This window comes from Blastopirellula sp. SH421 (genome assembly GCF_057808535.1).
Genome location: NZ_CM173712.1, coordinates 4548660 through 4606330, shown reverse-complemented (window position 1 = coordinate 4606330; position 57671 = coordinate 4548660). Strand labels below are relative to the sequence as shown.

The 57671-nt window shown below is 55.6% G+C and carries 37 protein-coding genes and 1 tRNA gene (2 of these 38 cut by a window edge); 15 read left to right on the top strand and 23 right to left on the bottom strand.

The genetic code is table 11. The features are described from left to right. The 5 genes from SH421x_RS18660 to tpiA form a co-directional block, all read right to left on the bottom strand. Positions 1-206, bottom strand: partial view of a DNA-directed RNA polymerase subunit omega gene (locus SH421x_RS18660; protein WP_488851323.1) — the 5' portion only. The gene continues 58 nt to the left of window position 1, outside the view; 206 of the gene's 264 nt are visible here — the first part of the coding sequence; it begins with the start codon at positions 204-206; the stop codon falls past the left edge of the window. Then, on the bottom strand, positions 203-799 hold the full coding sequence (gene gmk, locus SH421x_RS18655) for a guanylate kinase (RefSeq protein WP_488851321.1): 597 nt from the start codon (positions 797-799) through the stop codon (positions 203-205). Before gmk ends, SH421x_RS18660 begins: the two co-directional genes overlap by 4 nt. Before the next feature lie 41 nt (positions 800-840). Then, a complete protein-coding gene (locus tag SH421x_RS18650; RefSeq protein WP_488851319.1) occupies positions 841-1725 on the bottom strand; it encodes a YicC/YloC family endoribonuclease in 885 nt (294 codons plus the stop codon). Positions 1726-1798: 73 nt separating this feature from the next. Next, positions 1799-2341, bottom strand: coding sequence for a preprotein translocase subunit SecG (secG, locus tag SH421x_RS18645; protein WP_488851317.1), 543 nt, complete (start codon positions 2339-2341; stop codon positions 1799-1801). A gap of 42 nt (positions 2342-2383) precedes the next feature. Then, entirely contained in the window at positions 2384-3139 is a 756-nt protein-coding gene (tpiA, locus tag SH421x_RS18640) for a triose-phosphate isomerase (RefSeq protein WP_488851315.1), read from the bottom strand. A gap of 1023 nt (positions 3140-4162) precedes the next feature. Between tpiA and SH421x_RS18635 the strand changes: the two genes are divergently transcribed. From SH421x_RS18635 to SH421x_RS18625, 3 genes are all read left to right on the top strand, one after another. After that, positions 4163-4477: a hypothetical protein gene (locus SH421x_RS18635; protein WP_488851313.1), complete on the top strand. Its 315-nt coding sequence runs from the start codon at positions 4163-4165 to the stop codon at positions 4475-4477. Between the two features lie 488 nt (positions 4478-4965). After that, complete coding sequence (locus tag SH421x_RS18630; protein ID WP_488851311.1) at positions 4966-5298, top strand: hypothetical protein; 333 nt, start codon at positions 4966-4968, stop codon at positions 5296-5298. Between the two features lie 250 nt (positions 5299-5548). Next, on the top strand, positions 5549-5890 hold the full coding sequence (locus tag SH421x_RS18625; RefSeq protein WP_488851309.1) for a hypothetical protein: 342 nt from the start codon (positions 5549-5551) through the stop codon (positions 5888-5890). Positions 5891-6115: 225 nt separating this feature from the next. On the opposite strand, the gene pheA is transcribed toward SH421x_RS18625, so the two are convergent. Further along, positions 6116-7210, bottom strand: coding sequence for a prephenate dehydratase (pheA, locus tag SH421x_RS18620; RefSeq protein ID WP_488851307.1), 1095 nt, complete (start codon positions 7208-7210; stop codon positions 6116-6118). 310 nt (positions 7211-7520) lie between these two features. Between pheA and dnaK the strand changes: the two genes are divergently transcribed. Continuing rightward, the gene (dnaK, locus tag SH421x_RS18615; RefSeq protein WP_488856454.1) at positions 7521-9449 is read left to right on the top strand and encodes a molecular chaperone DnaK; all 1929 of its coding nucleotides are present in this window, start codon (positions 7521-7523) and stop codon (positions 9447-9449) included. 216 nt (positions 9450-9665) lie between these two features. Continuing rightward, positions 9666-12329 carry an ATP-dependent chaperone ClpB gene (clpB, locus tag SH421x_RS18610; RefSeq protein WP_488851305.1) on the top strand — a complete coding sequence of 888 codons (2664 nt, stop codon included), beginning with the start codon at positions 9666-9668 and terminating at the stop codon, positions 12327-12329. A gap of 102 nt (positions 12330-12431) precedes the next feature. On the opposite strand, the gene SH421x_RS18605 is transcribed toward clpB, so the two are convergent. After that, positions 12432-12620 (bottom strand): DUF6800 family protein, encoded by a 189-nt coding sequence (locus SH421x_RS18605; RefSeq protein WP_488851303.1) that lies wholly within the window; start codon positions 12618-12620, stop codon positions 12432-12434. Positions 12621-12888: 268 nt separating this feature from the next. Here SH421x_RS18605 and SH421x_RS18600 point away from each other — a divergent pair. After that, positions 12889-12968, top strand: a tRNA-Ser gene (locus SH421x_RS18600). A 52-nt stretch (positions 12969-13020) separates the two neighbouring features. Here the strand turns inward: SH421x_RS18600 and SH421x_RS18595 are convergent. The 5 genes from SH421x_RS18595 to SH421x_RS18575 form a co-directional block, all read right to left on the bottom strand. After that, complete coding sequence (locus SH421x_RS18595) at positions 13021-23799, bottom strand: Ig-like domain-containing protein (RefSeq protein ID WP_488851301.1); 10779 nt, start codon at positions 23797-23799, stop codon at positions 13021-13023. A 271-nt stretch (positions 23800-24070) separates the two neighbouring features. Further along, complete coding sequence (locus SH421x_RS18590) at positions 24071-25198, bottom strand: Lpg1974 family pore-forming outer membrane protein (RefSeq protein ID WP_488851299.1); 1128 nt, start codon at positions 25196-25198, stop codon at positions 24071-24073. A gap of 341 nt (positions 25199-25539) precedes the next feature. Continuing rightward, complete coding sequence (locus SH421x_RS18585) at positions 25540-26685, bottom strand: hypothetical protein (RefSeq protein WP_488851297.1); 1146 nt, start codon at positions 26683-26685, stop codon at positions 25540-25542. A gap of 5 nt (positions 26686-26690) precedes the next feature. Further along, positions 26691-28091, bottom strand: a complete 1401-nt coding sequence (locus SH421x_RS18580; protein ID WP_488851295.1) for a DUF1552 domain-containing protein — start codon at positions 28089-28091, stop codon at positions 26691-26693. A 3-nt stretch (positions 28092-28094) separates the two neighbouring features. Beyond that, on the bottom strand, positions 28095-30536 hold the full coding sequence (locus tag SH421x_RS18575; RefSeq protein ID WP_488851293.1) for a DUF1592 domain-containing protein: 2442 nt from the start codon (positions 30534-30536) through the stop codon (positions 28095-28097). Between the two features lie 198 nt (positions 30537-30734). Between SH421x_RS18575 and SH421x_RS18570 the strand changes: the two genes are divergently transcribed. The 5 genes from SH421x_RS18570 to astB all read left to right on the top strand — a co-directional run bounded on the left by SH421x_RS18570 (position 30735) and on the right by astB (position 37238). Continuing rightward, positions 30735-31931 (top strand): hydrolase, encoded by a 1197-nt coding sequence (locus SH421x_RS18570; RefSeq protein WP_488851291.1) that lies wholly within the window; start codon positions 30735-30737, stop codon positions 31929-31931. A gap of 84 nt (positions 31932-32015) precedes the next feature. Continuing rightward, entirely contained in the window at positions 32016-33428 is a 1413-nt protein-coding gene (locus SH421x_RS18565; protein ID WP_488851289.1) for an aminotransferase class III-fold pyridoxal phosphate-dependent enzyme, read from the top strand. Beyond that, the gene (locus tag SH421x_RS18560; RefSeq protein ID WP_488851287.1) at positions 33425-34474 is read left to right on the top strand and encodes an arginine N-succinyltransferase; all 1050 of its coding nucleotides are present in this window, start codon (positions 33425-33427) and stop codon (positions 34472-34474) included. Before SH421x_RS18565 ends, SH421x_RS18560 begins: the two co-directional genes overlap by 4 nt. Then, a complete protein-coding gene (locus SH421x_RS18555; protein WP_488851285.1) occupies positions 34474-35910 on the top strand; it encodes a succinylglutamate-semialdehyde dehydrogenase in 1437 nt (478 codons plus the stop codon). The genes SH421x_RS18560 and SH421x_RS18555 overlap by 1 nt, the downstream gene beginning before the upstream one ends. Further along, entirely contained in the window at positions 35907-37238 is a 1332-nt protein-coding gene (gene astB, locus SH421x_RS18550) for an N-succinylarginine dihydrolase (RefSeq protein ID WP_488851283.1), read from the top strand. Before SH421x_RS18555 ends, astB begins: the two co-directional genes overlap by 4 nt. Positions 37239-37260: 22 nt before the next feature. On the opposite strand, the gene SH421x_RS18545 is transcribed toward astB, so the two are convergent. The 3 genes from SH421x_RS18545 to SH421x_RS18535 form a co-directional block, all read right to left on the bottom strand. Continuing rightward, on the bottom strand, positions 37261-38067 hold the full coding sequence (locus tag SH421x_RS18545) for a DUF1338 domain-containing protein (RefSeq protein ID WP_488851281.1): 807 nt from the start codon (positions 38065-38067) through the stop codon (positions 37261-37263). 108 nt (positions 38068-38175) lie between these two features. Further along, positions 38176-40479: an exo-beta-N-acetylmuramidase NamZ domain-containing protein gene (locus SH421x_RS18540; protein ID WP_488851279.1), complete on the bottom strand. Its 2304-nt coding sequence runs from the start codon at positions 40477-40479 to the stop codon at positions 38176-38178. Then, complete coding sequence (locus SH421x_RS18535) at positions 40476-41981, bottom strand: sodium:solute symporter family transporter (protein ID WP_488851277.1); 1506 nt, start codon at positions 41979-41981, stop codon at positions 40476-40478. Before SH421x_RS18535 ends, SH421x_RS18540 begins: the two co-directional genes overlap by 4 nt. Positions 41982-42243: 262 nt before the next feature. Here SH421x_RS18535 and murQ point away from each other — a divergent pair, with 262 nt between their 5' ends. Together murQ and SH421x_RS18525 are read left to right on the top strand one after the other, a co-directional pair. Continuing rightward, positions 42244-43146 (top strand): N-acetylmuramic acid 6-phosphate etherase, encoded by a 903-nt coding sequence (murQ, locus tag SH421x_RS18530; protein WP_488851275.1) that lies wholly within the window; start codon positions 42244-42246, stop codon positions 43144-43146. A gap of 42 nt (positions 43147-43188) precedes the next feature. Continuing rightward, entirely contained in the window at positions 43189-44172 is a 984-nt protein-coding gene (locus tag SH421x_RS18525) for an N-acetylglucosamine kinase (RefSeq protein ID WP_488851273.1), read from the top strand. A gap of 11 nt (positions 44173-44183) precedes the next feature. Here the strand turns inward: SH421x_RS18525 and SH421x_RS18520 are convergent, their stop codons facing one another. Next, positions 44184-45257, bottom strand: a complete 1074-nt coding sequence (locus SH421x_RS18520; protein ID WP_488856452.1) for an anhydro-N-acetylmuramic acid kinase — start codon at positions 45255-45257, stop codon at positions 44184-44186. Positions 45258-45517: 260 nt separating this feature from the next. Here SH421x_RS18520 and SH421x_RS18515 point away from each other — a divergent pair, with 260 nt between their 5' ends. After that, a complete protein-coding gene (locus SH421x_RS18515; protein WP_488851271.1) occupies positions 45518-46708 on the top strand; it encodes a XylR family transcriptional regulator in 1191 nt (396 codons plus the stop codon). A gap of 17 nt (positions 46709-46725) precedes the next feature. Here the strand turns inward: SH421x_RS18515 and SH421x_RS18510 are convergent, their stop codons facing one another. The 3 genes from SH421x_RS18510 to SH421x_RS18500 all read right to left on the bottom strand — a co-directional run bounded on the left by SH421x_RS18510 (position 46726) and on the right by SH421x_RS18500 (position 51930). Continuing rightward, the gene (locus SH421x_RS18510; protein WP_488851269.1) at positions 46726-48012 is read right to left on the bottom strand and encodes a dipeptidase; all 1287 of its coding nucleotides are present in this window, start codon (positions 48010-48012) and stop codon (positions 46726-46728) included. A 40-nt stretch (positions 48013-48052) separates the two neighbouring features. Beyond that, positions 48053-50131, bottom strand: coding sequence for a serine hydrolase (locus SH421x_RS18505; RefSeq protein WP_488851267.1), 2079 nt, complete (start codon positions 50129-50131; stop codon positions 48053-48055). 380 nt (positions 50132-50511) lie between these two features. Continuing rightward, positions 50512-51930, bottom strand: a complete 1419-nt coding sequence (locus SH421x_RS18500; RefSeq protein ID WP_488851265.1) for a hypothetical protein — start codon at positions 51928-51930, stop codon at positions 50512-50514. A 431-nt stretch (positions 51931-52361) separates the two neighbouring features. Here SH421x_RS18500 and SH421x_RS18495 point away from each other — a divergent pair, with 431 nt between their 5' ends. Then, entirely contained in the window at positions 52362-54107 is a 1746-nt protein-coding gene (locus tag SH421x_RS18495) for a hypothetical protein (RefSeq protein ID WP_488851263.1), read from the top strand. 273 nt (positions 54108-54380) lie between these two features. Here SH421x_RS18495 and SH421x_RS18490 read toward each other — a convergent pair whose 3' ends face one another. From SH421x_RS18490 to SH421x_RS18475, 4 genes are all read right to left on the bottom strand, one after another. Then, the gene (locus SH421x_RS18490; RefSeq protein ID WP_488851261.1) at positions 54381-55019 is read right to left on the bottom strand and encodes a class I SAM-dependent methyltransferase; all 639 of its coding nucleotides are present in this window, start codon (positions 55017-55019) and stop codon (positions 54381-54383) included. 11 nt (positions 55020-55030) lie between these two features. Beyond that, complete coding sequence (gene mqnC / locus SH421x_RS18485; RefSeq protein WP_488851259.1) at positions 55031-56158, bottom strand: cyclic dehypoxanthinyl futalosine synthase; 1128 nt, start codon at positions 56156-56158, stop codon at positions 55031-55033. Further along, on the bottom strand, positions 56139-56951 hold the full coding sequence (locus SH421x_RS18480; RefSeq protein WP_488851257.1) for a menaquinone biosynthetic enzyme MqnA/MqnD family protein: 813 nt from the start codon (positions 56949-56951) through the stop codon (positions 56139-56141). The genes mqnC and SH421x_RS18480 overlap by 20 nt, the downstream gene beginning before the upstream one ends. Positions 56952-57109: 158 nt before the next feature. Next, positions 57110-57671 carry the 3' portion of a hypothetical protein gene (locus SH421x_RS18475; protein ID WP_488851255.1) on the bottom strand. The gene runs 41 nt beyond the window's last position, so the window shows 562 of its 603 coding nt (coding positions 42-603); its start codon lies beyond the right edge, outside the window; it ends in the stop codon at positions 57110-57112.

The window sequence follows — 57671 nt, the reverse complement described above, 5'->3', positions numbered from 1 at the left end:
ATCCGAACTTCGTTCGACATGTCGAGGTGAATTTTGTCCTGCTTGATTTCTTCCAGCACGATCTCCATCTTGTTCTCACTGGCGATGGTGACCAACGGACGGCTGCCGGCATTGAGCGCGACCAGTCGTTTTTGGATCAGCGTGGATAGCTTAAAGCGACCACCGACCTTGTTGATGATGTATTCTTCTTTCAGTTCTTCCATCATAGCGCATCGTCTCCCGAATCGTTTTGAATCACGTTCGCCAGTCTTTGAACGGTCTCGTTCACGGCGCCGGCGTCGTTCACAATCTGATACTTGTATTGGTGCATCGCGGCCAACTCTCGCTTAGCGGTAGTCAGGCGACGCTGAATCGTTTCTTCCGGTTCGGTCCCTCGACCACGCAGTCGACGCTCCAGCTCTTCTTGCGAGCCGGGGCTAAGGAAGATTGTCACCGCAGCCGGATACTGCTTGACGATTTCCATGGCTCCGTCGACATCGATCTCTAACAGCACCGAAATCCCTTGTTGCAGTCGGTCTTCAACTTCGCTACGCAGTGTGCCGTACCAGTAGCCGTTGCCAAATACTTCAAACGTCTCGAGAAACTCTCCCGCCGCTTGGCGACGTTGAAATTCTTCGGTCGACAGAAAGTGGTAGGATTTGCCTGCGACTTCGCCGGCACGCGGAGGTCGCGTAGTGGCCGAAACGCTCAGTTCCAGTCTCGGCTCCGCCAGGGCGAGTAATTTTTGCACAACGGTTGTCTTTCCAGACCCCGACGGGCCTGAAAGGATCACCAATTTGCCGGTACGAGCTGAAGCCATATCGTGTCGTCGCGGTAAAGTCGTGTTAGCCGTAACGAAACTCATTCGATGTTTTGGATCTGCTCGCGGATTCGTTCGATGCAGGTTTTCATATCCACCACACGGCGCGCGATCTCTGAGTCGTTCGCCTTGGAGCCAATCGTGTTGGTCTCGCGAAACATCTCTTGCGTCAGGAACTCTAGCTTGCGTCCGGCCGAATCCTCGTTTTGCATGATCGCCGCGTATTGATCGAGGTGGCTCTTGAGTCGCACCACTTCTTCCGAAATGTCAGTGCGGTCGGCGAAAACTCCTACTTCGCGAATGACCGAAGCGGGATCGGCCGTCACCTCAAAGTCTTCCAACAGCTTGTTCAAACGTTCGGTGATGCGCGTTCGATAGTTCTCGACCACCTGGGGCGCTAGTTTCTCGACCTCGGCCAACTGTGCGGCGATCTCCTGGCAGTTATTGGTCAGGTCGGCGCTCATCGCGCGCCCTTCTTCGCTCCGCATTTGCGTGAACCGAGTCAGCGCTTCGTGCAAGACTTTTTCGAGCAGCGGCCAATCGGCGTCGACGTCAATCGCTTCGCTGTTGCGCTCTTCGATAACGCCGGGCAATTGCAGCAGGCTGTCCCAGTGGGGCGTTTCGGCCAGGCCCAAGTCCGAGCTGACGCCGCGCAGCTGATGCAGATAGCTTTTCAGTACGGCGGCGTTCAAGCGATAGTCGTCTGCGCTTGCTTCTCGATGAACGCGATAGTTGACGTTGATTGTCCCGCGCTTCGCATGCTTGCGAACGATCGCTTCGATCTGCGGTTCAAAACAAGCGTAGCCTTCGGCCCCGCGGATGTTCAGCTTGAAATAGCGGTTGTTCACCGCGCGAACTTCCACAGTAACTGCCAAGCCGTCGAGCTGGGCATGCGATTCGCCAAAGCCTGTCATACTTAGCAGCACGAGCGGAACGCTTTCAAACCGGATAGGCGAGACCGTCGGAGAAGTTCGACGGCCGGAACAATCGTGAGCAGGCCTACTCGGCGGCTGGCTTCTCTTCCGCTTTCGGTGCTTCCGCAGCGGGAGCTTCCGCAGCGGGAGCTTCCGCAGCGGGAGCTTCCGCAGCGGGAGCTTCCGTTTTCGGTGCTTCGGTGGTTGCTGGGGTTTCAGCGGCAGGAGGAGTTTCCGCCTTTGGCGCTTCCGCAGCAGGTTGCTCTAAGTCCGCAGCCGGAGTTTCGCCTGCGGCTGGATTGAAGGGAACTCGCTCAGCATCCGCTTTTTCGCCGGGGGTCGCAGGAGCTTCGAGGCTCGGCAACGGAGCGGCGCCACCCTTTTGCAATTTAGAATCGCCCGAGGTTTGAAGCATCGCCAGCGCAACGCTGCAAAGCAAAATCCAGACTAGGGTCACAATGGCCGTAACGCGGGTGAAGGTGTCACCCGCTTTGGCGCCAAACGCACTCGTGCCGCCGGACCCACCCAAAGCGCCAGTCAAACCGCCGCCTCGGCCCCGCTGGACAAGCACCAGGAGGATGAGGAAAAGCGAGAGAAGGCTCAGCACAATTCCGAATAAATATTGCATCGATCGATCCGTGAGTAGTTGCCAGTTCGGGCGTAGGTTGCGTTACTTGGCGCCCGCGATGATTCCTAGGAAGCTATCCGCTTTTAATGCGGCGCCACCAACCAGAGCTCCGTCGATGTTCGGCTGCGAGAGCAATTCGGACGCATTGTCAGGCTTCACGCTACCACCGTACTGAATACGGACTTTTTCGGCGACGGCCGAATTGTAGCGAGCTTCGACCACCTTGCGAAGATCGGCGTGAACCTCTTCGGCTTGCTGCGGCGTCGCCACTTTGCCGGTGCCGATGGCCCAAACCGGCTCATAAGCCAAGACGATGGTTTCCATTTGCTCGGCCGACACGCCGGCCAGCGACCCATAAAACTGTTCGGCGACAACATCCGCCGTTTTACCGTTTTCGCGTTCTTCTAATAGTTCCCCGACGCAGACGATCGGTACCAAACCAGCCGCTAAGGCCGCGTGAACCTTCTTGTTGATCATAGAGCTTGATTCGCCAAAAACATGGCGACGCTCGCTATGACCAAGAATCACGTACTGGCAACCGACATCTTTAAGCATTGCGGCGGAAATTTCACCGGTAAATGCGCCAGATGCCTCAAAGTAGATGTTCTGAGCGCCTACGCCGATGGGGCTATCTTTCGCGGCAGAGAGAATCGCCTCTACATATAGAGAGGGCGGACAAACCGCGACTTCGACCGAGCAGTCGGCCGGAAGACCCTTCGCGATCCCTTCAACCAGGGCGATACCTTCCGCTCGGGTGGAGTTCATCTTCCAATTGCCGGCAATAAAAGGTCGTCTCACAGGGGCAGTCCTCTGGTTGGCTGGGAACAACGCATGATATCGGATCCATGACAGCAAGCCGCCAAGAACGAACCGATCAATATATCACGCCGACTTACCCGCCGTCGAGAGGGAGCATCCCCGGACCTAGACCTCTTTTTAGCCTTGATTTGCCGAGGCTTGCGGGAACTACATGACATCCTTTGGGGGGTATGTATTGAAGTTTGGGAGACTTTGGACGCGTAATGGAGGAAGTAAACGAATTCGTCTGCCTTAGTTTCTTCTGTTGTACACCCAATGAATAGGTAGTGAAAAATGATCACCAATCAATCTCACCATCAGGTGCAAGCGTTCGGACGCTGGATCGTGCTCGGCGTTTGCAGCGCAGCGCTTACCGTCATGCTAGCAGTTCCGAGCTTCAGCACTGCACAATCGTCGTCGGATGTTGCCTGGCGCGGTATTTTTCGCCAGCCTACCTATGTAGCCCCGACTTATTCTGCTTATCAAGCTACACCTGTTCGATCCGGCCACTGTTCCGACTGCGTAAGCAGCTACCGTGAGCCCAACATTGTGATCGGGACGTACCCGAGCAATTACTGGTAAGGTAATGCGGCGAATAGGAAGTCGCCAACCTATGAACAGAGACCTGCGTCCTTCAGGCAACGAAATCTAAATTGCCTGAAGGGGGGTGAGTATTGCATTCTAGTGCGAACTGGGGGCCTAATAACACATGCATCCCCCATCTCTGCCGCACTTTCACCGGTCGCTAGCTCGGTATCTCTGCGTTAGAAGTCTAGGGAGTGTGTTGACTAGGCGGCATCGTCGAGTCTGGTTGAGTCGTCCTTTTTCCGAAAAGGGAGTCGTAAAACGGCCGAGCTTAGTTTCCTGACTTCTATCCGTGCCTAGCAAGAGTTCGATTTCGGTTTGTGCTTTTGCTGTCGAGTCCGTTCGATATCGATGTTCCATCCACTCATTTGCGTCAGAGGATTTTAGAGTATGAATACGGCTTCTTTTCGCAGGGAGTTTCAAAGATCAGGACGGTGGATGCTTCTGGGCGTCGCCACCGTCCTGCTGTGCGCGGCCTACGTTGCACCTGGTGGTCGTGACTTGCAGTCGGTGTGGGCTACGTCAGCGTCATCGCAAGGAGTTGCTTGGCGCGGCAGACCAGTGCGTCGCGTCTACTACCAGCCTGTGATGCCGGTTGTCCCTGTCTTTCAGCCAAGCCCTGTGGTTGTGGTCAGCCCTGGATTTCCGGTGGGTCCGACCGTCGTTCGTAATTATTACCGCCCCTGGTTTGGACCGGGATACGTCCGCGGTCCGGCTCGCGTGGTGACTCCGGTCAATCGCTTTTACTGGTAGTGCGACTGGAGAACGATCACTCTCCCCACCTGGTCGCAATCTATGCAGAATGTCTTGATTCCGCGAAGTGGAAAGCTCTTTCCACTTCGCGGTTTCGACATTTCTGGTTTTCCTGGTTATTACGGTCGCACTGGTTAATCGTGCCGCGTGACTGAGATTGAGCCGCGTGACTGCGAGTCGGTCCAATAAACCGCTTCTTACCAAAATCGGTATCTCTTTGTTGCTTGGTAAGGTAAACGGCGTCCGCGGCGATTGTTCGATTCTTTCGCAGAAACTGGCCGATCAAAGACTACAAGCAGGATGACGACGTCTCAAAAGCTGAGGGTCGTCAACCATCGAAGGCGTCTTTCGGTCGTTGCGCAACGGGCCAACATCCGAATGAGGCGTTTGCTTTGCGATCCATGTTGGTCGCTGAGAAATGGCTTGTAGTTTGAGATTGGTCCCGTTTGGATTGTCCGACGATCCAAGGTTTTTGAGGAGCAGAAACGATGAATGCAGTCCCTTTTCGATCGCAATTTCGGCGGTTTGGCCATTGGATCGCACTGAGCGCGGCAGCGTTTGTGTTGACCATGGTTTATGCCGGATCCGCTTCGTTGGCGACGTCAACGCTGCAAAAACAAGCGGTCGCCTGGCACGGGCCTGGCTTTGCTCAGACCTACATGGGGCCGATTTTCGGGCGTCCTATCCATAACCACACCGGGTATAACCGTGGTTATGGACCGATCTATGGCCCGGGTTACAACACAACCCCGTTCTATCGTCCGCTTCATAACGGTGGCGGCGGCGTGATCGTCATACCCAACGCGCGCGTTTATTGGTAATCGCAGCGACTGCTCGCCACCTAAAAGTCGGTGGAAGATCCATGAATTCTCTTCTGGGGAAGCAAAAAAAACTTCGCAATTACGGCTTGAGAAGCTACCGCACGTCGAAATGATCAGGAGGTGCACATCCTGTATTTCGGGGGGAAACAGCCGTAGATGGATCAAGGAGCGAGGGTTCTTGGCATGACCTTTGCAATAGATGTCAGCCATGAATTTGAAGCATCCCTGTCCAAAAGAAGGAGTTCATATCATGGGTATTGCACGCTTCCGTAAGCAATTTCAAGCCATCGGATCCTACGCGGTTCTCAGCGTAGCTGCCGTTGCGATGACAGTCGCGTACGCGGCCCCCGGTTTTAGCGGTTCGCAATCGACGCAGGCGCCGTCGGCAACCGCGTCTCACGAGGTTCAGGACGTCGCATGGCGCGGTCGAGCTTATCGACGTGGCTATTATCGAGCGCCTGCCTACCGAGGTGGTTATCGAGGCTATGGCTACCGTAGCTATGGTTATGGCCCCCGCTATTATCGCGGCGGATATTACGGACGTCCGTATGGCGGCGCGGTGGTAACGCCGCGAATCGGCGTTTATTGGTAAGCCGAACTCTCGCCAATCCGCAGTGATCGCGCAACTTACTAACTGAACGTTGCGCGATCGGATCGTGGTTAATTCACAAAAACGGCGTGAGTACGAGCTCAAAACTCGTGCTCACGCCGTTTATTTTTTATAGCTGTCGTTTCTTTGAGTCGTAGGAGAAGAGCAGTTTTTGGGGCGAACTTTCCGGGGGTAAATCCCTTGACCGCTCATGCGAAATTGTTACGCCTAATCCGCCGGCGTCATCTTGCGAAACGAACCAAGCACTTCCAGACGAATTGTTTTCTTCTCAAGCGCTGCGATGGTTCGGCGGATCTTCATTTCGCTTTCGTGCCCTTCCATCTCGACAAAGAAGAGATATTCCTGGTCTCCGCCTGAGACCGGAAACGATTCGATCCAGGTTAGATTTAGCCGGTGACGTTTGAAGATGTTCATTGCGTCGGCCAATGCGCCCGGCTTGTGTTCGGTCTGAAACATCATCGCCGTTTTGTCGTCACCGCTCTTCTTGCCCGACTCGTTGCCGATCACAGCGAAGCGAGTAATGTTGCGGGGATTGTCTTCGATGTTCTCTGCAACAAAGTTTAAGCCATAGTTAACGCCGGCGGCGCGACTTGCAATGGCTGCAACGCCTGCTTGCTGCGTGGCTAATTGCGCGGCGGCGGTAGTGCTGGTCATTTCACTGACGCGTGCTTGCGGCAAATGCTTGGCTAGCCAGTTGCGGCATTGGGAGATGGCTTGCGGCTTGCTGTAGACTTCGCGGATTGCTGCGCGCTCGCATTTCGCGAGTAGGCAATGATGGATGCGCAGTTGAATTTCACCACAGATTTTAAGCGGTAGCTTGGCGAACATGTCCAGCGTATCGGTCACGCGTCCATCGTTTGAGTTTTCGACCGGGACCAAACCAAACTGGCAAGTTCCGCGGCTCACTTCTTCAAACACGGCGGCGATGGTCGCAACCGGCACTAACTCGGCGCTTTGACCGAAACGTTCGATCGCCGCCTGATGGCTATAGCTATATTCAGGACCAAGAAACGCAACCTTCTGTTGCGCGGCGACGGTTCGGCAGCCGCTGAAGATTTCGCGAAAGATTGTTCGGATCTCCTTCGGGGGGAGGACGCCGCGGCTTTTCTCAGCCAGAGCATCGATCCGCTGGTCGTCGTCGATCAAGTCGTCGACCGGATTGCCGTCCGCCGCCATTTCGGTCGCGGTTTGGACCAACTCGGCGCGCTGCTGAAGGAGACTTGCGAGTTCGCGGTCGAGGAGGTCGACTTCACGCTTGAGCGCCGTCGGGGTAGGGCGTTTCGCACTCTTTTTTTTCGACATTTCGTCCCTTCTCCACCAAGTTCGATTCGCCCGAACCGGCGATCGTCAATCGAGTTCGCATCTATCGTAATCAACCGCCGCGAGTTACGAACCCCCATCTGCCGCGCGGTTGATTTCTGCTGCCAATTTGGCATCAGGCGGTAAAATCGGCCTGGCAGTCTAGTTGGTAAGTATTTTTATACTAGTGACTTAGGTTGATTGGCCATGATTTTTTTCACATTGGCATGGAGCTTGCTTTCTATCCTTGCCGTCAAATTAACCAGACGCAAACCGAGGGGAACCTCGAATCATACGAGGAGGAATGAAAATTATGGCACAAGGCGAAACGATCATTGGAATTGACCTGGGGACGACCAATTCGGTGGTCGCCATTATGGAAGGTTCCGAAGTCAAAATTATTCCGAACGCCGAGGGCAATCGACTCACGTCGAGTGTCGTTGCGTTTACCGACAAGGGGGATGTCCTGGTCGGAGAGCCGGCTCGTCGTCAGGCGGTGACCAACCCCAAGAAGACGGTCTACTCGATCAAACGCTTCATGGGTCGTCGTCACAACGAAGTCGACTCGGAAGAGAAGATGATCCCGTACCAGGTCGTCGGGGGAGCCGATGAGTACGTCAAAGTCAAAATTGGCGATGCCGAATATACTCCTCAAGAGATCTCCGCCAAAGTTCTGCAAAAGCTAAAAGCAGCGGCCGAGTCCTACTTGGGCCACAAGGTCAACAAGGCGGTCATCACCGTACCGGCTTACTTCAATGACGCTCAGCGTCAAGCGACCAAAGACGCCGGTCAAATCGCCGGTTTGGAAGTCGCGCGGATCATCAACGAACCGACTGCAGCGGCCCTGGCCTATGGTCTAGGCAAGAAGAAGGCTGAGAAGATTGCGGTCTTTGACTTGGGCGGCGGTACCTTTGATATTTCGATTCTCGAAGTTTCTCCGCCGGAAGGTGAAGAAGAAGGGGAGCGAACCGTCTTTGAAGTAATCAGCACCAACGGCGATACGCACTTGGGTGGCGATGACTTTGACGAAGAGCTGATCCACTACGTCGCGGATGAGTTCAAAAAAGAGCACGGCGTTGATCTTCGCAAAGACACGATGGCTCTGCAGCGTTTGCAGGAAGCGTGCGAAAAAGCGAAGAAAGAGCTCAGCTCGCAATCGCAAACCGACATCAATCTGCCGTTTATCACGGCCGACGCGTCGGGACCTAAACACTTGCAGATCTCGATCAGCCGCTCGAAGTTTGAAGAGCTGACGGACAACTTGATCCAGCGCTGCCGCGTTCCGGTCGAAAAGGCGCTTGCCGACGCGAACCTAAAGCCGAGCGACATCGACGAAGTCGTGTTGGTCGGTGGTTCGACTCGGATTCCCAAAGTCGCGGAGATGGTCAAAAAGATTTTTGGCAAAGAACCGCACAAAGGGGTGAATCCTGATGAAGTGGTTGCCGCTGGCGCCGCGATTCAAGGAAGCGTGTTGTCAGGCGATCGTAAAGACGTGCTGCTGTTGGACGTGACTCCGCTATCGCTGGGTATTGAAACGCTGAACGGCGTCTTCACCAAGCTGGTCGAGCGGAATACCACAATTCCGACCGAAAAGAAGCAAACCTTCTCGACGGCCGAAGATAGCCAGTCGGCGGTGACGATTCGCGTGTTCCAAGGGGAACGTCCGATGGCGGAAGACAACCGCTTGCTAGGACAGTTCAACCTGGATGGAATTCCGCCGGCTCCGCGTGGCATGCCGCAAATTGAAGTGAAGTTTGATCTCGATCAAAACGGCATCTTGAACGTATCGGCGAAAGACGTCGGCACCGGCAAAGAGCAGCACGTCAAAATCGAGCAATCTTCTGGTTTGTCGGAAGCCGAGATTCAACGGATGCAAAAAGACGCCGAAGAGCACGCCTCGGAAGATAAGCGGAAGCGTGAACTGGCCGACCTGCGCAACCAGGGCGAATCGATGTGCTTCCAACTAGAGAAGCTAATCAAGGAGAACGGCGAAAAGCTTTCTGACAGCGACAAACAGCCCTTGGAAAAATCGATCGAGAAAACCCGCGAAGCGGCCAAAGGCGAAGACGTCGACGCAATCAAGTCGGCGATCAGCGAACTGGAAGCGGCATCGCACGCGTTTAGCAAAGTGTTGTACGAAGGCGCCGCTGGCGCTGGAGCGCCCGGAGCGGAAGCCCCCGGCGCCGAAGCAGCCGGAGACGACGATGCGATCGATGCTGAGTTTGAAGTGAAGAAAGACTAGTTGCGAGCTATCCGAGTCTACAGGGGACGAGCTTTCGTCCCCTGTAGGTCTCGTTCGCAAGCTTGCCGGTTTCGCTTTCTCTGGACGCCGGCGCGACGCCCGCGTGTTGTCTGTTCGGGCATTTTCTTTTTCGCGGTGATTTATTCCCGCCGCTGATGTACAAAAATAAGTGCGCAGGAAATATGCGCAGATTTCCCTAATGGAGGCGCGAGGACCATGGCGATACGTTTTGATAAATTTACGCTCAAAGCTCAAGAGGCGGTGCAAAACGGTCAGGCAATTTGCCTAGACGCCGGCAATCCGCAGTTCATTCCGATGCATCTACTAGGCGCTTTGCTGCGTGAGTCGGATGGCGTGGTGAAACCGCTCCTCGCGAAGATCGGGGCCAACCGCAGCCAAATTACTCAGTTGGTCAATTCCGAGCTGGGACGCTTACCTAAGGTCTCTGGCGTGGGCGGTCAACCGGCGCTCTCGGCCGAACTGGATCAAGTGCTGCAAGCGGCGCAGCGTGAAGCGGATGTGATGAAGGATGACTTCGTTTCGACCGAGCATTTGATGCTGGCGCTGACAAGGATCAAAAGTGCGGCGCAAGAGATCTTGAAAGTGAACGCCGTCACCGACAAAGAAGTCCTCTCGGCGCTGCAATCGGTTCGCGGCAGTTCACGCGTGACCGATCAAAATCCAGAGTCGACCTTTCAGGCGCTCGAGAAGTATGGCATTGATCTGGTCGAGCGCGCCAACCAGGGCAAGCTTGATCCGGTGATCGGACGCGATCAAGAGATCCGGCGCACGATTCAAGTGCTCTCGCGAAGGACCAAGAACAATCCGGTGCTGATTGGTGAGCCAGGCGTTGGCAAAACGGCGATCGCCGAAGGATTGGCGCTGCGTATCGTCCAGGGAGACGTGCCGCAAAGTTTGAAGAACAAGCGGATCATCGCGCTGGATATGGGCGCGCTGGTCGCAGGCGCGAAATTTCGCGGCGAATTTGAAGAACGCTTGAAAGCGGTTCTGAAAGAAGTGCAGGATTCAGATGGCAATGTAGTGCTGTTTATTGACGAACTGCATACCGTGGTAGGCGCCGGCAAAGCAGAGGGAGGGGCCGACGCGGCGAACCTGTTGAAACCGGCGCTGGCGCGCGGAGAGCTCCGCTGCATCGGTGCGACGACGCTGGACGAGTTTCGTCAGTACATCGAAAAGGATGCGGCGCTGGAACGCCGTTTTCAGCCGGTTCTTGTGGGCGAACCCTCTGTAGAAGATACGATCGCAATCCTGCGAGGGCTGAAGCCTCGTTACGAGGCGCATCACGGCGTGAAGATTAAAGATTCGGCGCTGGTTGCGGCGGCGAAACTATCGGATCGTTACATCACCGATCGCTTTTTGCCCGACAAAGCGATCGACTTGATCGACGAGGCTTCGAGCCGCTTGGCGATCGAAATGGAGAGCGTTCCCGGCGAGATTGACGCAGTGCAACGTCAGCTAACGCAATTGGAGTTGGCCGATCGTCAATTGGCGGAAGAAACGGAAGAATCGGCGATCGAGCGTCGCGCGGAGATTCAGGCCGAAATGACCGATCTTCGCCGGCAATTGGCTTCGCTGCGCGAGCAATGGGAAACCGAAAAGCTGGGGCTGGGAGATGTCACCAAAGTTCGTCAAGAACTGGCTCAGTTGGAACTGCAGTATTCGCAATTGCACGCATCGATCCAAGAGAAGCAAGCGATCGGCTCTCCGGTGCCAGAGTCAGACTATCAGCAATTGTTTGAGCTGCAAAAGAAACGAGACGCGCTGACTGCGCGGATGGATGCGGAGGTCGATAACTCGGAAGCCGCCCAAGAAGAGAAGAAGTCAGTTCGTCGCTTGCTGCGTGAGCAAGTTACCGAAGAAGAGATCGCTGAAGTGGTCAGCCAGTGGACCGGGATTCCAGTAACGCGGATGATCGAGTCCGAGCGAGCCAAGCTGCTGGTTCTGGAGGAACGCCTGCATCAACGGGTGGTCGGCCAGAATGAAGCGGTCGAAGCCGTCGCGAACGCTGTCCGGCGAAGTCGCAGCGGACTGCAAGCGACGAATCGACCGATTGGGTCGTTTATTTTTCTGGGGCCAACCGGCGTGGGAAAAACTGAGCTTTGTAAAGCGCTGGCAGAGATTTTGTTTGATGATGAGCATGCGATGGTGCGCATCGACATGAGCGAGTACATGGAGCGGCACGCCGTCAGTCGTTTGATTGGCGCTCCGCCTGGATATGTGGGTTACGAAGAAGGGGGCAAACTGACCGAAGCGGTCCGTCGGCGTCCCTACAGCGTGATTTTGCTCGATGAGATTGAGAAGGCGCATCGCGACGTCTTCAACATCTTGCTACAAGTGCTGGATGATGGGCGACTGACTGACAATCACGGTCATACCGTCGACTTCAGCAATACGATTGTCGTCATGACCAGCAACATCGGCAGCCAAGCGATTCAACAGATCGCCGCCGAAGGGGGAACGGACGAAGAGGTGCGTGAAGCGGCCCAGGCCAGTTTGCGGACCCATTTTTTGCCGGAGTTTTTGAATCGTGTTGATGAGACGATTGTCTTCAAGCCGCTCTCTCAGAGTCAATTGCGGAACATCGTTGAAATCCAAGTTGGATTTCTGGCGAAGCAATTAGAAGAGAACGGCATTGATCTGGTGATTACGCCGGCGGCCAAAGATGCGCTGGCGGAAGAAGGCTATGACCCAGCCTTTGGAGCGCGGCCGCTGAAGCGTGTGATTCAAAATCAGTTGCAAAACGCGCTGGCGACGACGATTTTGAAAGGGGATATCGGCGAAGGTGACGGAGTCACCATCGACTACGCCGCTGGCGCGTTTCAGTTTCAGAAGTTCAAGCCTGACTCGGCCAGCAAGTAAGCTGGCGAACCGGCTGACCCCCAAAAAAAAGAGCCTTGGCAGTTTTGCCAAGGCTCTTCTCATTGTGTTTGCTCTGAAATGCAGCTGGATCAGCCGTCGGAATTAACCGAGAAGCTTCCATTCTTTGATCAGCATTTCAGCCGAAGGAGTCATGCGACGCAGCTTTTCAGCGATGCGGGCCTTCATTTCGCCAGACGGGTTTTTCGCGAGAATCGCTTTGAATTTCGTGTACGATTTCGCGCGATGACGGCGACGTTTCAGCTCTTTCCCACGTTCGCTAATAACCGGCACGTGTCTCTCCTAGAACTCTGTATATTGTGGTAGTTGGGGTTGCGTTAAACGGATAAAGATAGCAATTGACAGCATTTACGTCAATGACCAGTCGCCGGCAGCGGCGAACCAATGCCAGCAAAATGGGTCCTAAGGAAGCCAACAGAGCAAAAACGACAGTTTCCGCTGTAACCTATTACAGAGCGAAGGGTTGCGTTGACAATCCTTCGTCCCGTCGATACATTAACTCCTTCCCCGGCAGCGAAAACTCGCATTCGGGGCAAATTCAGGAGGCGAGCCGAATGGTTAGGGAGCGGTCTTGAAAACCGTCGCGGGCAACCGTTGGGGGTTCGAATCCCTCCGCCTCCGCTTGGGCCGGCTTGTGATTAATCACAAGCCGGCTTTTTTTGTTTCCTGCCGCCTAGAGGGCGAACAGGGCTTCTAGTTCTTCGTCCTCTTCGGTGAAGAGGCTGTCGACGGCTCCGACGTGCTCGATGGAATCGCTGCGGTTGGTCAGCGAGTCGAGCAGCAAGTCGTCAATCAGTTCTTCGGTCAGCGTCTCTGGGGCGAAGCTGGTGACGTCTGCGTCGACTGCCTGATAGGTCGCCGATTGCAGCGACGTCTTCGGGCTTGTCGACAAATCGGTGGGGATCCAAATCAAGCTGCTCGAATCTTCTGCTTCGAGCCCGAAGCTGGTCGAGATCTTTGACTCGGACACGTTACTGGAGATCGCTGGAGCGATTTCAAAGTACGATGTCGTTGTCGTCGGGGTTGATGCTGTATCCAGCGCCTCCGGCTCCAGCATCGAGTTGGTGCTGCTGCTGGCGACTGCCTGCTCTTGCGTGCCGAGTTTGCGAATGATCTGTGTGAGATCTACCAGACTGATGACCCCATCGTGATCTAGGTCATAAGCCCAGGCGATGTTGGTCGGCACATCCACTCTGTCACCCAGGTAACGAATCACGAGCGACACGTCTTTCAGCGTGACTTTACCGTCGCGGTCCAAGTCGGCAGCTTCTTCCCAAGTCGAATACTGTGAGTTAGAAGACGGAGCGTTGAGCTCGGGGAATTGAATCGTCGTGGGCGAATTCGGCGGCACTTCATCCGCGACCGGCGGATCGAAATTTCCAACAACCGGCAAGCCAATGTTGTTGCCGAAGACGGCATGCTGGTCTGGACCAAACGGATCGATCAGGAACTTCGCCACATTGCGACCCAATGGGTCTTCTGACGGCGGGATCATGCGAGCCGGGTTTTCCCAGATCGGACGAGCGTCGCCGTTGACGTCGCTGTCTGAGACCAGCAGGAACCATTCGGCCTGGCTGCCGGGCGAATTGGCTTGATCAGGAACCCACAGTCCCAGATCTTCGACTCCGTCTGAATTGAAGTCGGCCGAAACTGGACGTTCGCGAATACCTTGAAATCCAAACCAGAAGGTCTGGTCAGCCTTGCCGTCCCAGCCGTTTTGGACTCCGCCGGTCAGATCAAGGAAGAACGTGTCGTCACGCCAGACGCCCAAGTCGTCATTTCCATCGCCATCCCAGTCACCGACGATCGGCTTGCCTACCAATGAGGTGACGATCGGCGTATCAATCTGGTTGTCATGATCCGTATCGATCCAGAAGGTGCCGGTTTCTCCGACGTACACGCCGACTTCATCGCCGTTGGCGGCGTTTCCGTCAAAGTTGCCGGCGATGGGTGTTCCGTTGATCTGCAAATTCTGAATCACAGAAAGGTCGGGCGCCCCGTCATTGTCAAAGTCGAATTGGAAGCGGTACTTGCCATTGACCTGACCATAGACGGCCAGACGATCGAACCCATCTGCAACGGTACCAGCATTCGGCGTGAATTGGCCCGAGAAGACGTCGTCGGTGGTGAAGCCGATCGCAAAGGTCAGATCTTCGTTGGTGTCGTCCGCATTTTGCGTATCCAGATACCAATTGCCGTTGATATCAATCACGGTCGAGCCGTAGCTGGCAACGCCGATTTCGGGATGCGTGTCAATCGTGAAGCGACCCAGGAACATGCCGCCAGCGACGCCGTTGCCGGTCGCAAAAGACGGTGAGTCTTGCGGTTCGGCGGCGTTGCTTTCTCCGTCCAGATTGTTGCCGGCAGGATCGCTAAGCGAATCGGCGATTTTCAGCGTGTAACGATCATCGGGCAACGCTTCGAAGAATTCGAGTGTTACCGTTGAGCGAGCGATTGAGCCCGGCGTCGTATCGTGGGTGATCGTGATCGATTTGATCGGAACAAGTCCGTTCGCATCGCCAATCAACTGGAAGACGCCAGGTTGGAGAGCGGTCGCGTCGGAGATCGCTGGATAGAGGAAGCCGTAGTTATCGACCGCGACCGGCGCTACGACACTGTTGGTGAGCAGGTCGTTGGTGGTCGCATAGACGACCGCATCGGGGTCAATGATTTGCAGCTCGGTCAGATCGGACATGCCGACACCGATTGCAAAGATATTCTTGGCGACTCCCTGTAAGTCGGCCGCGGCGGCAGCGTGTGCCCCCGGCGTGCCAGAGAATCCGTCCGCCAAGAAGAGGACCGTCGAGTTGGCGAATCCCGAGCTCTGCAAGATCGTCGTCGCAGCTTGCAAGCCGGCCGTGTAGTTGGCCGATCCGCCAGCATTGACCGATTCTAAGGCGTTGATCAGATCAAGGACGCCGTCGTTATTGTTGTCGGCGCCGGCTGTGGTGAACTTGGAGTTCAGATCCAGGTCGATCGAGACAGCCGTACCGCTGACCATGACCACCAACGAGACGTTGGCGATATCGCCCAGTCCTGCGTCGATCAGTTGCTGATTGGCTTGGATGATCGCAGCGATCTGGGCGTCTAATACCGTATTAGAAAATCCATCGCCGTTGAGGTCGCCCACCGCAGTGCCGGCGATCGCACCCAGCGTACTCGCCGAGGCGTCTAGCACAAAGGTGATGTCCGGAGCATTGCCGGGAGCAAAGAGGTCGACGCCGGGACGAACCGGAAGATCGCTAAAGTCGATCGTCAGACTCGTGATCGGAGGAGTCGGCCCATCAACCGCAGGCTTCGGTGCAAACAGGTCATAATCGGGATCCCCGGTGACCGTGATGTTATCGATCTGCGGACCTTGCGTATCGAGCATCAATTCGAGCGTCGTGACGACCGAAATGTTACCGGCCAAGTCTTCTGAGGTGACCACAATCTGACGCAATCCGTCGTACGAGAAGTAGTTGGGATTGTTCAGGTCGTACTTGCCGCTCAGGCTCCAATAGCCAACCTCTGGGTTGCCGTCGTTGCCGTCCAGCGGTGATGCCGCGGTGAGACCTTGATAGGTGTAGTTGCTGTTGAGATAAGCAATCACGTCCGCTGCGGACATGCCGTTGAGTGCAGCCAGTGTCGCTGCATCGAGCGGCGAGTCATTGGCGTACAAACGAATCACCGAGTTCGACTCGGCGTCGCCGACAAAGCCGGTGTTGGAATCGCTGGTGATCTTGTCGGCCAGCGTGTTCGGATCGCCGTTGACTCCGGTATCGGTGCTGCTGGGGTCGATCTCCACGGTCGGAGCGTCCGGCGCCAGCGTATCAATCACGACATCCAGCAGATAGTCAGTGCTGATGTTACCGGCGCGATCTTCGACTTCTAGTTTGAAGTCATGGTAGCCATCGGCCAACTGGGCCATGGTCTTGCTGAGATACTCCAACTCGGTGAAACCATTCAGCAATGGATCCATCGAGGTAAACTCGGCCGATGAATCGTAGAGCAGCGTTTCGGTCCCATTTTCGGCACGCAGATAAATGCGGAACTGGTAGTTCTCGTCGAAGATGTGCAACGCCTGATTGGGATCTGTCGTCGTCATGTTGAAGGTCAACGTGTTGTCCATCGTCACGTTGTCTTCGTCATTTCGTCCTGTGTCACTCTCGGCAGCCAGGTCGAGATACGGCGTGTTGGGCACGTAGGTATCAACTTCTAACTGCGTTGCGGCGACCAGCGGGGCGCTGCGGTTGCCGGCCAAGTCTTCAAAGACGGTCGACATCGTGTAGACGCCATCTTCCAGTGCGGTCGACTGGATGACCCAAGTTCCGTCCGAGTTGACCACGGTTTGACCAACCAGTTCGGCTCCGGCGTAGAGGAAGACCTTCGAGTTGACCTCGCCGGTTCCCTGGAAGGTCGGCGTATCAATGTTGGTCACCCAGTCCGAGTCAAGCGAGCCGCTGTCGCTGGAAGCCAGCAAGTCAGGGGCGTCGCCTATCGGCAGGATCGTGTCGACGACAACACCCAGTAGATAGTCAGAGCTGATGTTGCCGGCGCGGTCTTCGACTTCCAGCTTGAAGTTGTAACGGCCATCCGCCAATAGGCCTGTTTCTCGCGTCAGCAGCGAGAGATCGGTCAAGCCATCGGCGATGTTGCCAATTGGGATGGCGCCGTCGGTCGACGAATCGTAAAGCAGGAATTCGGCGCCACCTTCTGGGCGAGCGTAAATCCGGAACTGGAAGTTCGTCGCGTAAATGTGCGCCGCCGAGTTCGGATCGGTCGTTGTCATCGTGAAGGTCAACGTGTTGTCGTTGGTGACGTTATCATCGTTAACCTGTCCCGAATCGCTCGCCGTGATCAGGTCTAGATACGGCGTGTTGGGGGCCAGCGTATCGACTTCGATCTGCAGACCAAGTGAAGGTGCGCTGCGATTGCCGGCCAAATCTTCGTAAGCGGCGCGAATGCTGTAAACGCCATCGGCCAGCGGCGCGACCTGGACCGACCAATTGCCTAGCGAGTCGACAACTCCCTGGCCAATTGGATTGGTGTTGTTGTTGGCGTACAGGAAGACCTTGGTGTTGGCTTCGCCGGTGCCTTGGAAGATCGGCTGTCGGATGTTGGTGACTTCATCATCGGCCAACGTCCCGCTGTCGGAAGTGAAGACCATGGTCGGCATCGATCCGCCCGGCGTCACTGCGTCAACCGTCAAGCGTACCGAAGTCGCCAATCCGGCGTTGCCCTGAGCAACCGGTGTCTGGCCGTCAAAGACAACGGTGCGAGCCGAAATCAAATAATTGCCGTCGATCAGCGTGTCGCCATAGGCGTTGGGATCATAGAGGAAGACGGTCGCTTGATCGGCGGGGCCGACCGGATTGGCGAAGCGACGCAGCACCACGCCGGTATTGAGGTTCGTGATCGAAATCTCGACCGCATAACCGGCGGTCAAGCCGGCAGTTGCTTCGGCGGCCGTCAAAATCTGCAGTTCGCCAAGACCTGGTTCCGCGATGTCGTTGCCGTTTTCATCGACAAATTGCAACAGGTCGTCTTGAATGTAGATCGACGGAGTCGAACTATTGGTGACATTATCCAAAGACGATGAGCCAGAGTCAGTCAACGGCGAGATCAAAATGCCGTGCGGCGCTGGGGCCTGGAAGTTTTCGATCTCCAACGCATATTGATTGACGTCGTCATTGACGCCGGAGACGCGAATGAAGTAACGCTGCTGACTGACAACCGGAATGATCAAGTTCTCGTTGTCATCTTGCGTATCCACCGAAGCGATCAGATCGCCTGATTGATCGTAGATGTCCAACCGCAGGTCCCCTTCAGGAACGTTGGTGAACAACGCATTGACATAAAGCTTGCCGGTGAAGTGCGCGGTGTACCGGAAGAAGTCGACGTCCGAATCGTCGTGGATCGAGAGATTGTTCAGGATCACCGTCTCTGGCGAACCCAAGATCGTCGCCTGAGCAATCGAGTCATTTACCTCGTATTGATCGGGGACGATGATTGTTTCGATGCTGACATAGTTGATATTGGCGTGACTGGTGGAAGTGACCGAGCCGTTGGGGGTTGAACCAACAACGGGATTAACCACTCCATCCAGGAACAACGCTAGGACGTCGCCGGGCGGTACGTCCGGGTCGCCGAAGACCGGGTTGCCGCCATCGATATTGATGATCGTCGTCACATGCGGCGCGATCGTAAAGCGATCGAGTCCATCAAAGGTGCTGACGAACATCTCATCCAGGTTGCTGTACTGGATGATATCCTGATAGGCGCCTCCGCGATTGTGTTGGAAGTTCTCGTATCCGCCGATCGACTTCGAGTTGATGTCGATGATGTCTTCTTCGCCGGTCGTCGTTTCGTAGTTGAACGTACCGACCGAATTAATCTGGCTGTTCGAGCCGTTACCCGCATATTCGACGTCAAGGATCGACAGGGTTGTCGTATTGCTGACATCAAACGCACTGCCAGAACTGTTGTTCAAAACAAGTTCTGCGAGCGTGATGTTACCGCCGTTATCAACCTGAACTCCGTTACCGGCGCTCGCGGTGATCTGCATATTCGTGAGGAGAACATCGCCGGCCGTATCGATCAGGAAACCGTTTCCAGCGGCTGGCGTCACCATCACGGCGGCGGGGCTTGCACCTTGTCCAGCAACCGTCACGCTGCGCGTGATGAAGACGCTTTCGGCGTACGAGCCATCCAGGACAAGGACTTGTCCGTTGGTGTCGACATCATCAACACCTTCTTGGATCGTCGGGAAAGCGTTCACCAGGAAGAAAAAGCCGGGCAATACTTCATCACCGGCTGCCACCCCGGTCGTCCAATCGTCGTCGACATAAACAACTGGGGTCAGGTCGGAGTCGCGGACCAAGGTGACGTCGTTGCCGTCTCCACCGTTGTAGAACAGCAGGTAGTCCTCGCCGTCAATCGTAATCACGTCGCCGTTGTTGATGCCGGCGAAAGTGCCGACGACCGGGTCCGCGGCGCCGTCATTGTCGATCAGGATGAACTCGTAACCGAGCGTCTTGCTGGAGATCGGCGGGGTGACCAGAAGATCGAGCGTCGCGCCTCCGAGATCGACGGTGCCGTTGACCACGTATTGATCGAAGTCGGTCCCCGGCGTATTCACGTCCTCGATCTCGACAGTCAGCTTCGACCCAGGCGTAAGAATCATGTCGCCAGAGACGATGATGCCGGGACTAAAGCCCGCACTAATCGTCGCGTCAACCGCGCTGGCCTTCAGTTCTCCCACCAAAGTGAACTCGCCGCCGACTGTGACCGGTTTGTTGACGTCGAGATCTTCGGTGTAGGGGCCGTAGAGATCAAGGAAGTAGAGGATCGATCCATCCTTCGCCGCATCGACCGCCCCTTGCAGGGTGCCGTCGTTCTGATCCAGCGTGCGGATCACCATGCGATCACCGGCAGGGGTCGTGCCGGGGATGAATTCAAAATAAGCCTTGGCTGCCGCCATGCCGGTTAAAAAGGTGTTGTCGGCGACCAGGTCAAACAACGTTGCTGGTGCGATCGAGAGTTCGCCGGTCGAAGTATTCAACAGCGAGACGACGTTGGTGAACTCACCTTGAGCGCTGGGATCGAAGGTATTGTCCAGGATCACCGCATTCTTGCCGCGAACTTGTAAGGTGGTGGCCGTTCCGAACGTAGTTCCCTGGAACAGATTGTCGGTGATGAATGCTCCATCGGAATCGATGGTCACCAGCGATTGGCCAACTTCCACGCCCATGTTGTCCACGCCGCCGCTCACCCCTTCAATCGTATTGTTGGTGAAGGTGATGCTGGCGGTCATGCCGGTGTTGTCGTTGGTGCTGCCGCCGTTGATGTAGACCAAGCCGCGGGGGACATTGTTGGTCGTAAATTGGGGGCCGACTGACGGTGGGACGAAAAAGGTAGTTCCGCCGATGATATTGTCGTCGATCAACAGATTGCTGACCGCCAAGTTGTACTCAGTCAGAATCGCAGAATCGCCGTTTGCTAGAATTTCATTCCCTTGAATCGTGGTTCCGTCATTATTGCCTTGGATGTAGATCGCGGCGTTCTCAAGCCCTGGGCTGCCGTTGTCAATGCCGACAATCGTGAAGCCCTGGCCGCTTTGGCCCAGCGTTACATCATCCGAGGTGATCCAAACAGTCGCCAATGCCAACGGCATGGCGTTGGAGATCCCTTCGATGGTCGTGTTGTCACGGCCGGTCGCTGAAACCAGCGTCAATTCTTTGTAGAGCAGGATATTTTCGACGTAGGTTCCATCATTGACCGTCACCACGCCGCCGACGGTGACGTCATCTACGCCCTCTTGGATCGTCGGGAAGGCATTGATCAGGTAATAGAAGCCGGGGCTGACTTCCACGCCTGCCGCGGTGCCGGCGAAATCGTCATCCACCAAAACATTGGCGGAAGGGATGGCGTCGCGGACGAGGGTGACGTCATTGCCATCGCCACCGTTGTAGAAGATGCGATAGTCTTCGCCGTTGAACGAGACCAGCGCTCCATTGGCGTAACCGGCGAACGTTCCGGTCACGGGATCTGCCGTTCCATCATTGTCGATGATTACGATCTGATCGAGGTCGGTGATCGTCATCGCTGTGCCAGAAAGGTCCAGCGTCGAACCGCCGAGATCTACTGTCCCGGTAACTTGGTATTGATCGTAGTCAACCCCGGCGACGCCCACATTATTGAATTCAACCGACAGGGTTGATCCTGGAGTTAGCGTAAGGTCGCCCGAGGCAATAATCCCAGGGCTGAACCCCGCCGAAAGAATCGCGCCCGGATCGCTGGCGGTCAGTGTGCCAGTCAGATCGAATTCGCCGGCGACGGTAATCGCTTTGTTGATATCAACAGCCGCATCGGTATAGGAACCGATAAAGTAAATCACGCTGCCAGGGGCGGCGGCGTTGATCGCATCTTGCATCGTGCCGACGTCGATCGTCCCATTCACAAAGTAGGCGTTGGGGCCAAAGTCATTGTTGTTGAAGACGTCTTGGAAGGTGTCTGGATCGGTCGAGAGCGTGCCGGACACGTTGTTGTAGAGGAACAACGCACTGGTCGAATCGCCTTGATTGCTGAGATCAAAGGTGTTGCCGGTGATCGTCGTTGAGTTGCCGCGACCTCGGAAACTGGTCCCATAGCGTGCGGTCGTGCCGGCAAACGTATTGCCGCTGACCGTCACGTTGTTGGCGTCGATCGTTACCAGCGTATTGCCGACGAATGCGCCGATGTCGCCAGCCGTGCCGGTGATTTGATTGTTGCTGAAGATAATGTTGGTGGTATTTCCACCATCATTTCCTCCCCCCATCACGACCAATTGTTGGGCGCCGTTGGGATCAAAAGGGCCACCCATCATGGCCGGATCATCAAAAGTCTGACCCGAGAAGATGTTGCCGTCGATCAGGAAGTCATCAATCGTGGCCGAGTACTCGGTTATCAAGCCGCCGTCGCCGCGCGCACGAATGTCATTGTTCAGGATCTTCGCGCCAGAATGGTCCCCTTGAAAATAGAGAGCCGCTTTTTCCAGACCCGGCGTACCGTCAATCCCGATTACGGTAAAGCCATCAATCGTCAGCGCTGTGGTTGGGCTCTTGATGAACAGCGTTCCCAATTCGCTGCCAGCGTCCAGGCCATCGATCGTTGTGGCGCCGCGTCCGTTGACCGATTCCAGCGTCAGATCCTTGTTGATGGTGACGTTTTCAACATACGTCCCATCATCGACCGTCACCGTGCCGCCTGCGGCAACGTCGTTGACGCCTGCTTGGATGGTCGAGAAGGCATTGACCAGATAGAAGAAGCCAGGGCTGACTTCCTCGCCAGACGCAGCCGTTGCGAAGTCGTCATCCACCAATACGGCAGGCGACGCCAGCGTATCGCGGACCAGGACAACATCGTTGCCGTCGCCACCATTGTAATAGATGCGATAATCTTCGCTGTTCAGGCTCACCAGAGCGCCGTTGGCCAATCCGGCGAACGTGCCGGTGACGGCGTCGGCGGTTCCATCGTTGTCGATAATCGTAATCTGATCACCAAGCATCAGGCCGAGTGCTGCGCCGCTGAGCGAGAGGGTCGAACCGCCGAGATCGACGGTACCGGTGACCTGGTATTGATCGAAGTCGACTCCAGCAACTCCGAGGTTGTTGAATTCGACGGCAAGCAGGCTTGCCGGGGTTAGCGTCAGATCGCCGGAGGCAATAATGCCGGGGCTGAAGCCGGCCGAGAGGATCGCGCCCGCTGCGGTGACGTCGAGCGTTCCATTCAGTTTAAAGTCGCCCCCCAGCGAAATCGCTTTGTCGACGATGACGTTTTCGGTGAATTCGCCGCTAAAGAGCAAGACATCGCCAGCGGTCGACGCATTGATGACATTTTGGATAGAGCTGACTTCGACAATCCCGTCCCCGCTGGCGAAGACCGGCGTCGAAAACGAATTGTTATTGAGGATATCACCGAGCGTTTCGGGATCGGTGGCCAGCTTCCCACCGGCGCCCAACAGATACATCGCGTTGGTCGTATCGCTCTGGTTCGTCAGATCAAAGTAGTTGTCTTCGATCTTGGTGTCGTCGCCGCGAGCACGCAGACTGCTGCCGTAGCGAGTGGTGGTTCCCTCAAAGGTATTGTCGCTGATCGTCGCGCCCTTCGCGTCAATCGTGACCAGCGTGTTCCCTTGCTCCTGCATCAAGTCATTCACACCGCCGGCGGTGCCGGTGATTTGATTGTTGGTGAAGGTGATATTCGAGGTGTTTCCGCCGCCGGTTCCACCTCCGAAGATGACCAACTGACGCGGCACGTTGGGGGTCGTGAACTGTGAGCCGAATCCTTCTCCACCGGGGTTGGGATCCAGAAAGGTTTGACCCGAGAAAATATTGCCGTCGACCAAGAAGTTATCAATCGTGGCCGAATACTCCGTCATCAGGCCAGCGTCGCCGCGCGCGACAATCTCGTTGTTCAGAATCTTCGCGCCCGAGTGGTTGCCCTGAAAATAGACCGCCGCATTTTCTAGGCCAGGGGTCCCATCAATCCCCAGGATGGTAAATCCATCAATCGTCAGCGCCGTGGTGGGGCTCTTAATAAACAGCGTGCCCAGTCCGCCGCCGCCGTTGATCCCATCGATCGTTGTACTGCCGCGTCCGTTGACCGATTGCAGCGTCAGATTCTTATTGATCGTGACGTTTTCGTTATAGGTACCATCGTCGACGGTGACGGTTCCCTCTGCGTCGACCGCATCCACCCCTGCTTGAATGGTGACAAAGGCATCAACGCCGATCGCGGTTGCTCCTACCCCTGCTCCATCGGGATCAATGCCAGGCGCCAAACCAACCCACGCTTCGTTGACAAACACATCGGCAGCCAATAGTTGCCGGGCTTCCAAGTGCTCCGTCTGCAATGCTTGACGTTTGCGTGCTTTGCGCAATTTGTTGCTAGAATTCGTCTTGCGTTGTTTGCCGTTTAGGAAAGAGCCCATGTCGATCGGTCGCCTTATGCTCTGGTGAGATTCATCATTGAGCTTCCCTGAACACCGCTAATATTGTCGAATTTGCCGGTCATTCGGAATGTAATGACAGAATCGACTGGGATGTTTAGGAAAGATATGACTCCGATCATAAGCAGATCGGGGGGAGCATTCAAGTCGATTCCTGGGGGGGCGGCCAAATCGGCGCATAAAAAAACGGAACCTTCTTTGAATGGAAGGTTCCGTTTTCTTAAATTCCGCTATTCGCCGTTTGTGGCGTGATTTACCACAGATATTCAACTTTGGCGGTCAGGCCGTCGAACGTCATCGTGTCATTTAAGCCCGTAAAGTTGGAGCTTTGCACTCCTTGAATCCACGTATCTGTATTTACCGTGTTGAACCAAGCTTGGACCATGTAGCCCGTGGTCAGACGTAGACGGTTATTGCACCCGGTCCAGCCGACGCCCAGTTCAAGGTCGAGAACCGGCACAATACGGCCCGCTTTCCAATCGGTTTGAACTTCTAGAGGATCAGTCGAGTCAAATTGGCTGTAGTTGCCGCTGAATTCGCCTGCCAAAAATGCGGCGTTGCCTTTGCTGTAGATGAGCCAGCCGCTGCAAGCTGCATAGCGTTCGGCGTCAAAACCAAGCGTAAAGCCGACCCCATCAAAGTCAAGTTGTGACTGAACCGTTGTGGTTCCGTTGATAGAGATGTTTGAATTGAAATCTTGCTGCAATTGAGCGTAGCGAACGCCTGCGAGCCAGTTGACGGCGGAGGTTTCGGTTACGGCCCAAATGTGGCGATAGGTGACATCGACTTGATCAAAGTCAATGTCGAGCGATGCGTTGGCCAGCAATCCGGTGGAGCCAGCCGCCACGGAGCCAGGATGAATGACCAGCGACGCAATCGAGAGCGGAGCGTTGGTCGTCAATTGGCTGTCTGTCTCGCTGCGAAATCCGGTGTAAGAAGCACCGATGCTGGAACAACTGTCCCAGGCGCTCCAGAAGCCGATCTTCACGCCAGCGTCGTAGGTAGGATCGGCGACGGCGGTGCGACCGAACGGCGTCGCTCCGTCACGAACTTGAGCATAGGCGACTTCTGCGTCGCGAGCTCGCAAGTATAGAAACTGACCGTAGCCGCCGCTGCGATGGGTCCAGCGTTGATCGCAACAGCAGGCATCATAACCGCTCGCGTTGCAGCTATTGCAATTGCAAGCAGCCGACATCGCTTCGTATGAAACCGGTTGGATCATTGAAGGCTCGGCGCTGGTCGGCAGCGGCGGGCTGTCACTGATGAAGATGGAATTGGAGAAATTTCCCAGCGCATGTGTTGAGTCAACCGAAGGCTGTTGAGCATAAGCAGGCGTAGACGCTAATAGCGCTAGTGCGAGATACGAAAAGTTCCTCAGCATGGGGTTCACCTTCGACTGGTAGCGGTATCGATTTTTATAGACTCAGTACTTATTTCAGGAGATCGGCCTTTACCGCTTACAAGGCCAATTTTTTCGAGCCAATCCACAATAAAGAGGGACTATGGTTTTGCGGGTTAGTAAAGCGAGAGAGCGCTGTGAAAATATCCGGCCGGTTACGGCATATTTTCGGCGAAGAGATCAGCAAGCAACGCAATCGCTGCTAGCAAAAATTACGACTGAAAGGGAGCGTTTCGCAGTGATCCGTCGGGCTATTTGAGATGCGATGCAAGCCAAGCCAGGCGCCAGACAGTTGGAGAGGGAGACAGCAAGCGTCAGCACCACTATCCGCGCTCGGGCCAGAGAGTCTCGTCTTGTGGAATGGTGACGATGGGCCAACCACTGGGAAACAGCCGGATGATACGACCAGGCCGAAACCCTTCGAGCAATAGTTGCGGTTGAAAACTGACTTGCATGCCGCTGCTGCCGGGCAACTGTTCGACTTCTGTGATTGCTAGTAGCGGGCCGCTCTTGCGGTCGTTCACCTGGTCATAGCTTTGTAAGGTGGCTTCGGCGACCACGCCGGTGATGGTCGACTTCAGGTGAAAGTCGGCTAACAGCTGCGGATCGACGCCAGCAAACAGGGTAACGGTAACGATCCGCTGTTGGTTGTCGACTTGATCGATCCAGCCCGGTACTCCACGGTATTTTAGGTGTAACCGATGTTGCTCTAATTGTTGTTGGCGAGCCAACTCACGACTTTCCTCGTCCAGCCAAATGTCGGTGCAGCGACCGGCGCCATACAGGGTCGCCCAGGTTAGATTGAACAATACTCTTTGGCCGGCTTTGATATCTGCGAGGGAGCCAAACTGTTTGCCGAAGAAGACTCGGGTCGCCGGCGTGAGATCAATTTCGAGGGGGGCCTCTGCCTGCTTGTCGGATTCAACGTCGACGCCGCGCAGCACCAATTTCATCGTTGTCAGGTCAACCGATTCGACCTTAAACAATTGTTTCTGCTGGTCGTAGTAGCTGAAATCGTCGAGTAGCCGGTAGGCTTGAGAAAAATCGTGCTCGATGCTTTGGCGGTTGAAGTAGATCTTGGGAATGACTTCGTCTTTGTTTTTGGGATAAAACCAGCCATGCAGATGCGTGCCGATCGGAATATCACGCAAAGCGGTCGGCGCTCCGTGATACATCAGCGATCCATAGGGGAGCATGCGGAAGCTAATCGGCGTATCCCAGTTGTGGCGACGCTGCTTGTCGGTGCGTGAAACTCGTAGCGCACCCGTCCGATGGACATGGTCCTGCTCGATCAGCTCACCGGTAAAATAATGGGCCGAATCTGCCGGCGGAAACGTGTGCGGTTCGATCTGATACCAGGCGAGTTTCTCGTCTTGGTTCGCATCCGTTCGAAATGGCTCTTGAGCCGATAGCATTTCGGCACAGGAAAATCCGAGTAGCGACAACATCAGCCAGAGTAAATTTCGCACGCGAATTATCCTAATATTTCTGAAACTACGCCGTTGCTGTCGCCGAAGGATTCTGCCGGAATGTCCATCTTTTGGATCATTGTCAGCAGCAGATTGCTGAGATGCGCGTCACTATCGATTGGACGCGAACAGACGCCGTAGTGAGTTTTGGCGTCAGCTAAATTATAGGTTCCCAGTGTGGGGAGATTGAAATCGACGTGCTGACCATGCTTCAAGCCAAGTGCCGAACCGCCGGCCAAAACCATCGGCAGGTTGGCGTTTCCATGACTGTGACCGTATGCCATACCGCTGCCAAAGAGGACCATGGTGCGATCCAGCAGGGTTTCGCCATCTTCCTCGTGGTACGATTTTAATTGAGTGAGGAAGTAAGAGAGTTGCTCGGCCAAAAAAGTGTCCGTTAGCGTTAGCCGTCGAAGTTGCTCAGGATCGCCGTTGTGATGCGAAAGCTCATGTCGCGTCTGCATGACGCCGATCTCGGGGATCGCCAGGCCGTTGCTTTCGCTACCGCTCATGCAAGTGATCACGCGAGTCATATCCGTACGCAATGCCAGCACCATCAAATCATAGATGGTGCGGTAGTAGTCGCCGGCGTCGGTCTGCGGAATATCACGAGTCAGCTTGGCCTTGGTTTCCGCCGCTACCGATGGCTTGGGGATATCGAGCCATTCGTAGCTGCGTTGCGTTCGTTTTTCAACATCGCGAACCGCGTGCAGATACTCGTCCAGTTTGTCGCGATCCTCCGAGCCAATCTGTTTGCGGAAGCGGTCGGCGTCTTCCAGCAGCGTGTCCAGGATGCTGCCGCGGCGATTGAGATTGCGTTTGGCTGCTTCGGCGCCACCAGGTTCGACTCCGAACAGGCGATCAAAGATCTGTTTCGGGCGACGTTCAGCAGGCAACGGGATTCCGTCGCGCGACCAGGCGAGCGAGCCACCGGTAATCGCAAGTTCCAACGAAGAAAACCGGGTGTGCGGAGAAGTGGCCTCGGCCATTAACTGATCGGCCGAGATCGAGTTCCGGAAGGCGCCTCCTTCTTGGCTGATCTTGGCCGCAGTCAGCCAGATTTTGTCGCACTCGTGCGCCTGGCCAAGTCCGTGAGGATGATGCAAGCCGCTGATTGGCGTGATCTGTTGGCGATGCGCTTCGAGGGATTGCAGTGGGGCGCTCAGCTGATAGTCGGCGCCTGACTTTTCAATCTGCCAGGTAAGCGTGTTGACGCCGTTAGGAATGTAAACGAAGACCGAGCGTTTGGGTTTGTCGGCCGAAGGTCCTGCTTTTTCCTGGTCGGCTGCCGCAGCCTGTTTGCCTGGCTCCATGCAGTGGAGCAGCGGCAAGGCCAGTGAAGCTCCCAGCCCTCGAAGTGCGTGACGGCGGTTGATTTTCCACCGCTTGAAATTGAAATGGCTCATAAGTCACCGTTTCTGAAATAGGTCGGATAGGACCAGCGCTTCTACCAGATCACGCACGCGGTAATCGGCATCCTTGCTTTGATTTGCGATCGCTTCCAGGTCGGCCCGGTCGTCGACGGTCATCGTGCGACGCAGGGTGTAAGTCGCTATTTTTTCGATAAAGGTCCGGTTGAAAGCCTCCATATCAGCTAGCAGCAACTGCTTGAACTCGTGCGGCGTAGCGAACTTGCGACCATCCGGCAACTCACCGCTGGCGTCGACCGTCGGGTTAGCGCCTTGTCCCTGGGGAACGACTTCTTGATCGCGCCATTTGCCGATCGCGTCAAAGTTGTCAAAAGCGAACCCCAGTGGATCAATCTTGCGATGGCATGCCGCGCAGTTGGGATCGTGCTTGTGTGCTTCTAGCTTCATGCGAATGGTCGCCTTGGGAGAATCAACCGGATTGGGTTCGATTGCTTCCACATTCGCCGGCGGCGGGGGAGGCGTTTTGCCAAAGACCGATTGCATCACCCAGACGCCGCGATGAACCGGGCGATGACGCGTGCCGTCAGATGTAAGGGACAAAACCGCCGCCTGAGTCAATAGTCCGCCGCGTTGATCCCCTTCGGCCAGGGCTACACGCTGGAATTGATCTTGCTCAATTCCGTCAATTCCATAGTGGATCGCCAGTCGCGGATTGACCATGGTCCAGTTTGAATCGATGAATTCGCGGAGAGTCAGATTTTTGTTCAGCACCTCTTGGAAGAAAGTGAACGTCTCGCCGCTCATGCTCCGTTCCAGATGCGGGTCGTAATCGGGATAGAGTTCTTTGTTGGGCGGAAACATCCCCAGCTTTTGCAGCTGAAGCCATTGCCGCGGAAAATCATGACAGAACTTTTCGGCCTGTTTGTCGGCTAACATCCGCTCGACTTGTGCTTTTAATACCTGCCGTTCATGCAACTTGCCCTCGCGCGCCAGCGTGAATAGCTCGTCATCCGGCATCGTGCTCCAAAACAGATAAGAGAGCCGCGTCGCGATTTCAAAGTTGTTCAGATTTACCTCTGGATTCGCAACGTCACCTTCGACCACAAACAAAAAATTCTTCGAGCAGAGAATCGCCAGCATCCCGGTCTTCATCGCTTGACGAAAGTCGGCGCCGGCGGTGATTTCGTTGGCGACAATTTGATAGTACGGGTCGACTTCCGCCGGGTCGGCAGGACGCCGAAACGCCGCTTCGCAAAATCGCGTTAGGCAAGTCCGCGCCTGGTCCATGTCGCCATCGTTTGCCGGCATATACCGGGCTCTCCGCTCCTTCACGTCCTCAGGTTGCAGCGGGCCTTCCCACTCAATCCAGTCGACAATCAAAAACGGATAAAGCGGCGATCCTTCTTCATCGGTTAGTTTGATCTGCCAAGGGATTCGACCCTCTTTTAGGCTGAAAAACGGCGTTTGGCCGCTTCGTCCGGAACGGGGTAAGTTGGACGGGCCTGGGACCGCATTTGTCAGTTGGAAGGTATGTCCTCCGGCGGGTAAATCAACCAAAAACTCGACAATCGTCGGCTTGTCTTCCGGCGCCAAGATGTCCTGCTCAAACAGCAAACGATCGATCTTGTCTGCATAAAAGGTCAGATGCGGAGCCCGGCCGCCCGATGGTTTCAGCCCGCTGGCCTGGATGCGAACTTTGAAAATCCCACCGTTCTTTAACATGGCGCTGTCGGGGCCAGGTCGACCTCCTTGGATCTCGTGCCCTGGCCACATATCGACACGCACTTTGTCGGCCAAACCGTTCGCCTCTAACGCTTTGATTTGTTCGCCGCTGGGACCGCCCCGCAAATCGAGTGCACGCTTTCGCAGAACCTTCGATTCGATCGGTCGCGTGGGGTAAGCTTCTTCCAGGATCTGTTCAGCGGCGCTGTAGTACTTTTCGATATGCGATGCAGAGAGGGACAAGACCGAGCCAATTCGCTCGAAACCATGCCACTGGGCGTCTTCGTTGAGACCGCTCGGATCGGCGACGCCAAACCGAACTCCTAGCAGATCTTCGACTGTATTGGCATATTCTTCCCGCGTTAGGCGATGAAACGAAACCGGTTGTCGTTTCGCGAGCCGAGCCGCTTTGCCTTCTTCGATTCGCGTCGCCAACCATTCGACGATCTCGGCATTTTGCTCGGCCGAAGGGAGTTCCGGCTCGTCCTCTGGCGGCATCTCGCCGTTGTTGATCTTTTCGATTACCTCGCGCCACTTATTGGCCGAGTTCCCTTCGCCGACATCGCTCGCAAGCGTATCAATCCGAAAATTCCCTTCCTGCAACTCCGCGCCATGGCAGCGAATGCAGTGTTGACGAAGGTACGGTTGAATCGCTTTGTCAAAAGCGAGATGGTCCGGTGCTGCGGCCGATAACGGAGGGGCGGATAGGATTGCCCCCAGCATTAGCGCAACAACGAACAGGAGACACCATCGCGGCATGGCAGATTTGTGGGAGGAAAGGCGGGAATGAAATCAGGGAGGCGAGACCTCTGGTTATAGTCCGTTCGAAGGAGTCACGTCAATATTTTTGTAATAATGAACTTCTCTGCGTTTACGACCATTGTTTCCCCAAAGGGACTGTTTTTTCCTGCGTGCTATAATTAGGGGTGGAATGCTGATCGCACAGGAATTACTGAGATGGATGCAGTACTTGGTTGGATTGATTTGCAGCAGACAGCCATGGAAGATCTGCTCATCGATTGGTCATCGATCAATAGCGGGACATTCCATCTTGCTGGGCTAGCGCGGCTGACAGAAAAAGTCGTCGCGCAGTTTGAACCGCTGGCCGACGACATTCATCGCGTTCCTCTGGCTAGACATACCGAAGTGAACTCACAGGGCGAAGCGATCTCGCTGCCGCTAGGGGACACGCTGGTGATGACGCGTCGTAGCGATGCTCCGCTTCAGGCAGTTTTGGCGATCCATCTCGATACGGTCTATCCTACCGATTCGGCGTTTCAAACCGTTCATCGCTCGGCAGCTAAAATCACCGGTCCCGGCGTCGCGGACGCCAAGGGAGGCTTGGTCGTTTTGCTTTATGCGCTGCAAGCATTCGAGCGTTACGTCCTCGCGAGCGGCGATCATTCGCTTGGCTGGCGCGTAATCTTGAACAGTGACGAAGAGATTGGTTCTCCCTCCTCCGCCGAGGTCTTCGCCAAATACGCAGCTGGCGCCAACTTTGGGCTGTTGTACGAACCGAGCTTGCCCAATGGCAATCTCGTTGGTCAGCGCGGGGGTTCGGGTAATTTTTCGATAGTCGCACGGGGAAAGTCCGCACATGCCGGGCGCGAGTTTGCTGTGGGACGCAACGCAATGGTCGCGGCCGCTGCTGTCGCTCAAGCTTTGCATCAACTCAATGGACGCTGGCCCGGCGTGACGTTTAACGTAGCTCGGATTGATGGAGGCTCTCCCTACAACGTCGTACCCGATACGGCGATCGTCCGCTTTAACATTCGCTATCCGCTGCCTGAGTTCGAACCGGAGATTACGGCGGCGTTGTTAGATATTTTGTCTCACTCCGAGACAGGAATCACGCTCACGCTGCATGGTCGATTTTCGGCGCCTCCCAAGTTGCTGGATGCCCAGCATGAAGATTTGCTCGCCCAGATTCGCGCGTGTGGTTTGCCATTGGGGCTTGACTTGCATTGGGAGACCTCCGGCGGAGTTTGCGACGGCAATCGGTTGACGGCGCTCGGCGTTCCCAATGTTGACACGTTGGGCGTGCGCGGCGGAAACATTCATTCGCACGCCGAATTCATGTGGCGCGAAAGCTTGACTGAACGCGCGAAATTATCGGCAAGTTTACTAATTACCAAGAGTCGCGCAGGAAAATAGCGAACTTCGGTAGCAGACGATCTCACTACTTTGCAGAGTTAAGGCCTATAATAGTAAAGTAGTCAACGCACGGGAGATCAAGGTATGGACCAGCCGAAGTTGAGTGCGGAGTGTTTACGATCCGATCCGAGAGTTGCTCAGGCAAAGCAGTTGTTGCGCGAGACGCTGGCCGAGCATTCAGGCTTACTCTCTCACCGTGATCCACAACCGGGCCTACAAGCAAGCTACCAACAGGCGTTGGAGCAATTCGCCGCATTGCGAGGCAATGCGCTCTACTTTCCCTTCTTGGGTAGCGGGATCGGACGCGGCAGTTTGGTCGAATTGGCCGATGGTAGCGTCAAGTACGATATGATCTCGGGAATCGGCGTGCATGTCTGCGGGCATAGCCACCCGCAGTTGCTCGAAATACTGATCGACGCAGCACTAGAAGATACCGTGATGCAGGGGAATCTTCAGCAAAATCGGGAGTCGCTAGAAGTAAGTCGCCAACTGGTGAAGCTGGCCAGTCTGCAAGGGGCGAAAATCGAGCATTGCTTTTTGACTTCCAGCGGCGCGATGGCGAATGAGAACGCGCTGAAAATCTTGTTTCAATACCGCACCGGATCTCAGCGAATTTTGGCGTTCGATCATGCGTTTGCTGGCCGATCGATGGTGTTGTCGCAGGTGACCGATCGCCCGCAGTATCGAGCGGGACTGCCGGAGACGGTTCCGGTCGACTTTGTGCCGTTCTATGATCCGGCACAGCCAGCGGCAAGTCAGCAGGCGGCCCTGTCGGCGTTACGGGCGCAACTCGCCCGACATCCCCATGCCCACTGCGGTTTTATCATGGAACTGGTGCAAGGGGAGGGGGGGTATCGGACCGCGCCGCGAGAATTTTTTGCGGCCCTCTGTCAAGAGTTACGCCGGGCCGAAGTGCCGATCTTCTTTGACGAGATTCAAACTTTCGGTCGCACGTTGGCCCCGCTGGCCTATCAAATGTTGCAGCTCGACGAGTACGCCGACATTGTGACCGTGGGGAAAATGACGCAAGTATGCGCAACGCTGTTTGGTGAAAAGATGAATCCGCAGCCTGGACTGTTGAGCCAAACTTTTACCTCTTCGACCACCGCGCTATTGGCGGCCAGCTACATCCTGAATCAACTTGCCACCGGTGGATATTACGGACCGGAGGGGCGAAATGCGCAAGTCCATCGACATTTCTGCGCTCGGTTTGAGCAACTTCAACAACGACACCCAGCGGTCATTCACGGTCCTTGGGGCGTGGGCGGCATGGTTGCGTTTACCGCGTTGGATGGCTCGGCGGCCATGGCGAAAAAAGTGCTGTTTGAACTCTTCTCGGCCGGAGTGATCGGATTTGCGGCAGGCTCTGAACCGACCAGAATTCGATTTTTGCCTTCGCTGTTGGCAGTCACCGACGAAGAGATCGCTGCGGTCTGCGACATTCTCGAACAAACGCTGTTGCGACTCGCTGGCGAGCAACCTGGGAGTAGCGTATGAGCGAAGCCCCGCAACTTGTTGTTCGCCCGGTGCAGATCGAAGATCTTGCGCAATTGAATGACTTGGCGCAACTCACCTCGATGGGGCTCACCACGCTGCCGCGTGATCCCGCGCTGATGGAAAAACGGCTACGGCAAAGTGTTCGCTCGTTTGCTGAGATCAACGATGACTCGGTGCAACACGAACTATTTTTGTTTGTGATGGAAGAAACGCACTCGCGGCAAATCATCGGTACTTGCGGGATCGTGCCGAAAGTAGGCGGCTTCAAGCCTTTCTACGCTTATCAATTACGAACCGACGTACACGCATCTGAAACGCTCCAACTGCGCTACGAGCATCAAGTCCTCTATCTGCTACGCGAACATGACGGCCCGACTGAGATCGGCAGTTTGTTTCTGCGGAGCGATCATCGAGGCGGGGGAACCGGACGCGTTCTGTCTCTCTGCCGGTTTTTGTTCATGGCGAACTTTCCTGGATTGTTTGAATCGGAAGTGATCGCCGAGATGCGGGGAGTAATTGACGAACAGGGGAACAGTCCTTTTTGGGACGCGCTGGGACAGCACTTCTTTGGGATCGATTTTCCCAACGCGGACATGCTGAGTCTCTATAACAAAGAGTTTATTGAGAAGTTAATGCCGCGGCACCCGATCTACGTTGCGCTGCTGCCGCAGGAAGCGCAAGCATCGATAGGTGAAGTCCATCGGCTGACGGCTCCTGCGCGACGTTTGTTAGAGAGTGAGGGTTTGCGCTTGCGTGATCTGGTCGACATCTTTGAAGCAGGGCCGATCTTACAATGCAAGCGAGAAGAGATTCGCGCGATTCGCGAGAGCCGTGTGGACGTGATCGCCGAAATTGAAGCACCGGCCGCAGGACTAGGCGCGTTTCGTAAGTGTATTGTCGTGACAGTCGGCTCGTCTTTTCGCGCAGCAGGTGGTCTGCTGCGAGAGCGAGAAGATGGACTCGTAATCGACCAAGCGTTGGCCGCTGCGTTACAAGTGCAACTGGGCGATTCGTTGCGCTACGTTGATCTCAGAGCGGAGGGCTAATGATGCTCTACATCGATGGACAATGGCGCGCTGGGCACGGCGAACCGTTCACTTCGCAAAATCCGGCTAACGCACAAGTTGTCTGGCAAGGCAACGCCGCGAACGACGCCGATGTAGATGATGCTTTTGACGCTGCCACTGCGGCGCAGGTCGGTTGGAGCTCGCTGCCTGGGGAAGAACGGGCCAGTTTGCTGCGGTCGTTCGCCGCTGCGGTTCGCGCCCATCGTGATCCGCTGGCTCAGGCGATCTCGGCCGAAATGGGGAAGCCACGGTGGGATGCAGCGACAGAAGTAGACGCAGTCATCGGCAAAATTGAAATCACGATTGAGGCGCAACAGCGACGGCGCCCTGACGAGACTTCGGACCTGAAAGGACGCATCGGACATACCTGGTATCGTCCTTTGGGCGTGGTCGCCGTCTTGGGGCCTTTTAATTTTCCGGCTCATATCGCAAATGGACAAATTGTACCGGCCCTGCTGGCCGGCAATTGCGTTCTTTTCAAGCCGAGCGAGCTGACTCCTCACGTTGCAGAGCTGACGACCAAGTTGTGGATTGACGCCGGCTTGCCTTCCGGCGTCTTGCAGTTGCTGCAAGGAGGCGCAGCGACAGGACGTTGGATTGCACAGCACGCCGATCTACGCGGACTCTACTTTACCGGTAGCTTAGCGACCGGATTAAAACTGCGTGAAACGCTGGTGCATCGCCCCGAAGTGTTGTTGGCGCTTGAGTTGGGGGGGAACAACCCGCTGGTCGTGCTTGAGCCAGACCAGAATCTGGCGATGCTCGATCAGGTGATTCAATCGGCGTTTCTGACTTCGGGTCAGCGCTGCACCTGCGCACGACGTTTGATCCTGGTGGGCGAGTGCGGCGCGTTTTTGCAACAGTTGCAAACGCAGACTGCGCAGTTGGTGGTTGGCGCAGCCGATGCGACGCCAGAACCTTTTATGGGGCCGTTGATTCACGCCGCCGCGGTGGATCGAATCTTGATCGACCAGCAGCGTTTGCTCGCAGGGGGCGGCGTGCCGATTTTGGAGAGTCGACGGATGCCCCAAGGTGCGGCGTTTCTTTCGCCCGGTTTGATCGACGTCACGACATGCGGATCAAGATCGGATGAAGAACTGTTTGGGCCGCTGCTACAGGTAGTGCGAGTCGACGATTTTGCGGCTGCGATTCACGAAGCGAACCAGACTCGTTTCGGCTTGGTCGCAGGGCTACTGGGAGGGGATCGAGGTGACTTTGAACGTTTCCGCAATGCCGTGAAAGCCGGCCTGGTGAATTGGAATCTACCGACCACCGGAGCCAGCGGCCGCCTGCCGTTTGGCGGGATTGGACAAAGCGGCAACTATCGGCCGGCTGGCTACTTTGCGACCGATTTTTGTAGCGTGCCGGTAGCGGGGCTTGAGCCGGCAGTTCCGCAGGCCGGGAGCGAGCGTTGAGCGGGACGCGCGAAGTTAACTTCGACGGATTATTGGGGCCTACGCATCACTTTGGCGGATTGTCGGTCGGCAATCTAGCCTCGCTTGCTCATGGCCATCAAAGTTCCTCTCCGCGGCGAGCGGCGCTAGAGGGACTAGAGAAGATGAAGCTGGTCGCAGAAATGGGCGTGGTGCAAGCGATCTTTCCGCCGCAACAACGTCCAGCTTGGAAGTTCCTGCGCGAGCAAGGTTTCACCGGCGAGCCGCAGCATGTGATTGACGCGGTCGCGCGACAGCGGCCAGAGCTATTGAGTATCGCCTATAGCGCCTCGGCCATGTGGGCTGCAAATGCGGCGACGGTTTCCCCTAGCAGTGATACGGCGGATGGAAGACTTCATCTGACCCCGGCCAACCTGATCAGTATGCCGCATCGGAAGCTTGAGACAGAGCAGACGACGAAACTGTTGCGGGAGATCTTTGCCGACCAGCGACATTTTGCGGTGCATGACCCGTCGCCAGATCAGTTGGAATACAGCGATGAAGGCGCCGCGAATCATACGCGATTTTGTCCCGGATACGACCAGCCTGGAGTCGAACTCTTTGTTTATGGTCGTAGCAGTGAAGACTCGCAGAGTGCGACGACGCGATTTCCGGCTCGACAAACCCGGCAAGCTTCTGAGCGGATCGCGGAGATGCATGGGCTTTCGCCACAGAGGACCCTCTTTGCTCGGCAAAGCCGTCTAGCAATCGACGCTGGCGTTTTTCATAACGATGTCATCGCCGTGGGCAATGAGATGGTTCATCTGGTCCATGAGAAAGCTTTTGCCGATCAGGCGACAGTCAACAGCGAACTAGCGCGCAGACTTGGCGGTGGTTTAACCACTTTGGAAATCTTGGAGCGAGATTTGCCGCTGACAGAAGCGGTGCAGACTTATTTCTTTAACAGCCAACTGCTAACGACTACCTTAGGAGAAATGACGCTTGTCTGTCCGCTAGAGTGTCAACGCAGCGCTGCAGTGCAGCGGGTTATTGATCGTCTCTTGGCTGAGGAGAATCCGATCGAGCGATGTGAGTTTGTCGACGTTCGCCAAAGCATGCACAACGGCGGTGGTCCGGCCTGTTTACGATTGCGCGTGGTGATGACAGCCGCGCAGTTGGCCGCGGTTCCCCCAGGGCTACTCTGGACACCGCAATTGCACCAGCGTTTACAGGCCTGGATTATCACGCACTATCGAGACCAGCTGAGGATCGCCGACTTGGCCGATCCCGGATTGGTAGATGAAGTGGAGCTTGCGTTTGACGAACTGGGGCGTATCTTAGGGAACGAACGGTTGTTGCCCACGGCTTAACTAGCAATCCGACTTTTGCCGCTCAACTCCGACTGTCGGTACTTTGAAATATTTTGTCAGCGCTTTTGGCGACGAATCCGGAGAACAGTTTGCCGTTAGGCAACGGATAACGTTGAGCGAACTCAAAGTAGCAACCCGGTACGGAATGAATCCCATCGGTAAACTTGACATCGACCGTCGAGGCTTGCGTCGACGATTGTTCGAGGAAGTCACCAGGAGAACCTTTGATCGCTCCTCCTTCGTTGTTGAGTTGAAATCCTTGCTCGACTAGCAACGCATTCAGTTCTTCCAGCGATGCGACCGACTGCAGCGAATTGACGAAAACGGTAAAGTGGTTGGCGCAATAACCATGGGCGGCCAGCCACGCGGCGTACTCACTTTGATCGCGCAGCGACTTCCAGACTTCGTACGAAACCTGCCAAGGTTGACCGGCGCAGCACAGGGGATGGTCCTGGTCGATCGAAGTGAGATCGAATTGTTCGATTAGTTTGTCGACCGTTTGACGTAGCGGCAGCTCAAACTTTTCTAGCAACAACTCACTAATGAAAATCTTGGGAAGCTGGGGATCGGGATGCTCAAAATGTTGTGCGTAGAGCTTCTTTTCGGCAAAGTGATACTCATCCGCGGCGACATAGCCGCCGGCCACAAACGGCTCGGCCAGACGTGTAAGGCCGATTCGCGGATCGTTGAACGTACGAAACGCGATGTGATCGTTGTGTAAGAGATCACCGCGCTGCGCAAGCAGATCGACGATTTGACCTGCTTGAGGGTTCATTTGTCGAAATTTAACCCAAAGTTGTTCGATCAATTCAGAAATGGGCATCGACATGCGATATCTCCGCGTGCAAGGCAGAAAGAGAATCAGCTGGAAATGGATCTTCCTAATTGTACGCAATAGAGCCAAATGCGGCGAATATGCTAGCGAAAACTTGCCGGGTTAGTACAGCAAGAATGGCTCGCGTCGTCGCGCAAAGTCATCCAGCGCCGACTGATACGATTGCTGGATCTGCTCTGGAGAGTCTCCGTTGACGATCTGCTTGAGAACGGCGGCATTGCCGAGCAGAACCGGCATTTGCTTCGTCTCCCAAGCCTCGGGATACAACTTCTGGAGCGCTGCGGCAGTCGCCCAAACCAGATGGAGCGGACGGAAGGTGCGCCAATCGGTGATAATGAAATTGACTCCGCCGCACGTTTTCGACTCGTGCTTGCTGCTGGTTGGCGTGAACTCGATCCCCACTACGCGAACACCTGGCGGATGATACGCTTCGATCGCTTTCGCCAACTGGGCCCCATCAATCCACGGAGCGCCGATCAGTTCAAAAGGGGTGTCAGTCCCTCGTCCGACCGAAATGTTGGTCGTCTCCAGCAGGCCAATCCCAGGGTAGAGGAGCGCCTGGGTCAACGAACGCATATTTGGTGAGGTGTTTCGCCATGGCAGGCCGGTGTCAAACAGCAGATCATCGCGGCGCCAATCTTCCATCGTAATGATCGACAAGTCAGTTTTCAGTTGACGTTCGGCTTTGAGCATCAACGCGAGCTCACCGATCGTCATCCCATGACGAACCGGAATCGAATGGAAGCCGACGAAGGAACGTGCTTCATCATCGAGCAATGGGCCTTCCATTAACTGACCGCCGATCGGGTTGGGGCGATCGAGCACGACAAACCGAATGTTGTTTTCGGCTGCCGCTTCCATCGCCAAGCCCATCGTCGAGATATAGGTGTAAAATCGACAGCCGATGTCCTGGATGTCAAAGACCAGCGTGTCGACCCCTGCCAGTTGCTCCGGTGTCGGCTTGCGTGTTTTTCCGTACAAGCTGCGTACAGGAACGCCGGTGGTGGGATCGACCGAGTCGCCGATCTCGGATTGATCAAACGTGCCGGTCAGACCATGTTCGGGACTAAAGATCGCGACCAGCTTTACATCGGGCGCTTTGGCTAATAGTTCGGCTGTCGAAGTTCCCTCTTTTGTCCGACTCGTATGGTTGGCGATCAATCCCACTTTGCGTCCTTTCAGCGCCGCGAACTGGTCATCCGCCAAAACGTCAATTCCCAACTTGGTGGGAAGCGGTGAAGCCGACGCTGCGGGAGTCACGCAAGCGGCGCTGGCGATCGTGCCGATTTTTCCCGCCAGATCATTGACCGAGCCTTTGCCATCAGGATGGACCCGATTGGAAAGAAACAGGACGATTAAATCGAGATCGGGATCGATCCACAGCGACGTGCCGGTGAAGCCTCCATGTCCGTAGGCGGACGGTGTCATCAACTCGCCGCGATTACGCGAGTAGCCGCTTTGTTTGTCCCAACCGAGCCCGCGAAGATTGCCAACGGCGTCGCGGGGACGTGTCATCTCTTGCAAAGTGTTCGGCTGCAGCAACGGTTTCTCGCTTTTACTTCGCGAGTCTAGCATTGCCTGAGCGTAGATCGCGACATCGTCCGCGGTGCTAAACAAGCCGGCGTGCCCAGCGACTCCGCCCATGGCGCTGGCGCGGGGATCATGCACTTCGCCCCGTAGCCATTTGTCGCCGACTTTTTGGGTGGTGGCCGCATGCTGGCCCCGTTCGGCGGGCGGATTGTAGCCGCTGTTTTTCATCCCGAGCGGCTCAAAGATATGCTGCTGCGCGTACTGGTCCAATGTTTGGCCGCTGACCCGCGCGACGATTTCGCCGAGCAACAGAAAACCAACGTCAGAATACCGAAATTTGTCGCCGGGAGGCGAAAGCAATTTCAGCTCGCAAATCTGCCGATAGGCGTCGGGCCAGCCATTTTTGTAGTCGGACAGCGCATTGTCGGGCGTCAGTCCGCTGACATGGATCATTAATTGTTCGACCGTGATTTCCTCTTTGCCATTTCCACGAAACTCTGGCAAGTAGGTCGAGACCTTTTCACCGAGTCGTACGTCACCGCGCTCGACCAATTGCATGATGCTGGTGGCGGTGACGATCGATTTGGTGATCGACGCCATGTCAAACAGCGTGTCGGTCGTCATCGGTTCGATCGTCGGTTCGATCTGGCGATTGCCAAAAGCTTGTTTGAAGACGATCTTGCCGCGTCGCGCGATCAGCACCACGCAGCCAGGCATCTTCTTTTCGGCGAGGGCCGCTTCGACCTGACGCTCGATGTCGGCGCCAAAGTTGGCCTGCATGCCAACTTCGGTGGGAGTCGCCGTGGGCAAATCTGCCATCGCAGCAGCAGGGATTGCGACCAGAATCGCGGTCCAAATAAACAAACGATGATTCATGAGTGATCCTCGACAGGAGTTTGTTGTGGCGCAGAGGTTTCGCTGGGTACAAGCTTCCACAAAAATATCGCCACACAAAAAGTGCTGGTTGCAGCGATCACCGAAAACCAATATCCGCTGACACCGGTTGTATATTTGACGGTAAGAATCATCACGGCGCCGGTGATCAAAGCGGTATTGGCTTGCCAACTTGGAATTTTGCCGATGGTGATCGCGACAAAAAACAAACCCAAGAGCAGCCCGGCCGAGAATCCGGCGATCGCTAGCGCCTGATCAACGACAGATTCTCCTAATGCTAAATGATAGGCGCCAATCGCCACTCCGGCTTGCAGAATTGTAAACAAGACCGTGAAGATGCGACCCATGAGAAGACGCCGACCGTCGGGCAGACTTTGCCAAGCGTCTCCTCCTAGGTCGTCAAGTAGCGAACTGGCCGAAGAATTTACCGAGCTAGATAAGGTTGACATCGCGGCCGCGAATACTGCAGCGAGGATGATTCCACGAATGCCGATCGGCAAGTTGTCAACGATAAACCGCGCGAACGCCTGATCACCGCGGAGTGCGAGATTGTGGGGCTCGAACTGTGTGAAGTAGCAAGCCAAACCGACGCCGATCGCCAAAAATAGGGCAAATTGCAGAAAGACAATGGGGCCGCTCCAAAAGAGCGCCCAACCGGCTGAACGTTGATTTTTGGCGCACAGGTACCGCTGGACGATCAATTGATCGGCGCCATGCGTAGCAAGGCTGAGCACGGCGCCTCCAAAGACTCCGGCCCACAACGTTAAATGACCATCGGCGGGCAAAAATTCAAAATCAAACAACTGCAAGCGTCCTGTATCGGTAGCGAATTGCAGGTATTGTTGGACGCCTCCGGGAAGCCGCGACAAGATCACGTAAACCACAATCAACGCGCCGCTCATATAAACGGCGAACTGCAAACAGTCGTTCCAAACGACGGAGCGAACACCACCAAATAACGCGTATACGGCCGTCGCAACCGCCAAGATGATGACGCTGACTTCAAACGGCAGGTCGACAATTTGTTGCAGCGCAAGCGCGGTCAGAAACAATCGTAGCCCATCCCCGAGGGTTCGCGCGACCAGAAAAAACAGGGAAGCCAATTTGCGGGTCGAGCTTCCAAAGTTTCGCTGTAGGACCGCATATGCAGTCGAATTTTCATGACGAAAATAGAGGGGAAGCAAGAACATGAGGACGGCAATACGACCAATGATGTAGCCGATCGCCAATTGCAGAAAGCTGAAATTACCTCCCGGCACAAACGCTTTGCCGGGCACGCTTAGAAAGGTGACGGTGCTGGTTTCGGTTGCGACAATCGAGAGGAGCAACGCCCATGACGGCAAATCACGCGATCCTAAAAAGAAATCTTGGGTCGAATGCTGTCCGCGACCGAGCCAAACGCCAAACAAGGTTGTGGCCAGGACGTAACAGGCGATAATCCCGAGATCGACAGGAGAAATTGCTAGTGACGCAACAAAGATCATGCGGTCATTCAGGGACTGGGCGAAATCTTTGATCGGTTGGCGCCGATCCAAGTCGCTGGCAAGGACAAGTTTGAGAACTTCATGTTAAGTAAGTATCGATGCAGCTTGATTTACTTTTAGTCTAAATAGATCGATCGGTTTCGCTAGACGCAAAGGCGCAATATTTTCTTCGCTTTGCGCAAGAAAGCTTCCCCCGCTCCAATCTCCCGGTTAAACTTGTGATACTGATATTTCGTGCATCCGGTCGAAGACGCAAACTCGCATGCTAAAGCATTTAACCACGGAAGCAAGCAACCCGGCGTCGGAGTCTTTGGATGATTTTTCGACGTACGAAATTGTTCAGTTAATCAATAGCCAGGATGCAGGCGTCGCCGCAGCCGTGGGTCTGCAAGCGAAGCAGATCGCCGCGGCGATCGATGTGATCGCCAGTCGTTTTTCTGACCTGGGGCGTTTAATATATGTTGGCGCCGGCACCTCGGGGCGGCTAGGCGTGTTGGACGCCGCCGAATGCCCGCCGACGTTTAATTCGGACCCCAAACAAGTGATCGGCCTGATCGCAGGGGGATCAATTGCCCTGACAACTGCGGTCGAAGGGGCGGAAGATCTGCCAGATCTCGCCGTGCACGATTTGCAGGGGATCGAACTGAGTCACAAAGATGTGGTGGTCGGAATCGCGACCAGCGGCCGAACTCCGTATGTGCTTGGCGGTCTCGACTACGCCCGACAGATTGGCGCGTACACGATCGGACTCTCTTGCAATGATCACGCCGAAATTGCAACGCATTGCGACCTGGCGATCACGCCGGTTGTTGGACCAGAGGTCTTAAGCGGATCAACGCGTATGAAAGCCGGGACCGCGACCAAGATGGTTTTAAACATGCTAAGTACTGGCGCGATGATTCGCCAAGGAAAAACGTTTGGCAACTTGATGGTTGATCTACGCGCAACCAACGTCAAGTTAAACGCCAGGGCGAAGCGGATTGTCGAAGCGGCGACCGATCTGACTGACGCCGCAGCCGATCAACTACTCCAGCAATGCGGCGGTGAAGTGAAAACGGCGATTCTAGCTTACCATGCAGGCAAATCACCGCAGGAAGCTCGCCAATTGCTGCAGCTTGCTGGCGGGCATTTGAAACAAGCGTTGCAACAAGCCGGCGAAGCTTAGTTGGCGAGCATCGTCTCCCAAGTCAATGGAAGCAAAGTCCCTATGATGGGAAGCGAAGCGACCCCAGCCCCGCCTGAATACTTTTTGGGTGTGGACGGCGGCGGGTCAAAAACCTCTTGCTATCTCGGCTGCATCGGACAGGATGGGGAGCTGCAAGTTATCGGCCGCGGGCTCGCATCCGGCAGCAATCCGCGCACCGTGGGAATGGATCAGGCTGTCGCGGCGATTCTGAGCAGCGCAGCGCAAGCCACAGCCGCAGCGGGGTTAAACGGCGCAGTTTGCCGTCGTGGTCTGTTTGCAATCGCAGGCTCGCTGGATCTTGAAATTCGTCGTGAACTTGCCAAACGACTAACAGAGGCCGCAGTCGTCCAGCAGTGCGACGTCGTTCCAGACTTGCTGCCGCTGCTAGAAACAAACGCCGAGAATCCAATTGCGATCGGTTTGATCGCCGGCACAGGTTCGGTGGGGATTGGTCGTAACAGCACTGGGCAGATCGCGATCGCCGGCGGTTGGGGACCGTTGGTCGGGGATGACGGCAGCGGATTTGCGATCGGGAGATCCGCATTGCGACATGCATTGACGCGGTTAGAAAGTGGTCGAGCGGGGGATCGATTGACGCAGAAGATCTGTGAACATCTCCGGTCCGCGACGGCTACCGACATCCGCACTCAGCTTGCACTCGCAATGGATCTACGAAGCGAGGTCGCTGGGTTAGCGAAGGACGTGCTGGAAGTCGCGATCAGCGGCGATGTAATCGCCGCTGAGATTGTCGCTGACGCGGCGCGTGATCTGGCCGATTTGGTTCAACAACTGTGCGCACGACTTCAGCTTGGCGACGGCTTCCTCCCAATCACACTCTCCGGTGGACTATTTCAAGCCGACGATTATTTTCGTAGCCATGTGGAGCAATCGTTAATCGCCACAGGGATTCAATTTGAGCTTCACCAATTACACGACCCCACGATGGCCTGTTTAGCGATGGCGATGCGCGGGACCAGCGGCAGCGAATTGGATTGGCTGCGGTAGCCCAATCATGTCTAGGGCAGCGGAGTGATGCTGCCGCCGGTGGTGGGCTGAGAGCAGCCGGTTGTCTCGGGGATGGTGAGCGGCAAGCCGAGTTGATGTCGAACCGCCAACCAAGCGAAGCATTCCGCTTCGAGCGTATCAGGCGAGAGCCCGCGATCGCTGATCGAACGGACATCCACAAATCGCTCGGCCAGCATTCTCATGATAACCGGATGATGCACGCCTCCGCCGGTCACCCAAACCGTCGCCGGTTCTTGCGACATTCGCGCGACGGCTCCCCCGATAGCTTGAACCGTAACGGCACACAAAGTTGCGGCGCCATCTTCGACACTAAGACCTGAAACATCCACATGATCAAAATCATAGCGGTCGGCCGACTTGGGCAGCGGCTTGCGAAAGAACTCGACCGCCAGCGCTTCGCGAACAATGTCGTCGTGAACTTTCCCTTGCAGCGCCAATCGGCCATCGATGTCATGGCTGAGGTTCGCCATTTCCTGTACCCACTCGTCCAATAGGCCGCAGCCTGGGCCTGAATCCCCGGCGATGATCTCGCCGCCGGTACCCAGCCAAGTGACGTTGGCGACCCCACCAAGATTGAGCACGACAACCGGGACCGACTGATTAGAAAATAATGCGCGGTGAAACAGAGAGACGAACGGAGCCCCTTGTCCGCCGCGGGCCATATCGTGCCGACGGAAATCAGAAACCACCGGTTTGCCGGCGCTTTCGGCTAGTAGCCAGGGATTGCCAATCTGCAGGGTAAGCCCTTCGTCGGGAAGATGGCGAACAGTGTGTCCATGAAAGCCAATCAGCGTGGCTGATTTGGCCAGATCGCCCAATTGCGTCTCTAACGCTTTGACCGCTTTCACGTGATGGAGCGTCAGTTCGCGTTCGACACGTAACAGTTCGTCCAAGCGGACGTTGTGCTGCGAAGCCTCCAGCAGGCGAAGCCGCAGTTGTTCGCCGTAGGGGAGCGTTAAACCGCCATGAAATTCGATATCGCTCTCACCATCGGTGCTGACCAACGCGGCATCTACACCGTCAGCGGATGAGCCGCTCATCAATCCTATCGCAAGATGTCGCATTTGCTTGGTCACGGCGCGAGCTGCTTTCTAGACGCGGGAAATCGATCACTTCTGCGGCAGCACTACACGCAATAACTTACATCAAAGCTCTTGCTCGCCAAAACCGATATCGCCGCGAGCATTTCGCCTGCTTGCCGAAGTGCAGTGATATAGAGAGAATTCTAGATCGCATTTGCGCAGACGCCAAGCAGGAGTCGAGTACAATAACTTCCTGCTAACTGGCTCGACTCACGAGTTCCTGACCCCATTGGAACGTTGCCTTGATCGAATCGGATCCGCATCGACGTGGTGAAAAGCTGCAGATTCGCCAAGTGGCCGTTCTGGTCGAGACCGAGACCAGTTGGGGGCGCCGCGTCATTCGGGGGATCGCCAGCTACGCCGACAAGCATACTCCTTGGCACTTGCTGATCGATCCTCGCGATCATGAGCAGCGATCGTCTTTGCCTGACGGTTGGAAGGGGGACGGCATCATTGCCCGGATTTCGACCCGGCTGCAAGCCGATCAAATCGTCGAAAAGAAGCTGCCGGCGGTCAATGTCGACGATCTCTACGGAGATATCCGCGGCGTGGGCCGGGTGGTGACCAATGAAGCGGCCCGAGCCGAATTGGCGATCGAGCATCTGCTTTCGCGAGGATTCTCCAATTTCGCGTTCTTTGCTCCCCCCAGTCACCGCTATTCCAATCGACGCTGTGAAGAATTTGAACAAGCCGTTGCGCAGCGCGGTTTTGAATGTCATACCTATCGGCCGGGCTATCGCGCTGGGCGAAAAATTAAGTGGAGCGAGCAACAACGCCGCGTCAATCGTTGGTTGACTTCGTTGCCGCGGCCAATCGCCGTTTTGGCGGTCGACGCGCATCACGCACGACAGCTGGCCGAGGTCTGCCATTTTTCGTCGATCCGTGTGCCCGACGAAATCGCGATCTTGGCAGGCGACTCGGACGAGTTGCTTTGCGAAGTTTCGACTCCGCCGCTCTCTTCGATCTCCTTGGCTTGCGAACGCATCGGCTACGAGGCGGCCGCGATGATCCATCGGGTGATGGAGGGACAGCCGCCGTCGACTACGCCGCTCACCATCGCACCACACGGCGTTGTCAGTCGCCAATCAACCGACGTGCTGGCGATTGACGATCCAACGATCGTCAGGGCACTACGCTTCATCCAAAAACATACGCAGCGCGGCATTAGCGTCCAAGACATACTTCGCGAAGTGCCGATCTCGCGACGTAGTCTAGAGATGCAGTTTCGATCCTATCTGGGGCGCTCGCCGGCCGAGGAAATCCGCCGCGTGCAATTAGAACGCGGTCGTGAACTGCTGGGCAATCGCGAATTGTCGATCTCTGAAGTCGCGACGGCCTGCGGATTCTCGAACGCAACCCGCTTTGGGATTGCGTTTCGGAAAAGTTTCGGCACAACGCCGCGCAACTTCCGCAAACGACTATTGGCCGATTAAGGCCAATTAGAAAATTGCTACTTTGCGGCGGCGTTTTCTTGCTGAAGGGACTTGGCCGTCTCTTCGACTTTACGCATGACGCGCAGCAAGTTACCTCCCAGGATCCCTTCGATTTGTTCGGCGTTATAGCCGCGGTCGAGCAAGCCTTGGGTGATGTAGGGATAGCGGCTTACGTCTTCTAATCCTTGCGGCAGCATGCTAACGCCGTCAAAGTCAGAGCCAATCCCCACGTGCCGCCAACCGGCGACCTTGGAGATGTGATCGATATGGTCGAGCAAGTCATGAATGTCGCCAGGTGGAAGCGGGTTGCGGCTGTTCCAGCGTTGTAAACGCAACGCGGCTTCCTCTTTGTCGTACTTTTCGTCCAATTCTTTCCCGAGCAGTTTACCTGCTTCCCAGATTTCCGCCGACTTTGGCACGACAAAAGCCGAGAAAAAATTGACCATGACGATACCGTCATTGTCATGGACACGCTTTAAAACATCGTCAGGCACATTGCGCGGCGTATTGGCGACGGCGATTGCGGATGAGTGAGAGAAGATGATCGGCGCTTGGGTCGCGTCGAGTGCGGCGTGCATTGTTTTCGGCGAGACATGCGACAGATCGACCATCATTCCCAAGCGATTCATTGTCTCGATGACATGCACGCCAAACGGAGTCAGACCGCCATCCACTTGGTCGCCGGTTCCTGATTCGGCCCAACTGAGGCTCGCGTTATGCGTCAGCGTCATGTATCGCGCGCCCAAGTCGTACAGACGCTGCAGGTTGCCGATTGACTCCTCGATGCAGTGCCCACCTTCGACGCCGATCAGCGACGCAATCTTCCCTTGTTTTTCAATCCGTTCGATGTCAGTCACGCTCAGCGCTTGTTCAAAATCGTCGGGATACCGGGCGATCATCGCTTTGACCAGTTCGATCTGCTCCAGCGTGACTAACAATGCCGTGCCGTCGTAACCGGTCTGGACCGGCACCCAAACCGACCAGAACTGAGCGCCCACGTTTCCTTCGCGCAGCCGAGGGATATCGGTATGCAGTTTTGGTTGCGGCTGACTGATGTCGATCCGCGCGAAGTCGCTGGAACCTTTGGTGCGAATCTCCCACGGCAGATCATTGTGCCCATCAATCAGCAAGCAAGCTTGATGCAACTGCTTCGCCGCGTCTGTCAACACAATCGGGTCGCGCGACTTGGGGGGCGAAGCTTGAAAGCTGGAATCTTCGGCTCGGAGCGTTGGCGTCAAGCTAGAACTGCTCGCCCACAAAGCGGCGCCTGCGATAACCAGCCAGGATCGTTGGAACTTTTGCATATTTTGATTCTCTTGAGTTCAAAGCCTAAAAGGGCGGGTTCTAGCCGCCGATGGCGGTGGCAGCTTCTGTTTTTGCGGCTTTTTCGGCCTCTGTTTTCCAGACCCAGCGATACAGATTTCGCGCATCCGTATAGCGAGCTTCGGTCGAACTTGATCCGAGCAAAACCATCAGCAGCCGTCTTTCTTCTCGCTCTGAACAGGCCACCAAGCAGCAACCAGCGGCGCCGGTCGTTCCGGTCTTTACGCCAAGATAGCCTTGCTGCTGGAGCAACTGATTGGTGTTTCGCCAGATCACGTTGCGGTCGTAGCCTGCCTCCGATTTCACCGTCACGGCGTGCTGCGTTGTAGAAACTATCTCGCGAAAACGGTCAGACTTCATCGCGGCTCGCGCCAGAATCGCCATATCGGCGGCGGTCGTCACATGCCCTTTGGCCGTCAGGCCATGCGGATTGCGATACCCGGTTTGCTTCATTGTTAGCGATTCGGCCATCGCATTCATCGCGGTGATAAATCCATCGTGCCCGTTTTGATCCGGATCCATGGTCAGCCGATCACCAAAATGTTCTGCCAATGCGACCGCGGCGTCGTTGCCAGAAGGAAGCAACAAGCCGTAGAGCAGTTCGCCGACAGAAACCTGTTCTCCCACTTTTAAGCCGGAGGTAGAGCCTGGAGTTTGGTCGGCGCTCTCCGAGAACGTGATGATCTCATCCAGGACTTCGGGCGACTTCTCGGCGAGTTGTAGCACCAGATGTGCCGTCATGATCTTGGTAGTGCTGGCCGGATCTCGGGAGATGTTAGCTGCGTCGCCGGCGATGATCTCGCCCGAATCGAGATCGACCACCGTCCAGGCCTTGCAGGTCACAAACGGCAAGCCGTCGAGCGAATCGATTGGTCGCTTCACAGTGACGGTTCGATTGATACTAGCGATATCGGCGACTGCTTCGTCTTCGGTCACGATCGGGCCCAGGGCTTTCCAGACTTCCCGATCCACCACGCCGCTGGTAGCGATCGCTGCTTGCCGTTGAAATCGCAGCAGAGCCGCTTCGGTGCTGGGGCCAAAGTCTCCATCGACTTGCAGTTCTGGCGAGGGAGAGAGGCGCGCGTTGAGCGTGCGCTGAAGCGACTCAACCAAGTCTCCTTGCGCGCCCAATGAAAGCGTTTGAATCGCCGACGAAGGCTTCGTCGCTTTTCCGGCGGTGAAGTATTGATAAACAGTCTGGCCGATCTCGGCGGCCAGCAGTTCTGCTTGATTATTATCCCCCCAACTGCGATCTTCATTCTTCTGCGTGAGTACGCAATACAATACTGCTCCATCGAGCAGGGGGATAATGCCGGCGTCCGTTCGAGTGTCGTTGACTGAGCCTGTCTTGTGCGGCGCTTTCACATCAGCAGGGAGCAAGCGAGTGACTTTGGACTTGTCTTCACAGGCGCTGAGGTGGGTCACGATTTCGTCAGAAGTTGCGGCGTCAATGAACTGTCGCCGGTGCAGTAGTTCTAGCAAGCGGACCATGTCGCGCGCCGTCGTAACTCCTAGACCAAATTGCTGGCTACTCTGCAAATCAATCGAAGTGTCGCGGCGATAGACCTTCGAGTTGAGTTGGGTGTCGCTGCACTCCAGCGAGTCCATTAAATCGTTGGTTGCTTTCAAGCCGATTTGATCGATGACCAGATTGGTCGCCGTGTTGTCAGAATAGGCGATCATCAAACGTGCCGCATCTCGCAGCGGCAATTGTAAGCCTGCTGAAAAATGGGAAGTGAGAATGCCAGAGCCGGGAACCTGGTCTGCTTGCTTCAGCGGGACCAGCGTGTCGAGCGAAACCTGCTTTTCCGCCGCCTGCTGATAAAGCGCCATGAGCAGCGGCAGCTTGATCAGACTTGCGGTTGCTTGAGGGCGACTGGCCTCGTAGGTAAAGGTTGCGCCGCTCGGCAAATGTTTGATCATGACGGCCACTTCGCCGCGATGCCGTTGGATTCTGGGAAGTAGCGCACGACGCAGAGCCGCTTCCATTTGGTCAGGATCTTCTGCCGGCTCAGCCCAAGCGGCAGACAGCGGCAATGCCGCAATCACAAGGAGCAGGGCGAATCGCGTGAACCTGCGACTGCTAATGATGGAAAGCATGCAATTCGCCCCTAAGGAAAAAGCCGAGAATGGATCCGAGCACGTCATACGGCGCACCTACGTCCAATTACGCTTACTTGATGTTAGGCTGCGACAAGCCGGGACCCAAGTGAATGATGCGCAATTAACTATCCCAATTGCGCAACTTCCAAAAAATGGAATTCGCTGGCAGATTGCCGGACTCGATTTCGTCGGCGATGGCACTTTTCAATTCGAACAGGGCCGTTTGCAAGTCTCTGTGTTAGTTGGTATCCCCGACCCAGCGAAGCAGTCATCGGTCGCCGATCCGTCAACCGAGATCCAATCCTTGACAAGTGCAAACAGTAAAACTGCCTGGGGCGATTCGCTAGGTGGTCTCGGTCACGAACTTTTCATCCGTCTTATTGCGGCAGTCCAGGGCCGATCGTGTCGGTAAAATCGTTGGGCCGGACTTTGGTGTTGGGCGCTTCGAGCAGGGTCGCCATCGCGGTTGTCAGGACTTGCTCTGCTTCAGGCGAGACATTCGTGGCCCGTTCGCTGGTCTCGTAGCCTCCCTGCCAATAGGCGAGCCGAGTCCCGATATAAAACGTGCCATAGTCGCCGTAAGCTGCCAGCAAGACGTTTTTGTCAGGCCGCATCTGCTGCGCGGCTAGTTGATATTCGACAAACAACTCACCGGGCAGAAACAAGATTCGCGTGTCGGCAATGCTTAAACAGCCGATGTTCAGCTGCTCGCCAGCTTGCAGGCTGTTGAAGTAAGAGAGCTTGTCGGCAGCGTGCACACGCAATGCCGGCGGCGTCTTTTCGTCGGCGACCTCGGCGGCCAGCGCTTCACCGTCTAAGTGAGACGCCGCAGGCAACTGGACGGCGACGCTGTTCCAAGCGACGTCGGCAGCGGTGATGGATTGCTTTTGTTGCGACTCCCAGGCGCGTCGCATTCCGTCAGCTACCTTGTCCGCCAGCGTCTGACGATTGGCGTGCGAACCGTCGTTGAACTTGCCAGCGCCGATGTTTCCGCCAGCGCCGTTCAAATGCAGATGGAAGACGCCGGTCTGCTGCTGACGCTGATTGCGGGCCATGCCAGGAAAGTCGGGATTGGCGCCGCCGGTGCGATAGTAACTTTGCGGATGGGTCGCATAGGTCGTAATCACCGCGACCGGTTTGTCGCCGTTGTAAAACGCTACCAAACGCAATATCGGATCGATTACGCCGGTTGGCAAGCTGCGGATCTTGGGATCCGCGCAAGCCGTATAGCGCGTCATGACCACTTTGCCGTCTGCATCCAGCATGCGCCGATTGGAAGCGACATCGTGAACCTCCGCAGAGCCAGTCGAGAAGCTGGTGACGGGAGTCGCCTGCTTGAGCGACTCGGCCGCTGCGACGGCGGCCCGATCGATCACGTCATGCAGAAACGGAACGTCATAGTGTTGCTTCTCTGCGTTGTACTTTGCCAGCAGCGCGGCCGAGCCCAGGTCACAGCGCGGCGCATCATGCTGATGCAGCGTATGAACCGCGACGCGATCGATGGTCGTACCAACCGCGGCGGCCAACTTCTTTCGGAAAAAGCGATTAGAATCATTAGCGACTCCGAGCCAATCGACGGTACACAACACAATCGGCTGCTCGGCGCCCAGCAGTATGACGCCGCGGCAACTAAGCGGCGAGGTGATTTCTTTGGTCGGATCATAAGCCAGCGGTGCGCCGATCTGAGGAGAAGCGTCGACGTCAAACGTCGCCAGACGCAGTTCGGCGGCGAAGGTCTTGGAGACGAGCAGGCAACTGATGAGTAGCAGTGGGAACAATCTCAGCGGCGATTTCATCTTTGTTCTCCGGGCAGGTATCATAGGCGAGGAAAGTAACAGGCGGACGAAAAAGATTAATGCCCTTTTTTCGCAATCGCAGAGCATATTGCTCGATTAGCGATGTCTCGTGATATCGACGAGTCTGTTGTTATGGACGATCCACTGGACAATTGCAACTCGCTTTTTGAATATCAGAAGCGCTCTCACGATCTCGGATCGCGCAAACGACGAATGCTGAGAGACTCGCCATTGAGATTTGTAAGAGACACTATTCTCCCACGGCATGTGGCGACTTCTAGATGCGATACGGAACAACATGTGCGAGCGGTTCTGGTGCGAGGTCATGTCGTTCAAATTGGTAGATTTGATCCCCTCTGACGGCTATACTGGTTTCCCTTTGACGAACCCCTCAAAATCCTCGCTTTCTGCGATGCGACTAAGGACAGTTAATGCCAATTCATGATAAGCAGCTTGACGATGCACAAGTGATAGGTGTGCAGTGTTCTTGCGGAAAACGTCTGTCGGCCCCGCCGCACTACGCCGGAAAACGCGTGAAATGCCCGAATTGTGGGCATGCCGTGATGGTGCAAATACCGATGGCTGACGGTGTAAAACGGGTGGGCGCAGACGACGAACCAGAGGGACTAGGCCGAAAAACCCTTCTCACATTATGGGTTGGTGTTGGCTTATTCGTACTCGGTGGGGTTTTGTTTCTGATCTGGTTTTCACATGCGTTGCACCAAGCTGAAATCGTAGCCGCCAACGACAGCATTTCGACTGCGGTCGCCGCTGCCCGGGAATGGATTCGCGGGGACTCGTCGTATGACGGGGAAGCGGTAGAGCGGAGGCTAGTTGAAGCCCTTAATAATCCGGTCGTTACGGAAAGAGAGGAGGGGGATTCGGTTTTGATCGAGATCCGCCGCCGCCAAGAGCAAATCTCCGACGAAAGATCGCAGCGGCAAGCAGCCTCCATATGGAATGAAGCGAAGGAGCGGATTGAAGTAAAACGTGTCGCTGACGCAATTCCTTTGCTGAAGAAATACCTGGCGGAGCCATATGCCAAAGAAAAAGCTATAGCTCAAAAACTGCTCACCGAAGCCGAAAACTCGGTTTCCGATACACTCGCTCTCGAGTCGCTCGTCGGTTTGTCCGAAGAAGAATTTGAGACGGTAAAGACAACTGGCAAGATCGATGATGGCAAAGTAAAAGAACCAGTTCTGGTCGCCATTCGCAGCGAGACGATCCTTCGCAATCTCGAAAAGGCCGATCAGATGCGAGCCGAAGGTCAACGACTGGAGGAGAAGCGAAGATTAGCAGCCGCTCAGTCGCGAATGGAAGAGGATCGCCGTCGAAATCTCGAAATAGAGACGAAGCTCGCAGCTTTGCGGGATCCAGCAATTGTCAGCTTTAAAGATTTGACCAATTTTCCCGAAGACTACATCGGAAAACATGTCCGTATTGACTCGGTATGGTTCGATGGTGATCTGGAGAGAGCACGAAAGATTGGAGTTTTTTCTGTTGGTATAAGTAGTCGGGATGGAAAGCGAGTTTCCAGCGTGTTGCTGCGAGGCGAATTAAAATTCATTGTTTCCGAAGAATTCGGTCGGAAGTTAGACCTCATATTTGAGGCAGACAAAATGGTCGGTACAAACCTGTGTTGCGAGATCGCGAAAATGGGAGATTATCTGGTTGGTCGAATCTATCGGATTGAAACACTAAACCTCAATGGGGACGTACTGGATGCATATGAAGATCCCCAGATTGTCGGAGGAGGCGAACCAAAAAACAGCACTCGAAATATGATCGCACAAGGAACAAAAGATCGTCCTGCGATTGTGATGTTCAAAGACTTAGTGAATTTTCCTGAGACCTATATGGGAGGGATTATCAAGTTAGACGCCGTGTGGCTGCACGGTGGATTTGAGCGAGAGAAAGAAGCGAAAGTCTTTTGCGTAGGTGCGAGCAGCGTCGATGGGAAATACGTCTCGAACGTATTCTACGGGAAGGAGCTGAAGTTTGTTGTTTCAGAAGATTTTGGACGGGAACTTGATTTGGTCTTCGACGACAATGCAAAGGTTTCGGCGAATCTATACTGTGAGATTACCAAAATCGGTGATTCGCCGGTCGCGAGAATTTTCCGCATTGAAACAATGAGCTTATCTGGAAGTGTTGTGAATACCTATCAAGACCAATGACTTTATCGAATACGAGGTAGGAATACGAGAGCATTGGGCCGATTACCCGCTGCGAATTTCGCAATTTAGTGGGTGAGTGAAGCCAACACTGATGGAAGGTCGCTCGCTTGCGTAAACCACTTTTCAAACCAAGCGACGCGAAAGATCTCGACGTATTTGTTGCGTCACGATCTTTGAAGTATTTCCTCTCTGGAGACGATCAATGGATTTCAAAGTCGCTCGGCAGATGAATTCAATTCATGACCAACTTCAAAACTTGGAGTTGGAAGAAACCTACCTAGCGTCAGTCGCCTTCTTCCCCACAAGCAGCGCCATCTCGCGCCATTTCCAGTAACAGTCAACCTCTTCAAAGCCGATCTCGCAGAGCCACTGAAGCTGTGTGCCTGCGTCGAGCAATTGGTTGGATGGATCGTCTTCTTCCAGCGGGATGTGCAGCTCGCTTAAAAATCGCTCATGCATCGTGACCGTCGGCGATGCGACATGCTCCAAATTGCAGAAAACGCCACCGGGACGCAGTTGGGCAAATACCTCTTCGTACAGGGCGCGTTTGCGTTGGTCGTTGCAATGGTGAATCGCAAAGCTCGAAACGATCGCATCAAACGGGCCGAGTTGCGGCAAGGGGTCATCGAGACTGTGCTCGATGAGTTGGACGCGAGGATCATCGCCAAAGCGAGCCTTTGCTTGCGCAAGCATCGTCGCCGAAAAGTCGATGCCAATCCCCGAGGCTTGCGGCAAACTCTCCAGCACCAGACCCAGCAGATGGCCGGCGCCGCAGCCAAGATCTAGCACGCGGTGACAACTGGTCGGCAACTCGGCCAGCAGCGTCTCATCTCCTAGTTGCCGTTGCGTCTGTCGTTTGGCACGCTGCAAATAAGCGAGCGAATGCTCGGGCTTGGTCCACTGGTTGGTCATGGTTTGTCGCCCTAGGTCAGCTGCAGCAATTGTTGATCGCGCCGTCGATTGGCGTTGACCGCTTGCGTTTCGTGCTCGATCGGGATCAAGTCGTAGTGGACGTTGCGCTGCCGAGGAGTATAGCCCAACTCGCTGATCGAATCCCGAATTTGATCGAGAGTCAGATAGTGGACGGTGCCGGCTTCGGCGACGACGTTTTCTTCAATCATCAAGCTTCCCATGTCGTTGGCCCCGTAAAGCAGCGCCAACTGGCCCATCTTCAGGCCTTGGGTTACCCAGCTGGATTGGATGTTGGGAATGTTATCGAGATAGAGCCGTGCGACGGCTTGGGTTTTCAGGTATTCAAACGAACCAGCCGGAGGAACGTCGGACATGTCGGTATGATCGGGCTGGAAAGTCCAGCAGATGAACGCGGTGAACCCGCCGGTTTCGTCTTGCAACTGGCGCAGTCTGTCGAGATGCTCGATCCGTTCGGCCAACGTTTCGACATGGCCAAACATCATCGTCGCCGAGCTATGGCCCCCTAGTTGGTGCCAGACGCGCATCACGTCAAGCCAATCGTCGGTCATCACTTTGCCGCGGGTGATCTCGTTGCGGACGCGATCGACCAAGATCTCGGCGCCGCCGCCGGGCAAACTGCCCAGGCCGGCCGCTTTTAGCCGCGAGAGTACTTCGTGCAGTGACAGTTTGTTGACCTTCGAGAAGTGGTAGATCTCGGGCGGGCTGAATGCATGCATGTTGACCGTTGGGAAGCGGCGCTTCAGGTCGGTTAACATATCTTCGTACCACTCCAGGGTGAACTTGGGATGCAGTCCCCCTTGCAGCAAGATTTGTTCGCCCCCCAGCTCGATCGTCTCTTGGACTTTGGCGATCAGTTGTTCTTGCGAGAGAACATACCCTTCGTCACTTTTGGGGCCACGATAGAAAGCGCAGAAATCGCAGACCGCCGTGCAGACGTTGGTATAGTTGATGTTGCGATCGATGTTGTAGGTGCGATAGCTCTCGGGATGCAGACGACGCGTCACGGCGTCGGCAGCGCGACCCAGCGCGACCAGATCGTGCGACTCTAACAGCTGCAAACCTTCGGCCGGGGTCAAGCGTTCTCCGGCGACCGCTTTTTCAAGTAGCTTCGCAATCATGACGCGTCCATCGATCGTTCGGCGGAGCCAGCCCTCGCTGCACCGCGTGTGCGTGAAACAGGGCCAGACCACTTTCTTCGTCAGGCCCCAAGATAAAGTGTAAGTTGTCTCGCAGGTAAGTTAAGCACTGCGCCGTCGTCAGGCGATGCTGGGGAGCTTCGGCCGCGGCGATTGCTTCTAAATTTTCTAGTCCTGCGTCGCGGGCCGCCGATAATGCAGCGGCGATTTGCGGCGTGTCAAAACCGGGCCTGGCAACCCAAGCGGCGAATACAAACGACTTGCCTGACCAGGTGCGCCATTCTTGTCCCAAATCCCAAACTTCGACAAACTGCTCGTCCGGCGCGTGGATCGCACGATCGCCGATAATCAGCACCGCATCCGCATTGACTGAGTCAAACGCCGCGTCGATCGGCAGCGGCATCAGCTGCGGTCTTAAACCGTAACGCTCAGACAGCAAAATCTTGGACAATGCGGCGCTGGTCCGCGATCCCTCGTCTAAGGCCAACGTTCGAACTTCAGCCGGCGGCTTGCGGAAAAAGAGCTTCACGCTCCAAACCGGGCCGCGGCAAGCGATACAAGCGTCGGACACGATTGCGTAGCTGGGATCTTGAAAAAACTCGACCGACGGAATCAGCGCGACATCCAGATCTCCGGCCGCAAGTTGGTCGGCCAAGCGACTTGGTAAGTCGAATACCAGTTCGATATCGGACTGGGCGGCGGCCAAACCGTAAACCAGCGGTTTCGTATTCAAATAAGAAACCGCGCCGACGCGGATTGTCGAATCTACCTGCATCTGTGCCTGGTGCCTGTCGGTTTGGTCGCGTTGCAGTATGCCCGCCAACGGCTGCCATTTTACTGGGGAGAGCCGGCTTCGCCCAGGCGTGAACCGCGACGCAACATACACCCGGTTAACGGGTTAACCGCACAAGTCATCGCCGATTAACTACCGATCTAGCTGCTTAGATCGCTCGGCAGTTCTTTGATTCCGTTGACTACGATCCGACAAACCGACTGCCAGGGTACGATTTGAATCGTGTAATCGCCCGCTTTGGGGCTGCGTGCAAAAAAGCCAAATTCGGCCGTGGAACGCGAAGGTGAGAAAAATTCCGGCACAAAAATCTCCCCTTCCGGCAGATGAATCTCGACGGTTGCACCAGGGCGCCGCAAGCTCCACAACCGCAGAAATTCTTGAAAAAGCCGGCCATATCCGCTTAGTGAGATGCTGGGAGACGAGCCGCGTGCGGTCGAAGGGCCCAAAACATTGGACGCGCCCGCATCATCTTTCATAATGTCAGGAGTGCCAGAATCGAGCACGCCGCTGGTGCTGGGGCCGATCAATTTGTGGGCCGAAGCAGAAATGCTGACCGACGAGTCCAAACGAGAAGCATCTGCCCCAGCGGGGTGGAGTTCGTCTTCTACATCGATCACCGGAACCCGAAATTTCACGTTACAATGAGGACATTGTCCTGCTTGTCCCTGCAATCGCCGCGGCGCATGCAGCTTGTGCCCATTC

What these genes read in the sequence shown, in the direction of transcription:
- gmk (WP_488851321.1), bottom strand. Translation starts at nt 799, where the DNA reads ATGGCTTCAGCTCGTACCGGCAAATTGGTGATCCTTTCAGGCCCGTCG.
- secG (WP_488851317.1), bottom strand. Translation starts at nt 2,341, where the DNA reads ATGCAATATTTATTCGGAATTGTGCTGAGCCTTCTCTCGCTTTTCCTC.
- SH421x_RS18635 (WP_488851313.1), top strand. Translation starts at nt 4,163, where the DNA reads ATGCTTCTGGGCGTCGCCACCGTCCTGCTGTGCGCGGCCTACGTTGCA.
- SH421x_RS18630 (WP_488851311.1), top strand. Translation starts at nt 4,966, where the DNA reads ATGAATGCAGTCCCTTTTCGATCGCAATTTCGGCGGTTTGGCCATTGG.
- SH421x_RS18625 (WP_488851309.1), top strand. Translation starts at nt 5,549, where the DNA reads ATGGGTATTGCACGCTTCCGTAAGCAATTTCAAGCCATCGGATCCTAC.
- pheA (WP_488851307.1), bottom strand. Translation starts at nt 7,210, where the DNA reads ATGTCGAAAAAAAAGAGTGCGAAACGCCCTACCCCGACGGCGCTCAAG.
- dnaK (WP_488856454.1), top strand. Translation starts at nt 7,521, where the DNA reads ATGGCACAAGGCGAAACGATCATTGGAATTGACCTGGGGACGACCAAT.
- clpB (WP_488851305.1), top strand. Translation starts at nt 9,666, where the DNA reads ATGGCGATACGTTTTGATAAATTTACGCTCAAAGCTCAAGAGGCGGTG.
- SH421x_RS18595 (WP_488851301.1), bottom strand. Translation starts at nt 23,799, where the DNA reads ATGGGCTCTTTCCTAAACGGCAAACAACGCAAGACGAATTCTAGCAAC.
- SH421x_RS18590 (WP_488851299.1), bottom strand. Translation starts at nt 25,198, where the DNA reads ATGCTGAGGAACTTTTCGTATCTCGCACTAGCGCTATTAGCGTCTACG.
- SH421x_RS18580 (WP_488851295.1), bottom strand. Translation starts at nt 28,091, where the DNA reads ATGAGCCATTTCAATTTCAAGCGGTGGAAAATCAACCGCCGTCACGCA.
- SH421x_RS18575 (WP_488851293.1), bottom strand. Translation starts at nt 30,536, where the DNA reads ATGCCGCGATGGTGTCTCCTGTTCGTTGTTGCGCTAATGCTGGGGGCA.
- SH421x_RS18570 (WP_488851291.1), top strand. Translation starts at nt 30,735, where the DNA reads ATGGATGCAGTACTTGGTTGGATTGATTTGCAGCAGACAGCCATGGAA.
- SH421x_RS18565 (WP_488851289.1), top strand. Translation starts at nt 32,016, where the DNA reads ATGGACCAGCCGAAGTTGAGTGCGGAGTGTTTACGATCCGATCCGAGA.
- SH421x_RS18560 (WP_488851287.1), top strand. Translation starts at nt 33,425, where the DNA reads ATGAGCGAAGCCCCGCAACTTGTTGTTCGCCCGGTGCAGATCGAAGAT.
- SH421x_RS18555 (WP_488851285.1), top strand. Translation starts at nt 34,474, where the DNA reads ATGATGCTCTACATCGATGGACAATGGCGCGCTGGGCACGGCGAACCG.
- SH421x_RS18545 (WP_488851281.1), bottom strand. Translation starts at nt 38,067, where the DNA reads ATGTCGATGCCCATTTCTGAATTGATCGAACAACTTTGGGTTAAATTT.
- SH421x_RS18540 (WP_488851279.1), bottom strand. Translation starts at nt 40,479, where the DNA reads ATGAATCATCGTTTGTTTATTTGGACCGCGATTCTGGTCGCAATCCCT.
- SH421x_RS18535 (WP_488851277.1), bottom strand. Translation starts at nt 41,981, where the DNA reads ATGATCTTTGTTGCGTCACTAGCAATTTCTCCTGTCGATCTCGGGATT.
- murQ (WP_488851275.1), top strand. Translation starts at nt 42,244, where the DNA reads ATGCTAAAGCATTTAACCACGGAAGCAAGCAACCCGGCGTCGGAGTCT.
- SH421x_RS18525 (WP_488851273.1), top strand. Translation starts at nt 43,189, where the DNA reads ATGATGGGAAGCGAAGCGACCCCAGCCCCGCCTGAATACTTTTTGGGT.
- SH421x_RS18520 (WP_488856452.1), bottom strand. Translation starts at nt 45,257, where the DNA reads ATGCGACATCTTGCGATAGGATTGATGAGCGGCTCATCCGCTGACGGT.
- SH421x_RS18510 (WP_488851269.1), bottom strand. Translation starts at nt 48,012, where the DNA reads ATGCAAAAGTTCCAACGATCCTGGCTGGTTATCGCAGGCGCCGCTTTG.
- SH421x_RS18505 (WP_488851267.1), bottom strand. Translation starts at nt 50,131, where the DNA reads ATGCTTTCCATCATTAGCAGTCGCAGGTTCACGCGATTCGCCCTGCTC.
- SH421x_RS18500 (WP_488851265.1), bottom strand. Translation starts at nt 51,930, where the DNA reads ATGAAATCGCCGCTGAGATTGTTCCCACTGCTACTCATCAGTTGCCTG.
- SH421x_RS18495 (WP_488851263.1), top strand. Translation starts at nt 52,362, where the DNA reads ATGCCAATTCATGATAAGCAGCTTGACGATGCACAAGTGATAGGTGTG.
- SH421x_RS18490 (WP_488851261.1), bottom strand. Translation starts at nt 55,019, where the DNA reads ATGACCAACCAGTGGACCAAGCCCGAGCATTCGCTCGCTTATTTGCAG.
- mqnC (WP_488851259.1), bottom strand. Translation starts at nt 56,158, where the DNA reads ATGATTGCGAAGCTACTTGAAAAAGCGGTCGCCGGAGAACGCTTGACC.
- SH421x_RS18480 (WP_488851257.1), bottom strand. Translation starts at nt 56,951, where the DNA reads ATGCAGGTAGATTCGACAATCCGCGTCGGCGCGGTTTCTTATTTGAAT.